The organism is Falsiroseomonas sp. (assembly GCF_051860665.1).
GTDB lineage: Bacteria > Pseudomonadota > Alphaproteobacteria > Acetobacterales > Acetobacteraceae > Falsiroseomonas.
Genome location: NZ_JBHYDM010000012.1, coordinates 107,870 through 157,580, shown reverse-complemented (window position 1 = coordinate 157,580; position 49,711 = coordinate 107,870). Strand labels below are relative to the sequence as shown.

General features: G+C 70.6%; 56 protein-coding genes and 1 other RNA gene (1 of these 57 only partly in view). 29 read left to right on the top strand and 28 right to left on the bottom strand.

Features of this window, described 5'->3' with window-relative positions; genetic code table 11:
• From ACTIF1_RS14610 to ACTIF1_RS14600, 3 genes are all read left to right on the top strand, one after another.
• The coding region (locus ACTIF1_RS14610) for an integrase core domain-containing protein (RefSeq protein WP_439597170.1) at positions 1 to 469 on the top strand (469 nt) is incomplete at its 5' end.
• A 9-nt stretch (positions 470 to 478) separates the two neighbouring features.
• Entirely contained in the window at positions 479 to 1,126 is a 648-nt protein-coding gene (locus ACTIF1_RS14605) for a winged helix-turn-helix transcriptional regulator (protein WP_439597169.1), read from the top strand.
• A gap of 68 nt (positions 1,127 to 1,194) precedes the next feature.
• The gene (locus ACTIF1_RS14600) at positions 1,195 to 1,791 is read left to right on the top strand and encodes a LysE family translocator (protein ID WP_439597168.1); all 597 of its coding nucleotides are present in this window, start codon (positions 1,195 to 1,197) and stop codon (positions 1,789 to 1,791) included.
• Positions 1,792 to 1,795: 4 nt separating this feature from the next.
• Here ACTIF1_RS14600 and ACTIF1_RS14595 read toward each other — a convergent pair whose 3' ends face one another.
• From ACTIF1_RS14595 to ACTIF1_RS14570, 6 genes are all read right to left on the bottom strand, one after another.
• A complete protein-coding gene (locus ACTIF1_RS14595) occupies positions 1,796 to 1,954 on the bottom strand; it encodes a hypothetical protein (protein WP_439597167.1) in 159 nt (52 codons plus the stop codon).
• Positions 1,951 to 2,436, bottom strand: coding sequence for a DUF1003 domain-containing protein (locus tag ACTIF1_RS14590; protein ID WP_439597166.1), 486 nt, complete (start codon positions 2,434 to 2,436; stop codon positions 1,951 to 1,953). The genes ACTIF1_RS14595 and ACTIF1_RS14590 overlap by 4 nt, the downstream gene beginning before the upstream one ends.
• A gap of 69 nt (positions 2,437 to 2,505) precedes the next feature.
• Entirely contained in the window at positions 2,506 to 3,258 is a 753-nt protein-coding gene (locus tag ACTIF1_RS14585) for an SDR family NAD(P)-dependent oxidoreductase (protein ID WP_439597165.1), read from the bottom strand.
• A 111-nt stretch (positions 3,259 to 3,369) separates the two neighbouring features.
• Positions 3,370 to 4,878: a tripartite tricarboxylate transporter permease gene (locus tag ACTIF1_RS14580; protein ID WP_439597164.1), complete on the bottom strand. Its 1,509-nt coding sequence runs from the start codon at positions 4,876 to 4,878 to the stop codon at positions 3,370 to 3,372.
• Positions 4,879 to 4,891: 13 nt separating this feature from the next.
• Positions 4,892 to 5,344 (bottom strand): tripartite tricarboxylate transporter TctB family protein, encoded by a 453-nt coding sequence (locus ACTIF1_RS14575; RefSeq protein WP_439597163.1) that lies wholly within the window; start codon positions 5,342 to 5,344, stop codon positions 4,892 to 4,894.
• 259 nt (positions 5,345 to 5,603) lie between these two features.
• Positions 5,604 to 6,590, bottom strand: coding sequence for a Bug family tripartite tricarboxylate transporter substrate binding protein (locus ACTIF1_RS14570; protein WP_439597162.1), 987 nt, complete (start codon positions 6,588 to 6,590; stop codon positions 5,604 to 5,606).
• A gap of 126 nt (positions 6,591 to 6,716) precedes the next feature.
• On the opposite strand from ACTIF1_RS14570, the gene ACTIF1_RS14565 reads away from it, so the two are divergent.
• Together ACTIF1_RS14565 and ACTIF1_RS14560 are read left to right on the top strand one after the other, a co-directional pair.
• Positions 6,717 to 7,892, top strand: a complete 1,176-nt coding sequence (locus ACTIF1_RS14565; RefSeq protein WP_439597161.1) for a M20 metallopeptidase family protein — start codon at positions 6,717 to 6,719, stop codon at positions 7,890 to 7,892.
• Positions 7,889 to 8,872, top strand: a complete 984-nt coding sequence (locus ACTIF1_RS14560; protein ID WP_439597160.1) for a ketopantoate reductase family protein — start codon at positions 7,889 to 7,891, stop codon at positions 8,870 to 8,872. The genes ACTIF1_RS14565 and ACTIF1_RS14560 overlap by 4 nt, the downstream gene beginning before the upstream one ends.
• Here the strand turns inward: ACTIF1_RS14560 and ACTIF1_RS14555 are convergent.
• Positions 8,854 to 9,789, bottom strand: coding sequence for a hypothetical protein (locus ACTIF1_RS14555; RefSeq protein ID WP_439597159.1), 936 nt, complete (start codon positions 9,787 to 9,789; stop codon positions 8,854 to 8,856). The two genes, ACTIF1_RS14560 and ACTIF1_RS14555, sit on opposite strands and share 19 nt — an antisense overlap.
• Before the next feature lie 73 nt (positions 9,790 to 9,862).
• Between ACTIF1_RS14555 and ACTIF1_RS14550 the strand changes: the two genes are divergently transcribed.
• On the top strand, positions 9,863 to 10,441 hold the full coding sequence (locus tag ACTIF1_RS14550; protein WP_439597158.1) for a cytochrome b: 579 nt from the start codon (positions 9,863 to 9,865) through the stop codon (positions 10,439 to 10,441).
• Between the two features lie 7 nt (positions 10,442 to 10,448).
• On the opposite strand, the gene ACTIF1_RS14545 is transcribed toward ACTIF1_RS14550, so the two are convergent.
• The gene (locus ACTIF1_RS14545) at positions 10,449 to 10,718 is read right to left on the bottom strand and encodes a hypothetical protein (RefSeq protein WP_439597157.1); all 270 of its coding nucleotides are present in this window, start codon (positions 10,716 to 10,718) and stop codon (positions 10,449 to 10,451) included.
• A gap of 121 nt (positions 10,719 to 10,839) precedes the next feature.
• On the opposite strand from ACTIF1_RS14545, the gene ACTIF1_RS14540 reads away from it, so the two are divergent.
• On the top strand, positions 10,840 to 11,172 hold the full coding sequence (locus ACTIF1_RS14540; protein ID WP_439597173.1) for a DUF1491 family protein: 333 nt from the start codon (positions 10,840 to 10,842) through the stop codon (positions 11,170 to 11,172).
• A gap of 4 nt (positions 11,173 to 11,176) precedes the next feature.
• Here the strand turns inward: ACTIF1_RS14540 and upp are convergent, their stop codons facing one another.
• The 9 genes from upp to ACTIF1_RS14495 all read right to left on the bottom strand — a co-directional run bounded on the left by upp (position 11,177) and on the right by ACTIF1_RS14495 (position 20,773).
• Positions 11,177 to 11,806, bottom strand: a complete 630-nt coding sequence (gene upp / locus ACTIF1_RS14535) for a uracil phosphoribosyltransferase (protein WP_439597156.1) — start codon at positions 11,804 to 11,806, stop codon at positions 11,177 to 11,179.
• 28 nt (positions 11,807 to 11,834) lie between these two features.
• Positions 11,835 to 12,542 (bottom strand): MOSC domain-containing protein, encoded by a 708-nt coding sequence (locus ACTIF1_RS14530; RefSeq protein WP_439597155.1) that lies wholly within the window; start codon positions 12,540 to 12,542, stop codon positions 11,835 to 11,837.
• On the bottom strand, positions 12,539 to 14,341 hold the full coding sequence (locus ACTIF1_RS14525) for a peptidoglycan -binding protein (protein WP_439597154.1): 1,803 nt from the start codon (positions 14,339 to 14,341) through the stop codon (positions 12,539 to 12,541). Before ACTIF1_RS14525 ends, ACTIF1_RS14530 begins: the two co-directional genes overlap by 4 nt.
• 474 nt (positions 14,342 to 14,815) lie before the next feature.
• Complete coding sequence (locus ACTIF1_RS14520) at positions 14,816 to 15,955, bottom strand: flagellar motor protein MotA (protein WP_439597153.1); 1,140 nt, start codon at positions 15,953 to 15,955, stop codon at positions 14,816 to 14,818.
• A gap of 4 nt (positions 15,956 to 15,959) precedes the next feature.
• Positions 15,960 to 16,364, bottom strand: coding sequence for an OmpA family protein (locus ACTIF1_RS14515; RefSeq protein ID WP_439597152.1), 405 nt, complete (start codon positions 16,362 to 16,364; stop codon positions 15,960 to 15,962).
• Between the two features lie 111 nt (positions 16,365 to 16,475).
• The gene (locus tag ACTIF1_RS14510; RefSeq protein ID WP_439597151.1) at positions 16,476 to 17,330 is read right to left on the bottom strand and encodes an inositol monophosphatase family protein; all 855 of its coding nucleotides are present in this window, start codon (positions 17,328 to 17,330) and stop codon (positions 16,476 to 16,478) included.
• 157 nt (positions 17,331 to 17,487) lie between these two features.
• A complete protein-coding gene (gene efp, locus ACTIF1_RS14505) occupies positions 17,488 to 18,057 on the bottom strand; it encodes an elongation factor P (protein WP_439597150.1) in 570 nt (189 codons plus the stop codon).
• A gap of 223 nt (positions 18,058 to 18,280) precedes the next feature.
• Positions 18,281 to 19,690 (bottom strand): ATP-binding protein, encoded by a 1,410-nt coding sequence (locus ACTIF1_RS14500; RefSeq protein WP_439597149.1) that lies wholly within the window; start codon positions 19,688 to 19,690, stop codon positions 18,281 to 18,283.
• A 33-nt stretch (positions 19,691 to 19,723) separates the two neighbouring features.
• Complete coding sequence (locus ACTIF1_RS14495) at positions 19,724 to 20,773, bottom strand: lysine-2,3-aminomutase-like protein (protein WP_439597148.1); 1,050 nt, start codon at positions 20,771 to 20,773, stop codon at positions 19,724 to 19,726.
• Between the two features lie 53 nt (positions 20,774 to 20,826).
• On the opposite strand from ACTIF1_RS14495, the gene epmA reads away from it, so the two are divergent.
• Positions 20,827 to 21,945 (top strand): EF-P lysine aminoacylase EpmA, encoded by a 1,119-nt coding sequence (gene epmA, locus ACTIF1_RS14490; protein WP_439597147.1) that lies wholly within the window; start codon positions 20,827 to 20,829, stop codon positions 21,943 to 21,945.
• 4 nt (positions 21,946 to 21,949) lie between these two features.
• Here epmA and ACTIF1_RS14485 read toward each other — a convergent pair whose 3' ends face one another.
• Entirely contained in the window at positions 21,950 to 22,186 is a 237-nt protein-coding gene (locus tag ACTIF1_RS14485; RefSeq protein ID WP_439597146.1) for a hypothetical protein, read from the bottom strand.
• Between the two features lie 472 nt (positions 22,187 to 22,658).
• Here ACTIF1_RS14485 and ACTIF1_RS14480 point away from each other — a divergent pair, with 472 nt between their 5' ends.
• A complete protein-coding gene (locus tag ACTIF1_RS14480) occupies positions 22,659 to 24,728 on the top strand; it encodes a hypothetical protein (RefSeq protein WP_439597145.1) in 2,070 nt (689 codons plus the stop codon).
• A gap of 15 nt (positions 24,729 to 24,743) precedes the next feature.
• Here ACTIF1_RS14480 and ACTIF1_RS14475 read toward each other — a convergent pair whose 3' ends face one another.
• Positions 24,744 to 25,469, bottom strand: coding sequence for an FkbM family methyltransferase (locus ACTIF1_RS14475; protein WP_439597144.1), 726 nt, complete (start codon positions 25,467 to 25,469; stop codon positions 24,744 to 24,746).
• Between the two features lie 64 nt (positions 25,470 to 25,533).
• The gene (locus ACTIF1_RS14470; protein ID WP_439597143.1) at positions 25,534 to 26,001 is read right to left on the bottom strand and encodes a hypothetical protein; all 468 of its coding nucleotides are present in this window, start codon (positions 25,999 to 26,001) and stop codon (positions 25,534 to 25,536) included.
• A 160-nt stretch (positions 26,002 to 26,161) separates the two neighbouring features.
• Here ACTIF1_RS14470 and ACTIF1_RS14465 point away from each other — a divergent pair, with 160 nt between their 5' ends.
• Positions 26,162 to 26,629: a hypothetical protein gene (locus tag ACTIF1_RS14465; RefSeq protein ID WP_439597142.1), complete on the top strand. Its 468-nt coding sequence runs from the start codon at positions 26,162 to 26,164 to the stop codon at positions 26,627 to 26,629.
• On the opposite strand, the gene thiE is transcribed toward ACTIF1_RS14465, so the two are convergent.
• Together thiE and ACTIF1_RS14455 are read right to left on the bottom strand one after the other, a co-directional pair.
• Positions 26,621 to 27,259, bottom strand: coding sequence for a thiamine phosphate synthase (gene thiE / locus ACTIF1_RS14460; protein ID WP_439597141.1), 639 nt, complete (start codon positions 27,257 to 27,259; stop codon positions 26,621 to 26,623). The two genes, ACTIF1_RS14465 and thiE, sit on opposite strands and share 9 nt — an antisense overlap.
• 28 nt (positions 27,260 to 27,287) lie before the next feature.
• The gene (locus ACTIF1_RS14455) at positions 27,288 to 28,022 is read right to left on the bottom strand and encodes a sulfite exporter TauE/SafE family protein (RefSeq protein ID WP_439597140.1); all 735 of its coding nucleotides are present in this window, start codon (positions 28,020 to 28,022) and stop codon (positions 27,288 to 27,290) included.
• Positions 28,023 to 28,176: 154 nt separating this feature from the next.
• On the opposite strand from ACTIF1_RS14455, the gene ACTIF1_RS14450 reads away from it, so the two are divergent.
• A complete protein-coding gene (locus tag ACTIF1_RS14450) occupies positions 28,177 to 28,545 on the top strand; it encodes a c-type cytochrome (RefSeq protein WP_439597139.1) in 369 nt (122 codons plus the stop codon).
• Positions 28,546 to 28,626: 81 nt separating this feature from the next.
• On the opposite strand, the gene ACTIF1_RS14445 is transcribed toward ACTIF1_RS14450, so the two are convergent.
• Positions 28,627 to 29,538, bottom strand: coding sequence for a class I fructose-bisphosphate aldolase (locus tag ACTIF1_RS14445; protein WP_439597138.1), 912 nt, complete (start codon positions 29,536 to 29,538; stop codon positions 28,627 to 28,629).
• Positions 29,539 to 29,579: 41 nt separating this feature from the next.
• Entirely contained in the window at positions 29,580 to 30,053 is a 474-nt protein-coding gene (locus ACTIF1_RS14440; protein WP_439597137.1) for a hypothetical protein, read from the bottom strand.
• 113 nt (positions 30,054 to 30,166) lie between these two features.
• Between ACTIF1_RS14440 and ACTIF1_RS14435 the strand changes: the two genes are divergently transcribed.
• The 5 genes from ACTIF1_RS14435 (at position 30,167) to ACTIF1_RS14415 (ending at position 32,503) form a co-directional block, all read left to right on the top strand.
• Positions 30,167 to 30,388: a hypothetical protein gene (locus tag ACTIF1_RS14435; protein ID WP_439597136.1), complete on the top strand. Its 222-nt coding sequence runs from the start codon at positions 30,167 to 30,169 to the stop codon at positions 30,386 to 30,388.
• Complete coding sequence (locus tag ACTIF1_RS14430; RefSeq protein WP_439597135.1) at positions 30,389 to 30,718, top strand: cell division protein ZapA; 330 nt, start codon at positions 30,389 to 30,391, stop codon at positions 30,716 to 30,718.
• 9 nt (positions 30,719 to 30,727) lie between these two features.
• A non-coding RNA gene (gene ssrS, locus ACTIF1_RS14425) (6S RNA) lies at positions 30,728 to 30,884 on the top strand.
• Between the two features lie 219 nt (positions 30,885 to 31,103).
• Positions 31,104 to 31,685 carry a 5-formyltetrahydrofolate cyclo-ligase gene (locus tag ACTIF1_RS14420; protein ID WP_439597134.1) on the top strand — a complete coding sequence of 194 codons (582 nt, stop codon included), beginning with the start codon at positions 31,104 to 31,106 and terminating at the stop codon, positions 31,683 to 31,685.
• Positions 31,682 to 32,503, top strand: a complete 822-nt coding sequence (locus ACTIF1_RS14415; RefSeq protein ID WP_439597133.1) for a TIGR00282 family metallophosphoesterase — start codon at positions 31,682 to 31,684, stop codon at positions 32,501 to 32,503. Before ACTIF1_RS14420 ends, ACTIF1_RS14415 begins: the two co-directional genes overlap by 4 nt.
• A 63-nt stretch (positions 32,504 to 32,566) precedes the next feature.
• Here the strand turns inward: ACTIF1_RS14415 and ACTIF1_RS14410 are convergent, their stop codons facing one another.
• From ACTIF1_RS14410 to ACTIF1_RS14400, 3 genes are read right to left on the bottom strand one after another with little or no spacing between them, the layout of a single operon-like run.
• Positions 32,567 to 33,523 (bottom strand): hydroxymethylglutaryl-CoA lyase, encoded by a 957-nt coding sequence (locus tag ACTIF1_RS14410; protein WP_439597132.1) that lies wholly within the window; start codon positions 33,521 to 33,523, stop codon positions 32,567 to 32,569.
• A 24-nt stretch (positions 33,524 to 33,547) separates the two neighbouring features.
• Complete coding sequence (locus ACTIF1_RS14405; protein ID WP_439597131.1) at positions 33,548 to 34,279, bottom strand: metallophosphoesterase; 732 nt, start codon at positions 34,277 to 34,279, stop codon at positions 33,548 to 33,550.
• Positions 34,276 to 35,709 carry a cryptochrome/photolyase family protein gene (locus ACTIF1_RS14400; RefSeq protein ID WP_439597130.1) on the bottom strand — a complete coding sequence of 478 codons (1,434 nt, stop codon included), beginning with the start codon at positions 35,707 to 35,709 and terminating at the stop codon, positions 34,276 to 34,278. The genes ACTIF1_RS14405 and ACTIF1_RS14400 overlap by 4 nt, the downstream gene beginning before the upstream one ends.
• Positions 35,710 to 35,901: 192 nt before the next feature.
• Between ACTIF1_RS14400 and ACTIF1_RS14395 the strand changes: the two genes are divergently transcribed.
• Positions 35,902 to 36,510 carry a fasciclin domain-containing protein gene (locus tag ACTIF1_RS14395; protein ID WP_439597129.1) on the top strand — a complete coding sequence of 203 codons (609 nt, stop codon included), beginning with the start codon at positions 35,902 to 35,904 and terminating at the stop codon, positions 36,508 to 36,510.
• A gap of 83 nt (positions 36,511 to 36,593) precedes the next feature.
• Here the strand turns inward: ACTIF1_RS14395 and ACTIF1_RS14390 are convergent, their stop codons facing one another.
• Positions 36,594 to 38,102 carry an ABC transporter substrate-binding protein gene (locus tag ACTIF1_RS14390; RefSeq protein WP_439597128.1) on the bottom strand — a complete coding sequence of 503 codons (1,509 nt, stop codon included), beginning with the start codon at positions 38,100 to 38,102 and terminating at the stop codon, positions 36,594 to 36,596.
• 82 nt (positions 38,103 to 38,184) lie between these two features.
• Between ACTIF1_RS14390 and ACTIF1_RS14385 the strand changes: the two genes are divergently transcribed.
• From ACTIF1_RS14385 to ACTIF1_RS14330, 12 genes are all read left to right on the top strand, one after another.
• Positions 38,185 to 39,321 carry an NAD(P)/FAD-dependent oxidoreductase gene (locus ACTIF1_RS14385; RefSeq protein WP_439597127.1) on the top strand — a complete coding sequence of 379 codons (1,137 nt, stop codon included), beginning with the start codon at positions 38,185 to 38,187 and terminating at the stop codon, positions 39,319 to 39,321.
• Positions 39,305 to 39,601 (top strand): (2Fe-2S)-binding protein, encoded by a 297-nt coding sequence (locus ACTIF1_RS14380; RefSeq protein ID WP_439597126.1) that lies wholly within the window; start codon positions 39,305 to 39,307, stop codon positions 39,599 to 39,601. The genes ACTIF1_RS14385 and ACTIF1_RS14380 overlap by 17 nt, the downstream gene beginning before the upstream one ends.
• Positions 39,598 to 40,992 (top strand): NAD(P)/FAD-dependent oxidoreductase, encoded by a 1,395-nt coding sequence (locus ACTIF1_RS14375; protein WP_439597125.1) that lies wholly within the window; start codon positions 39,598 to 39,600, stop codon positions 40,990 to 40,992. Before ACTIF1_RS14380 ends, ACTIF1_RS14375 begins: the two co-directional genes overlap by 4 nt.
• Positions 40,993 to 41,155: 163 nt before the next feature.
• On the top strand, positions 41,156 to 42,271 hold the full coding sequence (locus tag ACTIF1_RS14370; RefSeq protein WP_439597124.1) for an NAD(P)/FAD-dependent oxidoreductase: 1,116 nt from the start codon (positions 41,156 to 41,158) through the stop codon (positions 42,269 to 42,271).
• 33 nt (positions 42,272 to 42,304) lie between these two features.
• Positions 42,305 to 43,288, top strand: coding sequence for an ABC transporter ATP-binding protein (locus tag ACTIF1_RS14365; protein WP_439597123.1), 984 nt, complete (start codon positions 42,305 to 42,307; stop codon positions 43,286 to 43,288).
• Positions 43,281 to 43,973: an SDR family NAD(P)-dependent oxidoreductase gene (locus ACTIF1_RS14360; RefSeq protein ID WP_439597122.1), complete on the top strand. Its 693-nt coding sequence runs from the start codon at positions 43,281 to 43,283 to the stop codon at positions 43,971 to 43,973. Before ACTIF1_RS14365 ends, ACTIF1_RS14360 begins: the two co-directional genes overlap by 8 nt.
• Positions 43,970 to 44,245, top strand: a complete 276-nt coding sequence (locus tag ACTIF1_RS14355; protein ID WP_439597121.1) for a (2Fe-2S)-binding protein — start codon at positions 43,970 to 43,972, stop codon at positions 44,243 to 44,245. Before ACTIF1_RS14360 ends, ACTIF1_RS14355 begins: the two co-directional genes overlap by 4 nt.
• On the top strand, positions 44,242 to 45,603 hold the full coding sequence (locus ACTIF1_RS14350) for an FAD-dependent oxidoreductase (protein ID WP_439597120.1): 1,362 nt from the start codon (positions 44,242 to 44,244) through the stop codon (positions 45,601 to 45,603). The genes ACTIF1_RS14355 and ACTIF1_RS14350 overlap by 4 nt, the downstream gene beginning before the upstream one ends.
• The gene (locus ACTIF1_RS14345; RefSeq protein WP_439597119.1) at positions 45,600 to 46,718 is read left to right on the top strand and encodes an NAD(P)/FAD-dependent oxidoreductase; all 1,119 of its coding nucleotides are present in this window, start codon (positions 45,600 to 45,602) and stop codon (positions 46,716 to 46,718) included. Before ACTIF1_RS14350 ends, ACTIF1_RS14345 begins: the two co-directional genes overlap by 4 nt.
• Before the next feature lie 32 nt (positions 46,719 to 46,750).
• Positions 46,751 to 48,310 carry an ABC transporter substrate-binding protein gene (locus ACTIF1_RS14340; protein WP_439597118.1) on the top strand — a complete coding sequence of 520 codons (1,560 nt, stop codon included), beginning with the start codon at positions 46,751 to 46,753 and terminating at the stop codon, positions 48,308 to 48,310.
• Between the two features lie 106 nt (positions 48,311 to 48,416).
• Positions 48,417 to 49,358, top strand: a complete 942-nt coding sequence (locus ACTIF1_RS14335) for an ABC transporter permease (RefSeq protein WP_439597117.1) — start codon at positions 48,417 to 48,419, stop codon at positions 49,356 to 49,358.
• A protein-coding gene (locus tag ACTIF1_RS14330) for an ABC transporter permease (RefSeq protein WP_439597116.1) crosses the window boundary here: on the top strand, positions 49,355 to 49,711 show its start. 522 nt of this gene lie beyond the right edge of the window; the window shows 357 of its 879 coding nt (coding positions 1–357); its start codon is at positions 49,355 to 49,357; its stop codon lies beyond the right edge, outside the window. Before ACTIF1_RS14335 ends, ACTIF1_RS14330 begins: the two co-directional genes overlap by 4 nt.

Here is a 49,711-nt window from a genome sequence, read left to right as displayed (position 1 = left end):
CCATGAGCGGTCGAACATGGCCACCGGCGCCGCGTTCCTGCGAAGCGCCCTGGCCGCCTTCCCCTACAGGCTTCGCGTCGTGCTCACCGACAACGGCATCGCCTTCGCCGACGCGCCGCGGAACCGCGGCGGCTGGACCGCCCAGTTCCGCGGCCACAGCTTCGACCGCGTCTGCCGCGAGCATGGCATCGAACACCGCCTCACCAAGCCCTACCACCCCTGGACCAACGGCCAGGCGGAGCGGATGCATCGAACCGTCAAGGACGCCACCATCAAGGCCTTCCACTATCCCGGCCTCGACGCCCTCGAAGCGCACGTCCTGGTATTCGTCCGGGCGCATAACTTCGCCAAGCACCTCAAGGCGCTCCGATGGCGTACGCCCTTCCAGACCATCTGCGACGCATGGGCAAAAGACTCGTCGCCTTTCACCATCAACCCGCACCACCTCATCCCGGGACCAAACACCTAGAAGCGAGCCATGGCGGGCCATGGACAGTTCTGCGCGGTCGCGCGCGCGCATGAGGCGGTGGGCGGCCGCTGGACGCTGCTGGTGGTGCGGGAATTGCTCTCCGGCGCGCGGCGGTTCAACGACATCCGCCGCGGCATCCCGCGCATCTCCCGCACCATGCTGGCGGAGCGGCTGGAGGCGCTGCAGGCGCTGGGTTGCGTCGCGCGGCAGGCGGATGGCTATGCGCTGACCGGATCCGGCCTGGAACTGGCGCCGGTGATCGCCGCCCTGGGGCAGTGGGGCCAGCGCCGGCTGGTGCGGGACACGCAGGCCGAGGATCTGGACCTGGAGCCGGTGCTGATCGACATGCAGCGCCGCGTGCGGCCGGAGGCCCTGCCGCCGCAGCCGCTGGTGCTGCGCCTGGACCTCGCCGGCCACCCGCCGCGCTTCCTGCTGCTGGGTGCGCGGGAGGTGGCGTTGTGCCGCCGCAATCCGGGCTTCCCCGAGCCGCTGCGCCTGCACGGGCCGCTGCCGGCGCTGGCCGCCTGGTGGCGCGGCGATACCAGCTTCGCCGCGGCGCAGCGCATGGGCCTGGCGCTGGAGGGGCCGCGCGGGCTGGTACGCGCCTTCCCCGGCTGGTTCGCGCGCTATGCCTTCGCCGAGGTGGCGCCCGCCTGACCGGCGGTCCGGATTCCGGACCCCCGGCGCGGCCGCCCCTGCGGCATCAGGCGGGCGGAGGTGCCGCCATGCCCATCGAGACCATCCTCGCCCTCGGCCTGTTTGCCGTGATCAGCTCCCTGGGACCGGGTCCCAGCAATTTCCTGCTGCTGGCCTCGGGCGCCAATTTCGGCTTCCGGCGCACGCTGCCGCAGCTTCTCGGCGTCAGCGCCGGGCTCTGCACGGTGATGCTGGGGGTGGGCGCCGGGCTCGGCCTGCTGCTGGCCGCGGTGCCGGCGCTGGGGCTGGCGGTGAAGCTGGCCGGCGCCGCATGGCTGCTGCGCCTGGCCTGGCGGATCGGCACGGCACGGGCCATGGGCGGCGCCGGGCAGGCGCCGGCGCGGCCGATCGGCTTCCTCGAATCGGCCGGATTCCAGTGGATGAACCCCAAGGCCTGGCTCGCCGCGGTGACCGCCATGGCGATCTACACCCAGCCCGATTCGCCGGTGCTATCCGTGCTGGTGGTCAGCCTGGCGGTCGCGCTGGGCGTGCTGCCGAGCCTGATTCTCTGGGCCGGCATGGGGGTCGCGCTGCGCGACCTGCTGTCCGATCCCCGCTGGCTGCGGCGCTTCAACATCGGCATGGCGCTGCTGCTGGTGGCCTCGCTGCTGCCGCTGGTCCGGTGAGGCGCTATTTGCGCCGGGTCAGGGCCAGCACAAGCACGATCGCGGCGATGATCACCACCGCGACCATGCCCTCGATGACCGCGAAATTCGGCGCATCGCGCGCCACGAAAAGGGCGGTGATGGCGCCGGCGGCGACCAGCAATCCGCGCAGCAACAGGCTCATCCCTGCTCTCCTTCCCGGCGCCTGGCTTCCAGCGTGTCGATCCGCTCCAGCGCACGGCGCAGCATATCGGTGATCTCGGCCAATTGCTGTTCCCGCAGCAGGTCCACCTTCTCATGCAGCAGGGTGATGTCGGCCTCGGCGCGCAGGTTCACCTGGTAGTCGGCCACCGACCGGTCGCGGTCGAGCTCGGACTGCCGGTTCTGGCTCATCATGATGATGGGCGCGGTATAGGCGGCCTGGAAGGACAGGACGAGGTTGAGCAGGATGAAGGGGTAGGGGTCCCAGGCCTCGGTCCCGATCAGCGCATTGGCCAGGATCCAGGCGGCCAGCAGCCCGGACTGGATCAGGATGAAGCGCCAGGACCCGACGCGCGCGGCCACCGCATCGGCCAGCCGGTCAGCCAGGCGGAGCGGGACCGGCGCCTTGCCCCGGCGCTGCTTGGCGCGGGCGATGGTGCGGCGGATATGCGTGGGATGGGACATGCGGGGTGATCCTGGAGCCGGCGGGACTCTACACCCGCCGCGCCCGGCCTGCCCTGCGCCCTCTGCAGGTCAGTGGCTGAAGCGGTGCGTGCCGCCATCCACATGCACCACCTGGCCGGTGATGTAGCGGGCGCGGGGAGAACACAGGAAGGTCACCAGCACGCCGAGGTCGTCCGGCTCCCCGATGAAGCCGACCGGCACCTCCTTCGCCGCCCATTCCTGGCGGGCTGCCTCATTCGGCAGGATGCGGGCGTCGATCTGCTCCGACCGCAGGCGGCCGGGGGGCACGCAGTTCACCGTGATGCCGTCCCGGCCGAGCTGGCGGGACAGCGCCTTGGCCCAGATATGCACGGCGCCGTTCGGGGCATTGGCGGCGTTGATGATATGCGGCTCGTCGCTGCCGGTGATGTTCACGATGCGGCCGAATTTTCCCGCCTGCATCGCCGGGATCAGCGCATGGGCCATGCGGCGGCCGGCGTGGAAGTTGATCTCCATCGATTCCTGCCAGACCTCCTCCGGCCCCAGATCCGTCTGCGGGCGGCTGCCGCCGGCATTGTTCACCAGGATGTCGCAGCCGCCGAAGCGGGCGAGCACGGCATCCCGCGTGCGTTCGGCGGCGGTCGGGTCGGTCACATCCTCGGCCAGCAGCAGCGCCTCGGCGGAGGCGGGCAGGGTGGCGGCGGAGTCCTCCAGCCGGTTCATGCGCCGGGCGAGCAAGGCGAGCTTGCAGCCTTCCTCGGCCAGCAGGCGCGCGATGCTGCGGCCGAGGCCGGCGGAGGCGCCGGTGACGAGGGCGATCTTGCCGGCCAGTTGCAGGTCCATGCGGGCGACTCCATGCGGTTCCGCGCGCCAGGGTGCGTCGCGGGCCACGCAAGCGAAAGGGGCCGCCCCTTGCGGAGCGGCCCCTTCCTGGATCCTGTGGCTTCGGCGGCGTCAGCCGCCCTCGGCCATGGCCTTTTCCTTGCCGGCCCGCAGGTTGGGCAGCAGCATGGCCAGCAGCGCGATGGCGGCGATGCCGAGCATGGAGGCGGAGATCGGCCGCTCGATGAAGACCATCACATCGCCGCGGGACAGCAGCATGGCGCGGCGGAGGTGCTCCTCCATCATCGGGCCGAGCACGAAGCCGATCAGCAGCGGCGCGCCTTCCAGCTTCAGCTTGGAGCAGAGGTAGCCGAAGAGGCCGAACAGCACCATCAGGTAGACGTCGAAGACGTTGTTGTTGATGGAGTAGATGCCGATGGCGCAGAACACCATGATCGCCGGGTAGAGGTGGCGATACGGCACTTCCAGCAGCTTCACCCACATGCCGATCATCGGCAGGTTGATGACCAGCAGCATCAGGTTGCCGACCCACATGGAGCAGATCAGGCCCCAGAACAGGTCCGGCTGGGCTTCCACCATGCGGGGGCCCGGCTGGATGCCCTGGATGATCAGCGCGCCGACCATCAGCGCCATCACGGCATTCGCCGGGATGCCCAGCGTCAGCAGCGGGATGAAGCTGGACTGCGCGGAGGCGTTGTTCGCGGCCTCCGGGCCGGCCACGCCCTCGATCGCACCGGTGCCGAACAGGTGGCGGTTCCGCGAGACCTTCCGCTCCAGCATGTAGGAGCCGAAGGAGGCGAGGGAGGCGCCGCCGCCCGGCAGGATGCCGAGCACGGTGCCGAGCACGGTGCCGCGCAGCACGGAGGGGACGGCGCGGCTGAATTCCTCGCGCGTCAGGTACAGGCTGCCGACCTTGTGGGTCAGCACGTTGCGCGATTCCGGGCGCTCCAGGTTCAGGATGATCTCGGCGATGCCGAACATGCCCATGGCGATGGCGACGAAGCCGACGCCGTCGGAGAGTTCCGGAATGCCGAAGGTGAAGCGCTGCTGGCCGGTCTGCACGTCCGTGCCGACCAGGCCGAGGCCGACGCCCAGCACCACCATGCCGATGCCCTTGACGATGGAGCCCTGCGCCAGCACCGCCGAGATGACCAGGCCGAGGAACATCAGGGAGAAGTAGTCGGCCGGGCCGAAGGACAGGGCGACGGAGGTGAGCAGCGGGCCGGAGGCGGCGACGACGATGGTGGCGACGGAGCCGGCGAAGAAGCTGCCGAGCGCCGCGGTGGCCAGCGCCGCGCCGGCGCGGCCGTTGCGGGCCATCTTGTAGCCCTCGATCACCGTCACCACCGAACTGACCTCACCGGGCAGGTTCAGCAGGATGGCGGTGGTCGAGCCGCCGTACTGCGCGCCGTAGTAGATGCCGGCGAGCATGATGATGGCGGTGGTCGGCGACATGCCGAAGGTGATCGGCAGCAGCAGCGAGATGGTGGCCACCGGGCCGATGCCCGGCAGCACGCCGATCGCCGTGCCGATGAAGGCGCCCAGCAGCGCGAAGATCAGGTTCTCGAAGCTGAAGGCGACGCTGAACCCGAGGGCGAGGTTCGTGAGCAGGGTTTCCATGGATCGTTATCCCTCAGGGCGCGAAATAGGTCGGCCAGACCGGAATGCGGATATCCAGCCAGTAGATGAAGACCAGCCAGCATAGCGCGACGAGGAAGGCGGCGAGCCCCAGCACACCGAGCGGTTTGTGCGTTCGATCCGCGAAGCTTGAGATGCCGATGGTCACCGCCAGGGTCAGGATCAGGCCGGCCTTCTCCAGGATCAGGCCGAAGACGCAGATGGCGGCCAGGATCAGGAACAGTTCGCGCCACGCCCAGCGCTCCAGCGGGTCCGGGCCGCTGAACAGCGCCATGCCCAGCACGATCACGCTGAGGAACAGAAGCAGCCCGAAGGCCAGCATCGGCATATAGCCGGGGCCCATCCGGCGTGCGGTGCCCAGCGTGTGGTCCAGGTTGAGCCACAGGCCCGCGACGGCGAAAGCCAGGAGTACCAGCCCCGCCGCCAGGTCTTTCGCGTTGATCTTCATCCGCACCTCGTTGCTGCCCGCCCCGCCGCGGGGACAAGTCTTGTTTGTCAACCTGGCGCCGCGGCCCTGGGGCCACCGCACCGTCTCCTTGGCCGCCCCGCCACCAGCCCCTGGCCGGCGATCGGGTGCGAAATCCGCCGGACACGACGAACCGCCGGCTTTCGCCGGCGGCCTGGTCCCTGCGAACCCTAGTCATCCGCGACGTCCTCGCCAACAGCGGGATGTCCGGACATTCCCCTAAAACATTACATTACGTTCATCATCCGGCCGTGGCACCGGAAGCACGCACCACCGGCGCCCAGCGGGCCACCTCCTCCGCCACGAAGGCGGTGAACTGGGCCGGGGTCATGTCGCCCGGCGTGCCGCCCATCTCGGCGAAGCGCTGCCGGCTTTCGGGGGTGGCGATCACCGCCATGATCTCCCGGTGCAGGCGCTCGACCACCGCCGGCGGCATGCCGGCGGGGCCGGAGAGCGCGAACCAGGAGGTGCTGGACAGGTCGAAGCCCTGCTCCCGGAAGGTGGGCACGTCCGGGAAGGCCGGGTGGCGCTCCGCGCTGCTGATGGCGATGGCGCGCACGCTGCCCTGGCGGATATGGCCTGCGGCGGAGGGCAGGCTGTCCGACATCATCGGCACCTGGCCCGCGATCACCGCCGTCATCGCCGGGCCGGCGCCGCGGAAGGGGATGTGGGTATGCTCAATGCCGGCGAGGTCGCAGAAGCGCACCAGCATCAGGTGGTTGGAGGAGCCGGCGCCGGAGGAGGCCATGTCGAGCCCGCCCCGCTTCGCCTTCGCCGCGCGCACCAGGTCCGCCAGGTTGGCGATCTCGCTGCGCGGATTCACCACCCAGACGGAGGGGTTGGTGATGACCATGGCGATATGGGTGAAGGACCGCACCGGGTCGTAGCGCAGATTGCCGTAGAGCGCGGGGCTGATGGCATGGCTGGCGATATTGCTCATCACCAGGGTCTGGCCATCGGGCGCGGCATCGGCCACCGCCTGGCTGCCCGTGGTGGCACCGGCGCCGGGCCGGTTCTCCACCACCACCGGCACGCCGAGCCGCTGCGCGAGGCCATCGGCCACCAGGCGGGCGGAAAGATCGGTGCTGCCGCCGGGCGCGAAGGGAACGACAAGACGGATGGGGCCGGAGGGGAAGCCCTGCGCGCGCGACAGGCGCGGCGCGGCCAGCAGCGCCACGCTGGCGAGGGTGCCGGTGGCAATGGCGCGGCGCGTCAAACGTCCCGTCATGGATGTTCCCCCTTGAAGTTGGCGAGCCTATGGCACGAGGCTTCCGGACCCGGCAAGCCGGGTGCTTTGTAATGAAGACATCTTCACCTACCATGTTGCGACGAAAATTGCGTGGAGCGAGGGTGCATGCGCATCAATGATCCGGAGCGGCTGATCCGGGACGAGGCCGCGCGAATCGCGCCAGGACTGGTCGCGATCCGGCGAGACCTGCACGCGCATCCCGAACTGGCCTTCGAGGAGACACGCACCGCGGGCATTGTCGCTGCGGAACTCGCGCGCCTTGGCATTCCGCATCGCACCGGCGTGGGCGGCACCGGCGTGGTCGGCACCATCGCCGGCGGGCGTCCCGGCCCCACGCTGGCGATTCGCGCCGACATGGACGCGCTGCCGATCCATGAGGAGACGGGTCTCGATTTCGCCAGCCGCAACAACGGGAAAATGCATGCCTGCGGGCATGACATCCACACCGCGACGCTGCTCGGCGTTGCTTCGATCCTGAAGGATCTCGCGCCCATGCTGGCGGGCCGCGTGCAGCTGATCTTCCAGCCGGCGGAGGAAGTGCTGCAGGGCGCGGCCGCGATGATCGCCGATGGCGCGGCGGAGGGGATCGATCTCGCGCTCGGCTTCCACAACCAGCCCGACCTGCCGGTGGGCCGCTTCGGTTTTGCACGCGGCGCCTGCCTTGCCGCCTCCGACCGCTTCGACCTCGTCATCCGCGGCAAGTCCGGCCATGCGGCGCACCCTTATGCCGCCGTCGATCCCATCGTCGCCGCCAGCGCCTTCGTCGGCCAGGTGCAGACGGTGGTGAGCCGCGAGGTGAAGCCGCTGCACCCGGCCGTCGTCACCATCGGCGCCTTCCAGGGCGGCACCACCTACAACATCATTCCCGAACGCGTGCATCTGAAAGGCACGGTGCGCACGCTGCACGAGGCTGCGCGCAATACGGCGGAGGCCGCGATCCGCCGGCTGGCGGAAGGGCTGCAGACGGCGATGCGCGTGGAATGCGCGCTCGACTACCAGCGCATGGTGCCGCCGCTGGTGAACGAGGAGCGCGTCATGGCGCCCGTGCTTGCCGCCGTGCGCGCGCAATTCGGCGAGGTGATCGACGAGGGCGAGGCCTCCATGGGCTCCGAGGATTTTTCGGAGTTCGCGGCGCGCGCGCCGTCCTTCCATCTGCGCATCGGCAGCGGCGCGCCGGGGCGCGACGACCGGCTGCACAATGCCTTCTATCAACCGGACGAAGGCTGCATCGGCAACGGCGTGCAGGCCCTGGCGCGCGCGACGCTGGAGATCCTGGCATGAGGATCTGCGTCTATGGCGCCGGCGCGATCGGCGGGCATATCGCCGGGCGTCTCGCGCGCGGCGGGGCGGAGGTCTCGCTCGTCGCGCGCGGTGCGCATCTCGCCGCGATCCAGGCGAATGGCCTGACGGTGCAGGCGCATGACGGCACGCATCACAGCCGCCCGAAGGCGAGCGCCGATCCGCGCGAGCTCGGGCCGCAGGATGCGGTGATCGTCACGGTGAAGGCGCCGGCGCTGCCCGATGTCGCGGCCGGCATCGCGCCGCTGCTGGGCGAGAAGACCGCCGTCGCCTTCGTCATGAACGGCATTCCCTGGTGGTATTTCCTCGGGCATGAAGGCCCGCATCGCGACATGCGGCTGCCCGCCGTGGATCCTGGTGGCGCGCTGGAGAAGGCGGTGGGTCTCGCGCGCACCATCGGCGGCGTCGTCTATTCGGCGAGCGAGGTCGTCTCACCCGGCGTCGTGCATTCGGAACACGGCAATATCCGCGTCATCCTCGGCGAACCCGATGGCCGCATCAGCGACCGCGCCAAGGCGATTTCCGCCGTGCTGGAAGCGGGCGGCATGCCATCCCCGGTCACGCCCGAGATCCGCATGGAGCTCTGGGCCAAGCTGCTCGGCAATCTCGGCAATGGGCCGATCTGCGTGCTGACGCGCCGCGGCGTGCGCGACAGCTTTGCCGATCCGCTGCTGCGGGACGCCGCGCGGCGCAGCGCGCAGGAGGGGCAGGCGATCGCCGCAGCCCTCGGCGTCACGCTGCCGGATTCGCATGTGGAGCGCGTGGCGGCGGCCAATATGGCGCACAAGCCCTCCATCCTGCAGGACCTCGAGCTCGGCCGGCCGATGGAGATCGAGAGCCTGTTCGCCACGCCGCTGCATCTGGCGCGGCTGACGAACACGCCGACGCCGCAGCTCGACCTGCTGGTGGCGATGGTGAAACAGGCAGCGCGGGCCGCGGGGCTTTATCCGGACATCGCCTGACGCGGCATCTCCGCCTGGCCCAGCACCCAGCCCTCCCAGCGGCGGATCCAAGGATCGTCCGGGATATGGTCGGGCCGGGCGCCGTCGAGCACGGCGATGAGCGCCAGCAGGCCGAGCACGCAGTCCAGCCGGTCCTCGCCCGCCGCATCGGTGCCAAAGCCATCGGCGATGGCGGTGGCCAGTGCGGGGGAGGGCGCGATGCGGAGCCGCGCCATGGCCGCGCGCAAGGCCTCCGCCATCGCGCGCCGCGGCGCCTGCACCCGCTTGCTGCCCGCCAGCTTCAGGCCGAGCTGGCGCAGCGCCTCCGCCGGATAGACCTCGGCCAGCACGGCGCGGCCCGGGGCCAGCAGCCCGTGCAGCGGGCCGGCGAAGGGCCAGAGCGAGATCGGCGCGCCGGCGGCCAGCGCCGGGACGATCCAGTCGCGCCAGGCGGCGATGGCGGCCTTGCCGGACTGGTTGGCGCCCAGCGTCCAGAAGACCGGCGCGCCCGCTGGCCGTAGCGCCGTCGCCCGGTCGCAGAGGCGGGAGAGGGAGGTTGCACCGGGCAGGCCGAGCGCCGCCGCATGCGCCGCCCGCGTCATCCCCTTGATGCCCCGCGCCGGATAGAACGGCTTTGCGGCGGAAACCTCGTCCAGCGTCGCGGCGACGCGGAAGAATTCCGGGTCGCGCGTCAGCCCGGCCAGGAAGGTCGGAAAATCCGGCTCCGGCCGCCCCATGGCCCAATCCCGCGGCACACCGAGCGGCAGGTCGAGGCCCAGCGCCACCGGCCTTCCACCGGCCAGCAAACTGGGCAGCAGTTGCGCCGTCTCGCCCACCAGGCGTGGCGCCTTGGCCCGCCAGGTGCCGCCCTGGCGTTCGGCCAGCGCCATCCAGCGCTTGCCCGGCGCCATGCTCCAATCCGCATGGGCTGCGATCATTGTCCCGGTTTCGCTTCCATGGCGGCCGGCCCGTCATGCCATAGTGGCCGCGGGCAGGGGAGGTTTCGGGCAGATGGAACTGGCTGGCGGGTCATCAATCCGGGGCCAGGATGCCCTGCATCCGGACGGGCAGTATTCGGCGCTGTCAAAATGGTTTCACTGGCTGACGGTGCCGCTGCTTTTCGCGGCCTTGGCCACTGGCCTGGTCATCCGCTTCATGAAGGATGACGCCAAGATGCCCTTCTATGCGCTGCATGAAAGCCTCGGCCTGCTGATCCTGGCGCTGGCCCTGGCGCGCCTCGGCTGGCGTGCCCTCAGCCCGGCGCCGGCCCTGCCAGGGCATGTGCCGGAGGCGCAGCGCCGCGCGGCGGCGCTGGTGCATCACGCGCTTTATGCGGCGCTGGTCCTGCAGCCGCTGCTCGGCTTCCTGACCACCAATGCCTATGGCTTCCCGTTGCAGGGGCAGACCGCCTTCCTCGGCTTCATCGACCTGCCGAAGTTCATGGAAGCCGCGCCTGGCCTCGCCGGGGTGCTGCATTGGGGCCACAGCCTGCTGGGCTGGGCCTTCCCGCTGCTGCTCGCCGCCCATATCGGCGGCGCCGTCTATCACCACGCCATCCGCCGCGACGGCACGCTGCTGCGGATGCTGTGAGGCGCCCCTACTTCAGCGGCTTGTGCGCCCGGTCCAGGATGCGGCCGAACCAGCCCTTCTTCTCGGGCTCCTTCTTCTCGGCCTCGGCCAGCCGGGCGGCGGCGGCCTCCTCGGCGCGCCGCAGGCGCTCCTTCTCCGCGAGCCACTTGTCGAGGCTCATCCCGGCCTTGGCGGCGCGCTTCGCCTCATAGGCGCGCTGGCCCTCGGTCAGGGCTGCCGGCGGCGTGGCCTTGGCGGGCTGCGGTCTCGGGGGGCTCTTTTCCGAAGGCTTCGCCATGCGCGATCTCTCCATCCGCCGCGTCAATGGCGCGGCGGCGGCGGCTCCGCAAGATGCGCGCTGCGCCGCCCGACCGGGGCGCACCCTTGCGCCGCCCCTCGGCTGGGCCGAAACTCGCGGCATGGATCCGAAGGTCAAGGCAGGCATCTGGGTTTCGATGGCCCTGCGGCTGTCCGATATCGCCGGCCGCTCCGGCGCCGTTCTGCGCAAGGGCGACCCGGACAGCGGCGGCATTTTGTGCGTGCTGCGGGCGCGCGACCAGATGGTGGTGCTGTCCCAGGTGCGCGATGCGGAAGGCCGGCCGGCCTGGATGCGCGGCACCGGCACCGAACCGGTCGATGGCCCGACCGCCGATGCCTATGTCGAGCGCCAGGTGCGACGCGACCCGGATCTCTGGGTGGTCGAATTCGATGCGCCCGACCTCAAGCCGCCCTTCGAGGCCAGGCTGATCTGAGCCATTACTCCACCGTACCGAAGCAGCGATCCCCGGCATCGCCGAGGCCGGGGACGATGAAGCCGCGATGGTCCAGCTTCTCATCCAGCGAGGCCGTGTAGATCGGCACATCCGGATGCGCGGCGGAAAGCTTCGCCACACCCTCCGGCGCCGCCACCACGCAGACGAAGCGCAGGCTGGGCGCCCCGGCCTCCTTCACCCGCTGCACGGCGGCCACCGCGCTGCCCCCGGTGGCCAGCATGGGGTCGAACAGGATGGCGCCGCGGGTGCGCACCTCAGGCGGCATGCGAAGCATGTACTGGCTGGGCTTCAGCGTATGCTCGTCCCGCACCAGGCCGACATGGCCCACGGGGGCCTCCGGCAGCACCTGCATGCCGCCCTCCATCAGCCCGAGCCCGGCGCGCAGCACCGCCACCAGCACCGGCTCCGGCGCCGCCAGAACCTCGTGATCCATCTCCATCAGCGGCGTCGTGATGCGCGCGCTGCGGCGGGGCAGGCCGCGCGTGGCCTCCAGCGTCAGGATGGCGCCGATCTCGGCCAGCAGCCGGCGGAAGCGGGGGGAGGGGGTGGCGGCATCGCGCAGCTCCGCCAGGCGATGGGTGAGCAGCGCGTGGTCGACGACATGCAGGGTCATGGGGTGCATCCCGGGGCGAAGGGGGACATCAAGCGGGCAGGCGCAGCGTGTCGCCCAGCCGGATCATGCCCGGCCGCGCCGCCGCCGCATACATGCCCAGGCGGTTGTCGAAATGCTGGGCCACGCTGCGCAGCACGCGCGCATCCCGCGCCGCGGTCTCCGGGCAGATGGTCACCATGGCGCAGCGCGGCGCGCCCTCGGCCAGCAGCAGCCGGGCGCCGCCGCTGAATTCCAGCACCTGGCCGGCCCAGTCGCTGTCCGGCGCCTCGCTCTCCACCAGGATATTGATGCGGAAGCGCCGCGCATCCAGCGCCGCGCCATGCACGGCATCGAGCCGCGCCAGGCTGCGCGTGGTGATGATGGAGACCGGCATGGAATCGAAGACCCCGCGGCCGACATGGATCAGGGCGGAATCCCGGCCCGAGTCCGCCGAGAGACGCGTCGCCAGCTCCGGCGCCCGCAGGTCGAAGACCGCGCCATCCGGCGCCACCACCTCCACCGCCGAGCGCCGCGGATCCTCCGGCTGCAGGAAGCGCGGGCGATAGCGGACGATGTCGGGCAGCTCCCGCCCCGTCAGCCAGGGGAAGTGGCCATGATGGCCCTGCTGCACGAAGCCGTATTCCCGGTCCCCCCGCAGCCCGGTCCAGAGCAGCTCCGCCGCCGGCAGCGCCTCCCCGGCCATGGATTTCACCGGGAAGCGGGCGAGGCCCACGACCGTGCCAAGGACCTGGCTCATCGCGGCGCCGCCGCGCTGCCCGTCGGCGCCGGCTCCAGCCGCAGCTCGATCCGCCGGTTGCGCGCCAGCGCCTCCGGCGTCTCGCTATCCTCCAGCGGCTGGGTATCGCCGAAGGCCACCGCGGCGACGCGATTGGCGGGCAACCCGCTGTCGATCAGCAGCCGCGCCACCGCAATGGCCCGCGCCGCCGACAATTCCCAGTTGCTGGCAAACCGCCCGCCGGCCCGGATCGGGCTGCGATCGGCATGGCCATCCACGCGCAGGATCCAGCCCAGGTCGCGCGGGAACTGCCGGGCCAGGTCCAGCAGCACCTGGCCGATATCGCGGATCTGCTGCTGCCCGGCCGGCGACATCTCCGCCGAGCCCACCGGGAAGAGCACCTCCGACTGGAAGACGAAGCGGTCGCCAACGATGCGCACCTCCGGCCGATCGCCCAGCACCTGGCGCAGCCGGCCGAAGAAGTCGGAGCGATAGCGCTGCAGCTCCTCCACCCGCGCCGCCAGGGCCACGTTCAACCGCTGGCCGAGCGCCACGATCTGCGCATCCTTGTCGCGCCCCGCATCCTCCGCCGCATCCAGCGCGGCCGCCACGCGGGACAATTCGCTGCGCAGCGCCTCCAGCTGCCGGGTCAGCAGCGCCACCTGCACGCGGGCGCTTTCGGACAGCCTGCCATATTCGCCGGCCTGGGCCTCCGCCGCCGCGCGCCGACGCTCCTCCTCCGCCGCCCTTCGCCCGGCCTCCGTCGCCAGTTGCGTCGCCGCCGCGCGGCCCTGCTCCGCCTGCGCCGCGCGTGCATTGGCCTGGCCCAGCAGCTCCAGCGCCTCCCGCCGCGCGGCATCCGCCGCGGCGCGCTGCTGCGCCTCATCCCCCGCCCGCGCCAGGGCCTGCTCCGCCTGGCGCTCCAGCTGCGCGCGCAGCGCCTCCAGCCCCTGGATCTGCGTGGTCAGCCGGGCGATGTCGGACAGCCGCGCCTGGATCGTCGCGCGATCCGCCGTCACCGTCTGGTCCAGCCGCGCCGCCTCCGCCCGCAGCGCCGCGACATCCCGCCGCGCCGCCTCCAGGCTCGCCCGCGCCTCGGCCAGCTGCGCAGCCAGCGCCTGCGCCTCACGCTGCGCGTCCTGGCTGGCCGCGCGCTCCGCCGTCAGGCTTCGCGACAGCCCCTGCACATCCCGCTGCGCCGCCTGCAGGCTGGCCCGCGCCGAGGCCAGCTCCCGCGCCAGGCCCTCGGCCTCCGCCCGCCTTGCCTCCAGCTGCTGGGCCGTCAGCGCCCGCAACTCCGCCAGCTCCCGCTCCGTCGCCACCCGCGCGGCCTGCGTCTCCGCCAGGCCACGCTCCGCCGTGCCACGCGCCGCCCGCTCGCCGGCCAGATCCCGGCCCAAGGCCTGCACCTCGCCCCGCGCCACATCCAGGTCCCGGCGCACCGCCTCCAGCGCCGCACGCTCCGCCGCCAGCAGGCGCTGCGCATCGGTCAGCGTGCGCACCGTGCGCGCGGTATCCCCGCCCGCCGCCTCGGCCCGCGCCTGGGCCTCCGCCAGCCGCCCCTCCAGCTCCGCAATCCGCGCCGAACCGTCGCGCGCCGACAACTCCAGATCCGCCAGCCGGGCCGAAAGCCGGGACCGCTCGCCCCGCGCCGCATCCCGCTCCCCGACCAGCCGATCGCGCTCCTCCCGCAACCCCGACAAACCCGCCAAGGCCGAATCCCGCGCCGCGATCGCCGTCCGCAACTCGTCGCTCACCCGCCCCAGCGAGGCGCGCAACTCCTCCGCCTGGCCACGCTCCAGCGACAACAACTCCGACAACTCACTGACCTGCCGGTTCAACCGATCCAAAGCCCTGTCCCGCGACGACAAGGCGACCGACAAAAACCCCTGCCCCAGAACAAACACCAACAGCACAAAGATGATGACCATGAGCAAGGTGGACAACGCATCCACATACCCCGGCCAAGCATCCAACCCCCCCCCACCCCGCCGCCTGCGCCCCCCCATCGCCATGGCGCTAGGACCGCTGCGGGGAGAGGGTTGAGGTCGCTCGGGTGGTCTGCAGGGGGCGCTGCCCCCTGCACCCCCGCCAAAGGGACAGTGGTCCCTTTGGAATCCCGTTAAGGGGCAGGAGGGAGGAGGGGCTCAGCGGGCGCGCGGACGAAGCGGCACCGCCGGCCCCTCCTCCCTCCTGCCCCTCATCCATGAGTTCGAAGGGGCCACTGCCCCTTCGCGGGAGGGTGCAGGGAGGGCGGAGCCCTCCTTGCAAACCACCCGCGCCAACCTCCCCCCTCATCGCGGCGGTTCTTCCGCCAGGGCGGCGATGGTGCGGGCGAGGATTTTGATTTCGTTGCGGATTTCGGTGGTGGCTTGCATGCGGCCCTGGGTCATTTCTTCCAGGATTCGGGCCAGGTAGAGTTCCTGGTTGCGGATGTGGTTGCGGGAGGCGTCGTCGAGGGCGCCTTGGGCGTTGGTATCGGCCAGGCGGGCGAGGGTGGGGGCGAGCTGGGCCTGGCTTTCGGCCATGCGGGTCATCAGGACCTGGGAGGCACGCATCTGGTCGGCGAGGACGGAGAGGCGTTCGGTCAGCGTCATCAGGGCCTGGCTGGCCTGGGCGCGGCCTTCCTCCCCGCGGCTGATGGCGCGCTGGAGTTCTTCCATGTTCTCGGCGGATTGTTCGAGCAGCGCCTGGACGTAGGCGGGCATGGAGCCTTCGCCGTCGCCGCCGAGGGCGCCGGTGGACAGGCGCGTGGCGCCGGCCAGCCAGTCCTCGAGTTCGGAGTAGAAGCGGTTCTGCGCCTGTCCGGCGGTGAGGTCGAGGAAGCCGAGGACGAGCGCGCCGGCGAGGCCGAGCATGGAGGAGGAGAAGGCGATGGACATGCCGCGGAGTGGCTGGGCGAGGCCGGTCTTCAGCTGGTTGAACAGGGCGTTGATGTCGCCGGAGCCGATGGACATGCCGCCGATGACGTCGGAGACGGCGCTGATGGTCATCAGCAGCCCCCAGAAGGTGCCGAGCAGGCCGAGGAAGATCAGCAGGCCCGTGGCGTAGCGGGACAGTTCGCGGCTTTCGTCGAGGCGGGAGGAGATGCCGTCCAGCACGCTGCGCATCGCCATGGCCGAGAGCGAGAGGCGTTCGGAGCGCCGGCCGGCGAGCATGGAGGCCATGGCGGCGAGCAGGCGCGGCGGCTTGCGGGAGGGGGCGCCGGGGATCGGGTTGCGGAAGGCGTCCAGCCATTCGACCTCGGCGGTGAGGACGAGGACCTGGCGGATGTTCCAGGCGATGCCCAGCAGCAGCACCAGGGCGATGACGCCGTTCAGCATGGGATTGGCGGCGAAGGCGGTGGTGAGTTCGCCGGCCAGCAGCCCGACCAGCACCGCGACCGCCGCAAGGAAGGCGAGCATGCGCCAGAGGAAGACGGTCGGGTTGGTCATGCGGCTACCTCGTGTTCCGGGGTGTGCCCGGGGGGAGGATGTCCGCGGCATCCGCGGGCGGGTCCAGCAGGCCGAGGCCGCGGAGGTCGATGCGGGTGGGCTCCACCCCGGCGGCCACCAGGGCATCCCGCACGGCCATGGCGCGGGCCAGTGACAGCCGGCGGGCGATGGAGGCGTCGTTGGCCGGGCCGCTGGCCTGGGCTTCGATGGTGATGCGGCCCTGGGTCACGGTGGCGAGGTGCGGGGCGAGGCTGGCGATGGTTTGGCGCGCGGTGGCGTCCAGCCTTGCCTCCCCGCGCGCGAAGCCGAGGCGCACGGCGCCGGCCGGGCCTTCGGGCCGTGCCGGGCCGGCCGCCATCGGGCTGGCGGAGGGCAGGAGCAGGGTGGCGAGGAGGGCGCGGCGCATCATTCTGCCGCGGAGGCTAAAGCAATCGTCCTGCGGTGGGAATCATCCGATCCGGATTTTGGCCCTGGTTTCAATATCTTCTCACGGACCCCGCCAGGTGGCGGCGGGGGCGGGTCAGCCGGCGGCGGCGGCGCGGTGGGCCTGGGCGGCGGCGATGCCTTCCGCCACCACCTCCCGCAGTTTCGGGTGCAGCGCCTGGTTGCCGCAGACCACGTCGCCGGTCTCGTAATGGGTTTCGCCGCCGGCGGGGTCGGAGAGGAAGCCGCCGGCCTCCTTCACGATGACCAGGCCGGCCGCGATGTCCCACTTGTTCAGGCCGAGTTCCCAGAAGCCGTCGTAGCGGCCGGCGGCGACCCAGGCGAGGTCCAGCGCCGCGGCGCCGAAGCGGCGGACGCCCGCCACCTGCGGCATGAGGCGCGCGAGGGTGGCGCTGAATTCGGCCTTGCGGGTGATCTTGGCGAAGGGGATGCCGGTGGCGAAGAGGGCGCTGCCCATGTCGCGGCGGGCGGAGACGCGCAGGCGCTTGTCGTTGAGATAGGCGCCCATGCCCTTCTCGGCCCAGAACATCTCGTTGCCGGCGGGGTTGTAGATGCAGCCGGCCATGAGTTCGGAGGTGTTCTCCCCGGTGCGCTTCTCGACGCCGACGGAGATCGCCCAGTGCGGGATGCCGTGCAGGAAGTTGGTGGTGCCGTCCAGCGGGTCGACCACCCAGCGCCATTCCCAGTCGTCATTGCCCGTCTGGCCGGATTCTTCCATCAGGAAGCCCCAGCCGGGCCGGGCGCGGGACAGTTCCTCGCGCAGCGTCTGCTCGGCGCGGAGGTCCGCCTGGCTGACGAAATCGCCGGCGCCCTTGGCGGTGACCTGCAGGGATTCGACATCCGCGAAGTCGCGCAGCAGCCGGCGGGCGGCCTTCTGCATCGCGGCCTGGAGGACCGACATGGCGGGGGAGAGGCGGGGCGAGACGGCCATGGGAGGAGCGATTCCGGAATGAATGAGCAGGTCTGGCGAGGCCCCCCTTACCCAACCCTCTCCCCCCGTTGGGGGGGGGAGGGCAGCGCAGGCTTGGCGCGCAGCGTCTAGCCGAAGCGGGTGAGGGGGGCTGCCCGCTGAAAAGGCGTGTTCGAACTCAGCTCTTGGCGCGCTCGTAGTAGGAACCGTCCTCGGTCTTCACCACGATCTTCTCGCCCACCGTGATGAAGGGCGGCACCATGGTCTTCACGCCGTTGGACAGCACGGCCGGCTTGTAGCTGCTGGTCGCCGTCTGGCCCTTCACCACCGGATCAGCCTCGACCACTTCGAGGGTCACCTGCTCCGGCAGGGTCATGGCGACGGGCTCGCCCTCGATCAGGCGCACGCCGACGGTCATGTTCTCGACCAGGAAGGGCAGGCGCTCACCCAGGATGTCCTTCGGCACCTGCGTCTGCTCATAGGTCTCCGGGTCCATCAGGACGATCATGTCGCCCTCGGCGTAGGAGTAGGTGAACTCCTTGTCCTCGGTCTGCAGCCGCTCGACGGTGTCTGCGGTGCGCCAGCGCTGGTCCTTCTTGGCGCCGGTCTTGATGTTCCGCATGTCCACCTGGATGATCGCGTTGCCCTTGCCCGGGATCATGATGTTCTGGCGGATGATGGTGTAGCGCTGGCCCTCGAACTCGATGACCATGCCGGCACGCATCTGGTTGGCCTGCATCTTCGCCATGGCGTTGCGTCGTCCTGAATGAGCGGTGGGGTGTCGTGAGGGGGCGCGGATACAACGGCGGGCGCCCAGGGGCAACCTTCAGCAGGCGATGGTGGCCAGGTGGCCGGCGCGGCCATAGGCCAGGATCGAACACTTAATAGGTCAATAGCTGACGCCGGACATTTGCTCGACCGGTGCAATCATCTAGTTTAGATGGTGGTGTCTGCAAAATTGCTTTTATATTCTAGGATTTCCATTTGCGTCCAAGCAAGCTTTTGACGTTATTATTAGGAGGCAAATGGTCCACGGTGACTCGTTTCGCTAGGTCAAGATTTAGCCACTCGGATGTGCTTGAAAGAAGCACCTCGAACAGGTCCAGTTGCTTCTGGGTGGCGCCCTTAGTTGTGCGCCATCTTACATAGAACAAAAACGACGGCTCAATGATGTAAAGAATGTCTTCTGCGGGGCGCCATTCAAGAAGTTCGAATCCTCTGCGCTCTTGGAATTTTTTGAGCGCGCCTAGTGTGGAGTTGAGGGATGCCTGCGGTGGGATGTCAGAGTTTGCGAGCTTAAGTTTCCCAAGCCGCTGATCAATTTCCATCCTGCTGAGCGAAAATTTAATGGGATCCAGTGTGAAGCATGCGAGAACAAGTTCATATGTCTTGTACTTTCTTGCGCCCTCACGTGGACCCTTGATAAGGGTCGAATAATATGACTCGAACTGGGTAAAACGATTTTTTGCCACTGTGTGCATGCTGCTACCTATCGTGGCGCGATCGAAAGCGATAGCCTTTCCTCGCACTTCATCGATATATTCGGCGGGCTCCGAAATGAGCATTTCCAAGCAAATTTGCTGAGTGACAAGCGGTAATCCCACAGATTCCATGGCGATGAAATTCTTAAGCTGGGGTGTGATTTTAATTTTTAGGTAGTCGAAACCTTGCGATATGATTTTCTCTAAATCTTCGACTGCCCAGCTTCCTACGTCGAACTGGGCAATTCGACCAACCAGATCTCGGTTGCTGTTAGCTATATCGACGGCTCTATGAGTGGTTCCTAATACAAGAACAGAGACCTCATTATCGACAAATCTCTTCCATTGTTGAAAAAGTACTACCTTCACTTCATCTGATAGATAATGAAAATCTTCAATAACCAGCACGTAGTTGGTGTGCTTGAGTGCCGGAATAAGAAGGTCTGGTCCGGGGCTGGCCAAAATCCGTCGCTTTACCTCCGACTCGCTCTTTTCCCCAGTGATGGTGCCTTTAATCCGCGCTGCCTTTTCTGCCAGCCATGCCCATCCCAGTTGCAGCGAGAGTTCAGCTTCGACCGAGCCTTTTGTAGAAGACGTAGTCTGCCTCGATTCGGCTCGCTCAAAATCGATGCCTTCCAAGGCATGTAGCCAAACGTCTTCTAGCTTAGTGTGCCGGTCGCACTGAACGATCAGCGGAATTTCGCCTCTCGAAGCCAGCACCTCTCGATACAGCGTTGTTTTGCCGGTTTTAGAGGGTCCGGTGAGAAGGCACAGCTGGCCAGCCTGCGCAAGAGCGAGCCGCAGTTTTCGTTCAAGATTGCCGCTGTCCCGTTTGACGTAGGTGACGGTCGGTTGGCCGACCGATTTGAAGACGTCAGCAAGGCGGAGAAGCTCGGTCATTTGGTTTCCCCAGGCATCTGGCAATTACGCCCCTCATCTCACTCCGTCAAAGTCTTTGTGGAGCGGGTTTGGGCTCGGGCTGAAATTGCTGAAGCTCGGCCCAATCGGTGCCTTCCCCCCGCCATGGGGCCTTTCCTGCACATAGGTCGGCCAGGCCAGCCCCGTCACCCGGAAGCGCAACTCCGAAAGGATCGCCCGCCCTTCCTCCGGCGGCACCGCGAAGCGCGCGGTGCCCGGCGCCGGGTCCAGCTGGTGCAGGTAATAGGGTTTCACTCGTCCGCGCAGCATCGCCCGGAACAGGTCTTCCAGGGCCGCGGCGGAATCATTCACGCCCCGCAGCAGCACGCTCTGCCCCAACAGCACCACCCCCGCGCCGGTCAGCCGCCGCAGCGCCGCCATGGCCTCCGCCGTGAACTCCCGCGCATGATTGGCGTGGACACATAGATACAGAGGCTTTTCAGCCGTCAGCGCGGAAGCCAGCGCCGCAGTCACCCGCCCCGGATCGGCCACCGGCACGCGGCTATGGATCCGCAGAATCTCGATATGCGGAATGGCCGCAAGCCGCTCCAGCAGCCAGGACAGGCGGCGCGGGCTCAGCATCAGCGGGTCGCCGCCCGTGAGAATCACCTCCCGCACCGCGGGCGTGCGCGCGAACCAGGCGAGCGCCGCTTCCAGCTGTTCCGTCGTCAGCAGCCCGCCATCCGGCCCCACCACCTCCCGCCGGAAGCAGAAGCGGCAATAGACCGGGCAGGCCAGCAGCGGCTTCAGCAGGGCGCGGTCGGGGTAGCGATGCACCACGCCGGGCACCGGGGTGAAGGGCGCATCCGCCGTCGGATCCTCGATCTCATGCGCCGCCGTCCGCAGCTCCGCCGGGTCCGGGATGTATTGCGCCGCGATCGGGTCGCGCGGATCGGCCGGGTCGATCAGCGCCGCCATGGCCGGCGTCACCGCGATGGCATAGCGCGCCTGCACCGCCTCGATCCCCGAAAGATCGGCCTCCGGGCGCAGCAGCCCGGCCTCCGCCAGGCTGGCGGCATCGCGCAGGGTGCGGGGATGGTTTCGGGCGGCGGCGGGATGGGGCATGGTCCGCGCTGCTAAACCCCAACCCCGGCGCAGCAACAAGGGGGAGTGCACCCATGCCCGAGGCTCCCATCCCCCCCCGCCATCCCTGGTCGCCCGATGTCCTGGCCGCCCGGCTGCCCTTCCTGCGCCGGCGCGCGGCCCTCACCGCCGCGGTGCGCGGCTTCTTCCAGTCGCGCGGCTATCTGGAGGTCGAGACCCCCTGCCTGGTCCCCGTGCCGGGGATGGAGGTGCATCTGCGCGGCTTTGCGACCGAATTCCGCCCGCATCTCGGCATCGGCCAGGACAGCACCCTCTGGCTGCGCACCTCGCCGGAGCTGGCCCTGAAGCGGCTGCTGGTGGGCGGCGCCGGCAAGGTCTTCGAGCTCGCCCGCGTCTGGCGGAATGGGGAGGCGAGCCCGCGCCACGCCCCGGAATTCACCATGCTGGAGTGGTATGCGCCGGGGCTCAGCCTGGCCGGGCTGATGGAGGAGACGGAGCTGCTGCTGCGCTCCGTCTGCCCCGGTGTCGTGGGCCATGGGGAGGCGACGGCCGATTTCGCGCTGCCCTTCGAACGCCTGACCATGGCCGAGGCTTTTGGCCGCCACTGCCGGGGCCTCGATATCCTGGGGACCGTCAATGCGCAGACCGGGGAGGGGGATGCCGCCGCCCTTCGCGCGAAAGCCCGCAAGGCTGGGCTGGAGATGCCGGAGACGGATAGCTGGGAGGACGGCTTCTTCCGCCTGGTGATGCGCCATATCGAGCCTGCCATCGGCCGCGGCCGCCCCACCTTCCTCACCCACTGGCCGACCCCCCAGGCGGCGCTGGCCCGGCGGGACCCGCGGGATGGCCGCGTCGCGCTGCGCTTCGAGCTTTTCGCGGCGGGGCTGGAGCTCGCCAATGCCTTCGAGGAGCTGACCGACCCGGTGGAACAGCGCGCCCGCTTCGAACGCGATGTGGCGCAGCGCCGCGCGGAGACGGGGGAGGCGGGCTGGGACGTGGACGAGGATTTTCTCGCAGCCCTGGAAGCCGGCATGCCGCCCGCCTCCGGCATCGCGCTGGGCTTCGACCGGCTGGCGATGCTGGCCAGCGGTGCGCGCGATATCGAGGATGTGCTCTGGCTGCCGGCCCTGCCGCGCGCGCCGCAGCAGGTCCTGGCGGCGCCGCCAAAACTGCTGGCGGGGCCGCCGGGCTGATGGCTCAGCCTTGCCCGGCAGCTTCCGCCGTGGCTTCGGCGTCGGACCTGGGCCGGGGCGCCTCAACCACCCGGTTATCGACGAATCGGTTGCGCAAGGCGTCCATGACGCGCTCGGCGGGCACGTTCATCAGATTGAGATAGGCCGAGCTGCGGGGGTCAGGCGTGCTCTCGGCAGCCTCTTCCGGTTCGGTACGGGTGATCCGGAAGTAGCGCGTCTGCCAGGCGTCTGCGGAGCTCATCGATACCACCATTCAAGCCGGCCGCCGGAAGGCGGCCTGGCCCCTTTGGAAGGGGAGATATTGTGTCGCGCAACGCAGGGCGCCAGCCGTCGAGGGCCGCGTTCCGCGCGTGACAGCAATGGGGGATGCATCTTACAAGCCCGAGGATGACCGCGGTCTTGCCGCAGCTGCAGGCAGCGCCATCCTGGTGCCGAGCGCTCGTGAGCGGTGCTGGTACCGACGGGGTCTATTCAACCAGTGGTCGAATACCATGATTCGCCTGACACGCCGCGTTGTCAGGACATCTGACGCGCAGGGCTTGCGGCTGTCAAGGAAAATCGCGTATACATAACTATTGCGAAATGATATGGCCCGCGTGGCAGGTCGTTTTCCGATCCCACGCGGCAATTTCTGTGCATTTTCGAAACATCTTGACTCGCTGCATCTCCTGCCGAAGATTGGCAGCCGGACGATAGCGATCGGGTCGTGAGCCATGCCGCCTGCCGCCAGCTCCCCGGCGAATTCGCCCGGCTTCCTGGCCATGACGGTGGGCGCCGCGCTGGTGGCGCTGTTTCCCAACGGCACCGAGCCGCCGCCGGACGGGCGGGACGCGGTCGGCGTCACCGGCGCCACCGCCCAGCCTGGAGAGGTGCCGGCGGACCTGGCCACGAAGTACCAGCTGCCGGCCTTTCCCACGGACCTTTTCGCGCTCGCGGCCTTCCTCATCGAGCGCGGCGGCGTCTACCACCGGATCATGCCGGAGCGGAGCCCCAGCGGGCAGGATGTCGCCGGCCATGGCGACCCGAACCTGGTGCTGCTGCGCGATGATGTCCTGGTGTGGGAGGAACTCGGCCGGGCCTGGCGCCTGGGCGCCAAGCGGATCGAGCAGTCGGCGCTGGACCCCGCTGGCGCGGCGCAGGCGGAGGAGGATCTTCGCGCGACGATCGAGGATATCCGCAAGATCTGGCGCGCGCTGCTGCAATGCCATGCCATGCCCATCATCGTCCGGCCGGCCCAGAAGAAGCCGCTGGACTGGTGGCGCCCCGCCATCGCCCTGCTCGTGATCGCCGATGAGGCGGCGCTGGGCATGGGCTACGATCCGCTCGACAGCCAGGGCAGCAGCCCCTTCGAGAAGCTGATCCGAGGAATGATGGCCCTGGATGACTCGCCGGTGAGCGACGAGGCCGAGAAGCAGTTCAGGACGCAGGGTGGCTTCGCCCATCTGCGCATGGAGCCCTCGCTGCAGGATGACAGCGTGACCGTCTTCGCCAATCCCTATATGGCCCGCGTCCTGCCGAAGTGCCGCACGCCGGTGGTCGGCTGCACGATGCGCACGCTGACCCACAACCTCGCCCTCATGCCGGCGCCCGGCATCGTGGACGTGATCTGGAACCGCGAGATCGGCCGATCCGCGGAGGCGACGGGAAGCACCTTCAACCTGCTGCTTCTGCCCTTCCCGTTCCAGATCAGGCCCTCCTGCTTCAAGCCCGCGGGCACCATGATGAAGCCCACGGCCAGCACGATCCAGGACCGCCGCACGGCGGCGGAGCTGGCGCGGCCCTGGGGCGATTTCGAGGTGCGGCAGGAATGGCTGCGGCCACCGCCGGGCGGCAGCGCCGGCACGGTCGCCGGCTTCCTGATGGAGATGGTGCTGGCCGCGGCGGCCGATGCGGGCCGTATCCACGGCCTGGTCCTGCCCGAGCTGGCGCTCGACCTGGACACCCACAAGGCCTTCGTCGAGGCCCTGGCCCGGCGGTTCCTGGAGGGGAAGGAGACGGAGCCGCTCATCGACTTCCTCGTCTGCGGGCTGTCCGAGAACATGGATGGCGGGGAGCTGCGACGGGGCAATTATGTCGCGACCACGACCTTCGACGTGGTCGAAAGGGGCGCGGCCAGGAAGGTGCTGGCGCGCAGCTTCTCCCGCGCCAAGCATCACCGCTGGCGGCTGACCGGGCCACAGATCCGCGACTATGGGCTGGCCTCCGCGCTGGATCCCAACCTGTCCTGGTGGGAGGCGATGGAGGTGCCGGCCCGCAAGGTGGACCTCATCGTCTATCGGGACAGGGTGATCTTCGCGCCCCTGATCTGCGAGGATCTGGCGCGGATCGAACCCTGCCACGAGCCGCTGAAGGCGGTGGGTCCCAACCTGGTCTTCGCCCTGCTGATGGACGGGCCGCAGCTTCCGGGCCGCTGGTCCGCCCGCTATGCCACGACGCTCGCGGATGATCCGGGCAGCGCCATCCTCACCCTCACCTCCCTGGGCCTGGTCACCCGGGCGAATGAGACGGGGCATCACGACTCCTCCCGTGCCATCGGCATCTGGAAGGATGACACGGGCGAGACCTGGTCCATCAAATGCCCCGAGGCCGCGCAGGGCGTCGTCGTGACGCTGGCCGCGGACCATGCGCATGAGCGGACGCTGGACGATCGCCTGAACCTCGACGCCATCTCGATCCGCTACCAGGGCCAGCGGCCGGTGCGGTTGCGGGAGGAGCAGACGCGCCCGAGCGGCAGCTACGGCTGGATCCTGCATGGCCACCATGCGGCGGGGCCGCCAAGCTGAGGACCGGGGCCGGGCTCACCCATAGGCCAGCGCCGCCTGGATGGCCGCGGATCGTTCGGCCGGCCAGGCGAAGAAGGTAAAGACATAGGGGTCGCTCGCCGCAAACACCGCCGGGTCCGGCGAGGCCTGCTGCATGGTCGCGGCATCGAAGGCGGCATGCGGGTGCCAGTCGCCGTCCAGCGTGAACCAGCACTCGTAGCCGAGGCCCGCCAGCAGCGCCGGCACGTCCCGCGTACTGCCGGGGCGGTGGCGCTCCTCCACTTCCAGGCTGAGGACGGGGCGGCAGCGGGTGAGGGTGGCGCGGGCGCCGGCCAGAACCTCCTCCTCGAACCCCTCGGCGTCGAGCTTGACATGCGCCAGGTCGGCCAGGCCCAGCGCATCGATGGTGGTCACCCGCACCTCATGGCGGTCCACGGTGACCGATTCGAAGCCGGCATAGTCCTTGGCCGTGGAGGCCCATTGCTCCTGCGCCACCCCATCCAGCACGGGCACGGAGAGGGTGAGCCCGCCGGGCGCGGCGCCCAGCGCCTCCCGGTGCAGCGCGATATGCGGCGGGATGGCGCCGTATTCGGCCCTGATCGCCGCTTCCAGTCGCGCAAAGGCGCTCGGCAGCGGCTCGAAGGCCAGCAGCCGGACGCCGGGCAGGCGGGAGAGCGGCAGGGTCAGCAGCCCGTCATGCGCGCCCACATCCAGGATGCAGCCGGGCCGGTGCAGCCGGGTGTGGAAGGTCAGTTCGTCCATGCGCCGGCCGGGCTCCCCTTGGTCATTCCCCAGGCATGTGGGGTGGCCGGCGCGGAAGGCAGCCTCAGTTCGGCGGCACTTCGGAAATCCGCAGCTGGGCCGGCACGCGGGACCCGCGGTCGTAATGGCCGATCCAGATGTCGTACTGGCCCGATTGCGGCCGGGCGAAGACGATCCCGGGGTTGGTGCCGCGGAAATCGTCGTTGCAGGCCCAGCTGCCATCCGGAAGGTTCACCACCAGCGTGACATCGGCGCGGGAGGTGGCGGAGAGGTAGAGCGGCAGCCCCTGGCCGGCGCGGTAGTTCAGCCGCACATCCGGCGCATTGGCGATGGAGCCCACGCATTGCGAACCGCCCAGGCGCTCGGCCGGCAGGCTGCCGCCGGCGGTGACGTCCACCGTGGTGGGGTCGGGCGCGAAATTGGCACTGAGATTGAGCGTGCCGAAGGAGGGCCGGCGATTATAGTCCTGGGCGAGCGCCAGCGTCGGCAGGGCGGCGAGCGCCAGCAGCGCGGCGAGGGGGCGGGGCAGCATCGGGGTGGTCTCCCTGGAGGTTCCTGGTCTTGGGCCGGCGGCATCGACCGTCCGTTGCGAATGCTAAACCTTTCGTGCCCGCCGCCAAGCCAGGCACCGGCTGGTCAAGCCGGCCCGGCTGGTGTCGTCTGCCGCCGATCGAGAGGGAGGCCTTCCAGCGTTGCGAGGGGATCTGGCGGCACGCTTCATCGGCCTGTCCGGCTGGCGCCTCGCGCTCGGCGTGCTGGCTGCGGCGCTGGCCGCCACCTTCACGCCGCTGCTGGTCTTCATCCTGTTCTGGCTGGTGACGGAGGCGGCCGAGTCGAGGCTAAATGCGGCGGCGCTGTCGGATGCGCTGCGCAGCCTGGCGGTGCCGCTGGTCGTGCTGCCCTATGTGCTGCTGCTGACCCTGATCGGCGGCCTGCCGCTGCACCTGCTGCTGGTTGTGCGGGGCTGGGAGCGGGGCCGGGGCCATCTGCTGGCGGGTGCGCTCGGCGGCGGGGCGCTGCTGGGCAGCGTGGAGCTGGCGGCGGCGGGCCGGATCGGCTTCCTGCTGCCGCTTGGCGTACTGGCCGGGCTCGCCGCGGCGCTGGCCTTCCGGGGTGTCTGGCGGCCGCTGCCCCCAGCTGAGATGAGACAGTCAGGCTGAGGCGATCGCCGCATTCATCGCCCGCACGCCGGCGGCCGGGCCCTCGGGGTGGCTCCACACCGCGCCGACGACGGCGAGAAAATCCGCGCCGGCCCGGACCAGCGGCGGGCAGTTCGCCGCCGTGATGCCACCGATGGCGACGCAGGGCAGCTCGAACATCTCGGACCACCATTCCAGGATCTCGGGGTCCGCCTGGTGCACGGTCTCCTTCGTCCCCGTGGGGAAGAAGGCGCCGAAGGCGACGTAGTCGGCGCCCGCCTCGCCGGCCTCCATGGCCAGGTGGCGGGAGGCATGGCAGGTCACGCCGATCATCGCCTCCGCCCCCAGCAGCTTGCGGGCGGCCAGCGGGTCGCCATCGCCCTGGCCGAGATGCACGCCGTCGCAGCCGGCGCGCTTCGCCAGGTCCATGCGGTCGTTCATCAGCACCGCCACGTCGCGCGCCTGCGCCACCGGGATCAGCGCCTCCGCCGCGCGCAGCACCGCCTCATCCGGCGCGCCCTTCAGGCGGATCTGCAGGGCCGCGACATCACCGGCATCCAGCGCGCGCGCCAGGCTGTCGGCGAAGCCGGGCAGGTCCGGCAGGGCGGGCGGGGTGATGAGGTAGAGGCGGCAGGCGTCGGGGTCGGGCATGGCCGGTCTGTGGCGCCAGCCGGGGGCCTCACGCAAGCCCCCTGATGGCGAGATGCGCGCCGAGTGCCAGCAGGCTGCCGAAGAAGATGCGGCGGAACAGCGGCGGCGGGATCAGCCCGCGCAGCCGGCTGCCCAGCGCCAGCCCCGCCAGCGTCGGCGGCAGCGCCAGCAGCGAGGCCCCGGCCGAGACCGGCGTGAAGCTGCCCTGCCAGGCCAGCGCCAGGCCGAGCGCCAGCGTCGCCACCAGGAAGGACAGGCCCAGCGCCTGCACCAGCGCATCCCGCGAAAGCCCCAGCGCGCCGAGCCAGGGCACCACCGGCATGACGAAGACGCCTGTCGCCCCCGTCACCAGCCCGCCGGCCAGCCCGATCGGCGCCGCGCTCAGCCGCTCCATCCGGGCGGACAGGTGGGTGGGCGGCGCGAAGAGCCCCCAGCCGCCATAGGCGGCCAGCGCCAGGCCGAGCAGCCCCAGCGCCAGCGGCCCGCCGCCGGTCAGCAGGCGGATTCCCGCCAGCGTGCCGGGCACCAGCAGCAGCAGCATGGGCCAGAGCCGGCGCAGCAGGACGCGCCAGCCCGGGCCGCTGGCCTGCAGGATATTGGTGACCAGCGAGGGCAGCAGCAGCAGCCCCGCGGCCTCGGCCGGCGGCATGACCAGTGCCAGCAGGCCGATGGCGATGGTCGGCAGGCCGAGGCCGATCAGCCCCTTGGCGGCGCCGGCGATCAGGAAGACGAGGCCGATGACGGCGAGGTTCGTAAGGTCCACGCGCCGCAGGCTGCCGCATTCCTTTACGGAAGGCTTCGGCCCGCGCCGAAGTTTCCGGTTGATTCAGATCACGGACGCGGCGCCCGGCCGGGCCCATCCTTGCCGAACCGTTCCGAGCGGCGGCGGGTCGCCCGGGCGCGCGGAGGTTTTGCCCATGTCCAGTTCACCACCGGCCGAAGGCCAGTCTCGGCGCATCGGCCTGATCGCCGGCCTGGTCGTCGCCGCGCTGGCGATCAGCATCCTGGCCTTCAACAACCTGCGCGGCGGGCAGGCGGAGGCGGCGCGCGGCCGCTGGACCGCCGACAACCGCTGCGGCGGCTGCCACGACGTGGCGGAGACGGCGCAGCCCACGCGCCGCAGCGGCACGCCGAGCTTCGTGCTGCTGGCGCAGGGCGGGCCGAGCCGGGAGGCCATCGAGGCCTTCCTGCAGCGCCCGCACGCCGCCATGCCGCCCTTCACCCTCTCGGCGGAGGAACGGCACAACCTGGCCGCCTATATGGCCAGCCTCGCCCCTTCGCGATGAGGTCCTGAAACGCCAACAGCCGGATCCTCACGGACCCGGCTGCGGCGAAGACCCGGGGCCGAGGCCCCGGTGCCCAAGAATTCAGTGCTTGTAGACGTTGATGATGGCGGCCAGCAGCGCCAGGGCATCGGCCTTGGAGCGCTGGAAGGCATTGCGGCCCATGATGGAGCCATTGCCGCCGGCGGCGTGGATGGCGCGCACCTCATCCAGGATCGCCTCGGTGCCCTTGGCCTCGCCGCCCGAGAAGACCACCAGGCGGCGGCCGCCGAAGCAGGCCTGCACGATGTGCTTGAAGCGGGCCACGGCGTCGTCCTCCACCGGGCTCGCCTGGTAGGTCTTCTTCGCGGCCTCCAGGCTGACGGCGGAGGTCGGCGGCTTCACCTTGATGATATGCGCGCCGGTCAGCGCCGCCATATGCGCGGCATAGGCGCAGATATCGAGCGCCGTCTCACCCACCTTGTCCAGCATCGGGCCGCGCGGATAGCTCCAGACCACCACGGCGAGGCCCACGGACTTCGCCTCCTCCGCCATCTCGCGGAGCTCCTCGATCATCTCGAACTGGTATTCGGAGCCGGGGTAGATGGTGAAGCCGATGGCCGAGCAGCCGAGCCGCAGCGCATCGCCCACGCTGGCCGTCACGCCCTGGTCCTTGGTGGTGGACAGGCTGTTGCTGCTGTTCACCTTCAGGATGGTCGGGATGCTGCCGGCGTAGGTGGCCGCACCCGCCTCGATCATGCCGAGCGGCGCGGCATAGGCGTTGAGGCCCGCCTCCAGCGCCAGCTCGAACAGGTAGCGCGGGTCGTAGGCTGCGGGGTTCGGGGCGAAGCTGCGGGCCGGGCCGTGCTCGAAGCCCTGGTCGACCGGCAGGATCACCATGCGGCCGGTGCCGCCCAGCTTGCCGGCCATCAGGATGCGGGCGAGGTTCGCCTTGGTCCCGGGATTGTCGCTCTCATACCAGGACAGGATTTCCTGGACCTTCGGCGTCAGGCGCATTTTTTCGAGTCCTCTCGGCGGGCGGCAATGGATGCCTGCGTTTAGCGCAGGGATGCGCGGGTGTCATGCGCCGGGGCGGCTGCTTTCGCGCGCCATTCGCTCAGTTTTGCGCGGGCGAAGGGGCGCCGCAGGTCCAGGGTCTGCAGGTCCAGCGCCGGCGGACGCGCCGGCAGGACCCGCGCCCCGACTTCCGCGGCCGCCAGGCTCAGGGCGGCATGGGCCGCACAACCACCCTCCAGCACCACCAGCCGGCAGCCGGCGCGCAGCGCCGCCAGGGCGTCGCCGGCGGCCGCGCCGCAGCAGAGCGCATCGGCGAAGCCCGGCGCCAGCGCCGCCAGGGCGCGCCAGGCCTGCGGCCCCAGGAAGCCCGCGGCACCGGGTGCCGAGAGCAGCAGGACCTGGTCCGGCGCGACCTCGCCGACCAGCCAGCGCAGCTCCGCCGCTGATCGGATCGTGATCGCCGGCGGCCATCCCCCCGCCGCCGGCGCGTCGAAGTCGCCCCGAACCACGCTCACCGTTGACCCGCCGCGCCGTGCATGCAAAGCGTTGAGCATGCCGGAACCGGTGGCGACAAGGCGCATGCGCGCAGTCGCTGCGGCTGGGCTGCGAACGGTTTGGGGGCTTTCGGGTGTCAGCTACGCGTGCGGAGACGGGCGACCCGACGAGCCGCGCCCTGGCGCGGCTCGAGGAGGCGGTGGAACGCCTCGCACAGGCGGCCGCCCAGCCGCGCCCTGGCCTGGCCGAAGGGATGACCGGCGAGGGCGTGCCCCGCGCCGCCGTCGCCGCCATCGCGGACCGTTTGGACGAGACGATTGCGCGGCTGCGCGCGGCGCTCGGAGAGGATCAATAGATGGGCCAGGTCACCGTCCGCGTCGGCGGCTACAGCCACCCCGTATCCTGCGAGGATGGGCAGGAGGCGCATCTGGTCGCCCTGGCCGGCGAGGTGGACAAGCGGGTCAATTCCATCAAGGCGATGGGCGGCCAGTTCGGCGAAAGCCGGCTGCTGCTGCTCGGCGCCCTGCTGCTGGCGGATGAGGTGCACGACCTGAAGGTGGCCCTGTCCCAGGCCCGCGCCGGCCAGAACATGGCCGCCCCGCAGCCCGACCCGAAGCTGGCCGAGCGCCTGGCCCGTATCGCCGATCGCATCGAGGGCATTGCCCAGACCCTCGACCGCCCCTAAGTGGGTGGGGCGGGGCTGCCCGGTTGGTGAGGCACTTTAACCCCCGGGGCCAATGAGCATCCTCCGGGGGCTGGCGCTGTTCGGGCCGTGGTCCGAGTATCTGGCTCCCACCTGCACCAGCAGGTCTCAGGAGGGTTATCAAGCCCACGGCCATGGTGGCTCCGCACTCAGCCATACCCTCAAACGGCGGGCGGCCGCATCCGCGGCCTTGCCTTCGCGCCCCGCACATGGGCGCCCGGCCTGCGCACCTGCTGGGCGCGCCGCAGGTCGCACTTCTCCACGGCGGTTGCCGCTCATGTCACCGGGCGCCCTGCTTCCCCCTCTCCCCTGAAGGGGGGGAGGGTCGGGGTGGGGGGGGGCGTGCCGTCTGGGCTCACCCAGCCGCATGATGCTCTGCCCCGATCTCCTCGCCGCCCTTAAGGCCGAAGCCCGCAAGCTCGCGCTCGCCCGCCGCGCCGCCTGCGACCCCGCCCTGGGCGCCGCGCTGACCGACCACCTCCTGCGCGAATGCCCGCCACCCCCCGGTGCCACCGTCGCCGGCTTCTGGCCGATGGGCGCCGAGATCGACATCCGCCCGCTGCTGCACGCCCTCCACGCCCGCGGCCATCGCATCGCCCTGCCGGTCACGCCGAAGCGCGGCCAGCCGCTGGCCTTCCGCGCCTGGCAGCCCGGCGACACCCTCGCCCGCGGCCCGCTCGGCACCAGCCAGCCCAGCGCGGACCAGCCGCCGCTGACGCCCGACTGGCTGCTGGTGCCCCTGCTGGCCTTCGACCGTGCCGGCCATCGCCTCGGCTATGGCGGCGGCTATTACGACCGGACGCTGGCCATCCTGCCCGGCGCCACCGCCATCGGCGTGGCCTATGCCGCCCAGGAGGTTGACGAAGTGCCCGTGGGGGTGGACGACGCGCCCCTCGACGCCATCGCGACGGAGCGGGGCGTGATCTTCTGCGGAGCCGCGAAAGCTTGAGAATCCTCTTCCTCGGCGACCTCGTCGGCCGCTCCGGCCGCGATGCCGCCGGTGCCGCCATTCCCCAGCTGCGGGAGCGGCTGAAGCTCGACCTGGTGGTGGTGAATGCCGAGAATGCCAGCCACGGCTTCGGCCTGGCGCCGGAGATGGCGCGTGCCTTGTTCACCGCCGGCGCCGATGTGCTGACGCTGGGCAACCACGCCTGGGACCGCAAGGAGATTTTTTCGTACATCGAAACGGAGCCGCGGCTGATCCGGCCCTTGAACTATCCGCCGGGCACGCCGGGGAAGGGGGCCTTCGTCGCGGTGCTGGCGGATGGCCGGAAGGCGCTGGTGGTGCAGGCCATGGGGCGGCTGTTCATGGATGCGCTGGACGATCCGTTCCGGGGCGTGCAGGCCGCCATCGCCGCGCATCGCATGGGCGCCGGCGGCACGGTGCAGGCGATCCTGGTCGATTTCCACGCCGAGGCCAGTTCGGAAAAGCTCGCCATGGGCCACAGCTTCGATGGCAAGGTTTCGCTGGTGGTCGGCACGCATACCCATACACCGAGCGCGGACCACCAGATCCTGGTCGGTGGCACCGGCTACATGACCGATGCCGGCATGTGCGGCGACTATGACAGCGTCATCGGCATGCAGAAGGGCGGCGCCGCGCTGCGCTTCTGGAAGAAGGTGCCGGGCGAGAAGCTGGCCCCGGCCGAGGGCGAGGCGACGGTGTGCGGGGTATTCCTGGAAACGGATGACGCCACCGGGCTTGCGACCCGCATCGAGCCGCTGCGGATGGGCGGGCGGTTGAGCCAGGTGATGCCGGCGGTCTGAGGCGGGCTGCGCGGCGGCCCCCCACCCAACCCTCCCCCCTAAGCAGGGGGGAGGGCTTGAAGGTCAGGCGGCTTGGCGGAACCGCGCCAGCGTGCCGCTGCGGAGCATGGTGCTGGGCAGGGTGCGGCCCACCACCTCCTCCGCCAGCCGCCCGGCCTCGACCAGCGCGTCGAGGTCGATGCCGGTGGCGATGCCCATCTCCTCGCAGAGCAGGACGAGCTCCTCCGTCGCGATATTGCCCGGCGCGCCCGGCTGCCCCGCGAAGGGACAGCCGCCGAGGCCGCCGACCGTGGTGTCGAAGCGGGAGACGCCCAGCCGCAGCCCGGCATGGGCATTGGCGATGCCCAGGCCCCGCGTGTCGTGCAGATGCAGGATGATGGAGAGATCCGGCCAGCGGCTGCGGACCTCGCCCAGCACCCGCTCGATCCGCGCCGGCGTCGCCCAGCCCATGGTATCGGCCAGCGTCGCCTCGCGCAGCGAAAGGCCCTGCCCGGCGCCGATGGCGAAGGCATCCTCCAGCGCCTGCACCACCTTTTCGGGCGGCACATCGCCCGAATAGTTGCAGCCGAAGGCGGCCTGCACGCTGATGCGCGACACCGCGACGCCGGCCGCGAGATGCGCCGCCACATTGGCGCGCTGCGCTTCGAGGTTTTTGGCGCGGTCGCGATTCAGGTTCTTCAGCGAGAAGGCTTCGCTGGCCACCACGGTGACCGCGCCCTCCACCTTCAGCCGGTCCTTGAAGGCGAGCGCCCGGTTGAGCCCGGCCGCGTTGAACCACAGCGCCGTGTAGGTCACGCCCGGCTTCGGCGCGAAGCCCGCCACCACCGCCTCCGCATCCGCCCAGCCCGGCACCAGCTTGGGCGAGACGAAGGAACAGACCTGGATGTGATGCAGCCCGGTGGCGGAGAGCGCATCCACCAGCGCCACCTTGCGCGCGGTCGGGATCGGCCCGGGCTCGATCTGGAAGCCCTCGCGCGGGCCTTCCTCGCGGATTTCGACGGTGCTGGGCAGGTCGGTCATGGCAGTGCTCCCTCAACGACCGTTCTAGGCCCAGCTTGGCAGGTCGATCCAGGCCAGGTGCCCGCCCTTGCCGGCGCCGCAATCGAGAAAAATGCAGCGGCCGCCGAGCGCGCCCTCCGCCACGAAGGGGCGGCCATCCAGGCTGCGGCGGTCATGGCCGCAGACCACGGTCACATCGGCCGGGATCTTGTCCACCCAGTCATGCACCCGGTCCGGGAAGCCATCCTGCCGCATCCGCCCGGTCACCTGGCCGAAGAGCGCCCGCGTCACCAGCCCCTGCGCCTTCTGCGTCCCGGCATCCGGCGGCGGCGCGGAATGCAGCATGCCCGGGTGGTAGCCGCCATGGACGAAGATGCGCCCGCCATCGCGGATCCAGGCCGGGGCGCGGGCGATCTCCGCCACTGCGCGCGCCTTCAGCGCCTCGCCATCCGGCGCCGCATCCAGCTGCGCCAGGGTCCGGCCCAGCCCCTCCGGCTGGATGCGCAGCTGTGTGCCGGTCAGGGCGCGGCGCAGCTTGTGGTCGTGGTTGCCGAGCAGGAACAGCCCCTGGCCGCGATCGATCAGGTCGAAGATGCGGCGCAGCACCTCCGGGCTGTCGGGCCCGTGGTCGGTCAGGTCGCCCAGTTGGAGGACGAACATATCCGCCGCGAGCGCACCCTCGATGGCATGAATGAAGGCTTCCGCGTCGCCATGCACATCGGCAACCACGCGCAGCCCCGCAAAACCGCGCCAGAGATGCTCCGGACGGTCCCTCATGCGCGCAGCGCCGCGAAGGCTGCCAGCGCCCGGGCCCGGCCCGCCTCATGGGCCACGACCGGCCGCGGATAGGACTGGCCCAGCCGCACCCCCGCGGCCGCCAGCACCTCGGCCGGCGCTTCCCAGGGCTTGTGCAGGAAGGCCTGCGGCAGCTTCGCCAGTTCCGGCACGAAGCGGCGCAGGTAGCGGCCCTCGGGGTCGAATTTCTCGCCCTGCAGGATGGGGTTGAAGACGCGGAAATAGGGCGCGGCATCGCTGCCGCTGCCCGCCACCCATTGCCAGGAGGCGCTGTTGGAGGCGAGGTCGGCATCCACCAGCGTGTCCCAGAACCAGGCGGCGCCCGCCTGCCAGGGCTGCAGCAGGTGCTTCACCAGCAGGCTGGCGGCGATCATGCGGACGCGGTTGTGCATCCATCCCGTCTGCCACAGCTGGCGCATGCCGGCATCCACCACCGGATAGCCGGTGCGCCCCTGCTGCCAGGCTTCCAGCAATCTGGCGTCAGGCTGCCAGGGGAAGCGGGCGAATTCGGCCCGCAGCGGCGCCTGCGGCATTTCGGGGCGGTGCCAGAGCAGATGGTACGAGAACTCGCGCCAGAGGATCTCCTTCAGGAAGGTCTCCGTGCCCGTCGCATCGGCCTGCGCGGCCCGCGCCGCATGCCAGACCTGGCCGGGCGAGACCTCCCCCCAGCGCAGATGTGGCGAGAGGCCGGACGAGCCATCGACCCCCGGCAGGTTGCGCTGCCGGTCATAGGCGCCGAGGGCCTGGCGCGTGAAGCGGGCGAGCCGGGCCTGGGCCCCGGCCTCCCCAGGCTGCCAGCTGGCGCCGAAGCCGGCCGCCCAATCCGGCTCCCCCGGCACGGGATAGAGATCCAGCGCCTCCAGCGTCTCGCCCCCCGGCGGATGCGGCACCCCGGCCAGGCGATCCGGCGCCGGGCGGGGCGGCGGCGGTTCACCGGCGGCCAGCATCGCCTTGGCGAAGGGGGTATAGACCGCATAGGGCTTGCCGCTGCCGGAACCGAAGCCATGCGGCTCCCGCAGCAATCCGGTGGTATGCAGGGTCAGGCCAAGGCCGGCATCGGCCAGCGCCTCATGCACCCGCTGGCTCTGCGCCCGGGCCCAGGGCTCATAGGCGCGGCCGGCATGCACCGCCGCCGCGCCGATGGCCGCGGCGAGCGCCGGCAGAACCGTCTCCGCTCGGCCACGTGCCAGCAGCAGCGGCGCGCCGCGCGCGGCGAGCTCCCGGCCCAGCGCGGCCAGGCTGGCCCGCAGCCACCAGCGGGCGGCGCCGCCGGGCCGATGCAGGCCCGCGGCCGCGTCATCCAGCACGAAGACCGGCAGGACCGGGCGGCCGCCGGCCACGGCGGCGAGCAGGGCGGGGTGGTCGGAGAGGCGAAGGTCGTGGCGGAACCACAGCAGCGAAGGCTCGGTCATCCTCCCTATCTAGGGTGGATCGGGCCGGAAGGGAGCCATGGCAGGTGCAAGTCAGGCGCCCCTGGCGCGCGGTGACCGATCCGGTTCGGTGCCGTTGAACCAATTCGGGGCCGCGGCGTTCTGCCCCCGACCGCAATGCCAGGCCGCCCCCGAGGCCGCGGCTGTGCGGGCCACAGAAAAGGAAGAACCCCCATGATCGAAACCCGCCTGCCGCGCCGCGGCTTCCTGACGATCGGCTCCATGGTCGCCGCCGGCACCCTGGCCGCCCCCGCCATCCTGCGCGCCCAGACCGTGCCGCCGACCCGCACCCTGGCCGATACCATGGCCGGCGATACGCGCTTTTCGCGCTTCCTGGACCTGATCACCCGCGCCGGCATGGTGGAGAATTTCCGCGCCGCGCAGCCGATGACGGTCTTCGCGCCGATCGACGCCGCCTTCCAGGGCGCCCCGGCGAACCTGCTGCAGCAGCTCACCGGCACCAATTCCGCCGGCGGCAGCCAGGAGAGCGTGGATCGCCAGCGCCTGGCCGCGCTGATCAACTACCACGTCGTCCCGGGTGCCTTCCGCTCCACCGAGCTGACCGGCGCCGAGCGCCGCCTGACCACGCGCAATGGCGCGGATATCGCGCTGGCCATGGCGAATGGCGCGGTGACGCTGCGCAACCCGGCGCCCGGCCAGCAGGTGGCCGGCTTCGGCGCCGCCGGCATGAACGTCGCGGCGCAGCCGGCGCGCGTGGTGGCGGCCGATATCGTCGCCAGCAACGGCGTGATCCACGGCATCGACCAGGTCATCTGGCCGTGATGACGGGCCATCTGCCGGCCTCGGCCGGCAGGTGATCCATGGCCCGCCCGGCTTCGGCCGCGGCGGGCTTTTTCGTGTCGGTGTCAGTCCAGCCGCGTCTGCGCCGTGATGGCGGGGCCGAGGTTCAGCGAGCCTTCCAGCCGGTAGCCCAGGCTGAGACCGGCGCGGCGCACCCAGACCTGCTTCAGGTCGAAGAGCGGCAGGCTGCAGCCGGCCTCCATCACCTTGCGCTGCGCGGTCGCCCAGAGGGCGAGCTGTCGCGCCTCGTCCGGTTCCGCCCGCGCCGCATCGATCTCCGCATCGGCGGCGCTGCAATGGGCGAAGTTCAGCGACATGGTGGGCTGCCCCGGCGCGCTGCGCGAATGGTAGAACTGGCCGAGGTAGCTGTCCGCCACCGGATAGCGCGCGGCGCCGTAGAAGGTGAGCTGCGACAGGTCCTGGCGGATCCGCGCGTGATAGGTCGCATGTTCCACCACCTCCATGTCGAGGCGGATATTCGCGCGCCGCAGCTGCGCCTGCACCACTTCCATGATCGGCAATTGCGCGGAGTTGGAGGAGACGACGGCACGGATGGTGACGCCGTTCGGGTGCCCGGCCTGGGCCAGCAGGGCCCGCGCACGCGCCAGGTCGTGCGGATAGCGCGGCAGATCCTCCGTCGCGCCGAGATAGCCGGGCGGCACCGGGCTGGCCCAGGGGGTCGCCACGTCGAGGCCCACGAAGCGCGCGATCGCATGCGTATCGATGGCATGCTGCACGGCGCGGCGCACGCGGCCATCGTTCAGCGGCGCGCTGCGGCTGCTGATCAGCAGGGTGCGGAATTCGCCGGGCGAGAAGACCTCCACCACCGTATTCGGATGCGCGCGCATCCGCTCCACCCAGCGCTGCTCCCGCCGGCCGATGAACAGGTCGAGCTCGCCGGCGGTATAGGCGAGTTCGCGCGTGGCATCGGAGGTGATGAAGCGCAGTTCGATGGCGCGGATCGCCGGGCGGCCGCGCCAATGCGCGTCATGCGCCACCATCCGCGCCGCGCCGCCGCCGGCGCGTTCCAGCCGGAAGGGGCCGGTGCCGGGCGCCTGGCCGCCGGCATCGGCGCGGCGGGAGACGATCATGCCGCCATGGTAGTTGGCGAAAAGCCCGAGCGCGCCGGCCACCGCCTCGCGCAGCGTCACGCGCACCGTCATCGGGTCCAGCACCTCGATCGCCGTGACCGGCGCATAATCGCCGGAGAAGGCGCTGCGGGCGCGATCCGCGGCGCGGCGGAGGGAGAAGACCACATCCTCCGCCTCCATCGCCGTGCCGTCATGGAAGCGGATGCCGGGCCGCAGGCGGAAGGTGAAGCTGAGGCCGTCAGGGCTGCGCACGAAGCTTTCCGCCAGGTCGGGCTCCAGCTTCGCGGGATCGGCGGAGCCGGGCGGGAAGCGCACCAGCCCGTCATAGGCCCAGGCGAGCGGCGCCTTGTCCTGCGTCGCGCTGGCGCGATGCGGATCGGTGGTGCCCATGTCCTGCGCGATCAGCCCGACACGCAGCGTCTGGGCCATGACGGCCGAGGGCAGCGCGAACGCCAGGGCGAGGGCCAGCAGCCTGCTGCGCATTTGTCCTGTCCTTCCCGACGGCCCTTGCGGCCGAAACCTTCCCGGCTTGCAGGATGGGCCCGGCCGCGCCACCCTCGCAAGCATGTCATCCCCAGGTCTCTTCGACGTCGCGATCCTCGGCGGCGGCATGGTGGGCTCCGCCATTGGCTTTGGCTGCGCGGAACGCGGTGCGCGCGTCGCCATGCTGGACGAGGGCGACGTGGCGCTGCGCGCGGCGCGCGGCAATTTCGGCCTGGTCTGGTCGCAATCGAAAGGCGACGGCATGCCGGCCTATGCGGCCTGGACGCGGCGCAGCGTGGCGCTGTGGCCGGCGCTGGCGGAGCGGGCCTCCACCCTGGCGGGGCGGGACGTGCAGTATCGCGCGGTGGGCGGGCTGACCTTCTGCCTGGACGATGCGGAATTCGGGGCGCGGCAGCTTTTCGTGCAGCGCATGCACAACCAGGGCCAGGAAGGCCTGCAGATGCTGGACCGTGCGCAGCTGCAGGCGCTGATGCCGGGCTGCCCGCTGGGGCCGGAAGTGCGGGGCGCCAGCTACCAGCCGGCCGATGGCCATGTCGATCCGCTGATGCTGTTGCGTGGGCTGCAGGCGGGCCTGCGCGCGGCGGGCGGGGTGCATCTGCCGGGCGCGCCGGTGCAGGCGGTGGAGCCCATCGCCGGCGGCTATCGCGTGACGCGGGAGGATGGCAGCGAGGTCACGGCCCAGCGCATCGTCGTCGCCGCCGGCGTGAAGACGACGCCGCTGGCCAAAATGGTCGGGCTGGATGTGCCGGTGCGGCCGGTGCGCGGCCAGAACATCGTCACGGAGCGCCTGGCGCCGCTGCTGCCGCTGCCGGCCAGCGCCATCCGCCAGACCGGCGACGGCACGGTGCAGATCGGCGTGACCAGCGAGGATGACGGCAGTTTCGCGACGGCCACCACCACGGCGGCGCTGGCCACCATGGCGGCGCGTGCCTTGCGCGTGCTGCCGGTGCTGTCGCAGGCGCGCATGGTGCGCAGCTGGGCGGCGCTGCGGCCGATGACGCCGGATGGCTTTCCCGCCTATGCGGAAAGCGCCACCCATCCCGGCTGCTTCGTCGCCACCTGCCATTCGGGCGTGACGCTGGCCGCCGTGCATGCGGGGCCGCTGGCGGAAGCGGTGCTGGCCGGCGTGCTGCCCGAACATGCGCGCGACCTGCATCCGGATCGCTTTGTTGGAATGACCCATGTTTCGTCGCACTGACCCCCCCGACTGCACATTCTGGTGGGAGGGGCGGGAGCTGCCGGCGCGGGCGGGCGAGAGTCTCGCCGTGGCGCTGCTGGCTGCCGGCATCACGACGTTCCGGGAAACGCCGGTGACGGGTGCGGCACGCGGGCCGCTATGTCTGATGGGCGCCTGCTTTGATTGCCTGGTGCAGGTGGCGGGCGCGCAGAACGTGCAGGCCTGCCTGGTGCCGGTGACGCCCGGGCTGGTCGCCTCGATGCAGCACGGCGCGCGCGGCTTTGCGGAGGACGCGGCATGAGCGTCGCCGACGAATGGACCGCCGAGGGCGCCGCGAAGCCGCCAGTGGCGGAGACCACGGATGTGCTGGTGCTGGGCGCCGGCCCCGCGGGCATGGCGGCAGCGACCGAGGCGCGCGCGCATGGCATGCGGGTGCTGGTGCTGGACGAGAATGCCGCGCCGGGCGGGCAGGTGCATCGCGCTGTTGAGAAGCGCGAAGCGAGGGACGACCAGGACAAGGACGGCGCGAAACTGGCCGCGGCCTTCCGGGCCTCGGGCGCCAGCTACCGCCCGAACGCCACCCTCTGGGCCGTCGAGCCCGAGGGCAAGGTCTTCTGGTCCGAGGGCGGCGCGGCCCGCTCCATCCAGGCGGAGCGGCTGATCCTCTGCGCCGGCGCCACCGAACGCCCGCTGCCGATCCCGGGCTGGACCCTGCCGGGGGTGATGAGCGTCGGCGCCGCGCAGATCGCGCTGAAGACCGGCGGGCTGGTGCCGGAAGGCGCGGTCTGGCTGGCCGGGCAGGGGCCGCTGCTCTGGCTCTATGCGGTGCAGGCGCTGGAGAAAGGCGGTGCCATCGCGGGAATCGTGGATCTCTCGCCACCCGGCGGCCTGCAGCGCGCCCGGCCGCATCTGCTGCGGGCGCTGAAGGCGCCGGAATATCTCTGGCGCGGCCTTGTGTGGCAGCGGCGGGTGAAGCGCGCGGTGCAAGTGATCCCGGCCCGCGAATTGCGCGCGGAAGGGGAGGGGCGCTTGGCGCGCATCCTGGTGGATGGCGTGGCGCATCCGGCGGACCTGCTGCTGCTGCATGACGGCGTCGTGCCGAATACCCAGGTGACGCGCGCCATCGCCGGCCTCACCCATGGCTGGGACCCGGTGCAGCGCTGCTGGCGGCCGGGGCTCGATCTCTGGGGCAATACGGCGGTGCCGGGGGTGATGGTGGCGGGGGATTCGGGCGGCATCGGCGGTGCGCGGGCGGCCGCGCTCTCCGGCCGCATCGCGGCGCTGGAGGCGGCGCGGGCGCTGGGCCGCATCACCACCGATGAGCGCGACGGCCGCGCCGGCCCGCTGCGCCTGCTGCGCGACCGGCAACTGGCGCCGCGCCTGTTCCTGGACGCCATGTTCCCGCCGCTGCCCGAGGCGGCCATCCCCGACGAGACGATCCTCTGCCGCTGCGAGGAGGTGACCGCCGGGCGGGTGCGCCAGGCGGTGGCGCTGGGCTGCCTCGGCGCCAACCAGACCAAGGCCTTCACCCGCGCCGGCATGGGGCCCTGCCAGGGGCGCATCTGCGGCCCGGCGGTGCATGGCGTGATCGCGGCGGCGCGCGGGGTGCCGGGCGGCGAGGTCGACCCCTTCCGCACCCGCTTCCCGACCAAGCCGCTGACGCTGGGCGAGCTGGCGGCGCTGGCGGGATGAGGCCGGCGCAGGCGATGGGCAAAAGCCCTCTCCCCCACTTCCTATGGGGGAGAGGGTTGGGTGAGGGGGATGTGCAGGTCGCTGAGCGGCTTTCTGTGTTGCGATGCCCCCCTCACCCAACCCTCTCCCCCCAAGCGGGGGGAGAGGGCTTTTGGCCCCGCCGATGAAAAAGGCCCTCGTGATCGGCGGCGGGCTGCATGGCCTTTCCACCGCCCTGCACTTGGCCCGCACCCCCGGCTGGCAGGTCACGCTGCTCGAACGCCGCCATGTCGGGCGGCATTCCAGCGGGGTGAATGCGGGCGGCGTGCGGCGCCTGGGGCGCGCCTTGCCGGAGATCGCGCTGTCGGTCATCGCCGCCGAGATGTGGCACGGCATCACCGCCCTGGTCGGCGACGATTGCGGCTTCCGCGCCACCGGCCAGGTGAAGGTGGCCGAGAGCGCCGCCGATATGGCGAAGAACGAGGCCCGCGTCGCGCAGGTCCGCGCCCTCGGCTGGACGCATGAGGAGGTGGTGGACCAGGCCGAGGTGCGGCGCCTGCTGCCCGCCGTCTCCCCGCATGTGGTGGGTGCCATCGTCACGCGGGACGACGGCTCGGCGGACCCCATGCGCACCGTCATGGCGTTTCGGCGCGCCGCCGAACAGGCCGGCGTCGTGATCCATGAGGGCGTCGCCGTCACCGGCCTGGAACGCACGGCCGACGGCACCATCCGCGTCGCCACCGACCACCAGACATTCGAGGCGGAGCGCGTGGCGAATTGCGCCGGCGCCTGGGCGCCCGACCTCGCGGCGCTGGCCGGGGAGACCATCCCCTGCGGCACCAAGGCCAGCATGATGATCGTGACGGAGCGCCTGCCGCCCTTCGTCGACCCCACCGTGGGCGCCACGGCCCGAGCGCTCTCCTTCAAGCAGACCGCCGCCGGCACGGTGGTGATCGGCGGCGGCCACCAGGGCCGCAACGACAAGGCGGCCGAGACCTCCACCGTCCTTTTCGGCAGCCTGGCCCATGCCGCCCGCATCGCGGCCGAGATCTTCCCCTGCGTCGCCGGGGCCCGCATCGTCCGCAGCTGGACGGGGACGGAGGCGCGGCCGCCGGACGACATGCCGGTGATCGGCGAAAGCCGCAGCCTGCCCGGCCTGTTCCACTCCTTCGGCTTCTCCGGCCACGGCTTCCAGCTCTCGCCCGCCGCCGGCGCCGCGGTGGCGGAGCTGATGGCCCGCGGCGCCACCAACCTGCCGGTGGCCGCCTTCCACCAGGATCGCTTCACCGTTCCGGCTTGATGCGCGGCGCATGCTGGCGCAGGCTTCCGGGCGATGACGAAACCAGCCCTGGAATTGCGCGGCCTGCGCACGGAATTCCGCATCGGCGGCCGCTGGCACCCGGCCGTGCGCGACCTGTCGCTGACCCTGATGCCGAATGAGACCCTCGCGCTGGTGGGGGAAAGTGGTTGCGGCAAGTCGGTCACCGCGCTTTCCGTCATGGGGCTGGTGCAGCCGCCCTTCGGCCGGGTGGCGGCGGGGCAGATCCTGCTGGATGGGCGGGACCTCGCGGGCCTTTCGGACCAGGCGCTGGAATCCGTGCGCGGCGACCGCATGGCGATGATCTTCCAGGAACCGATGACCAGCCTGAACCCGGTGATGACCGTGGGCGACCAGGTGGCCGAGGTCCTGCGGATTCATCGTGGCATGGACCGCAAGGCGGCCCGCGCCCGCGCGAAGGAGCTGTTCGAGGAGGTGAAGATTCCCTCCGCCGCGCAGCGGCTGGACGAATATCCGCACCAGTTCTCGGGCGGCATGCGGCAGCGCGTGATGATCGCGATCGCCCTGGCCTGCGAGCCCGCCGTGCTGCTGGCGGATGAGCCGACCACGGCGCTGGACGTCACCATCCAGGCACAGGTGCTGGGGCTGTTGGCGGATCTGCGCGCGCGCTTCGGCATGGCGGTGCTGTTCATCACCCACAACCTCGGCGTGGTGGCGCAGATCGCGGACCGGGTCGCGGTGATGTATGCCGGCGAGATCGTCGAGCAGGGGCCGGTCGAGGCGATTTTCGCGAAGCCGCAGCATCCCTATACGCGGGCGCTGTTCTCCGCGATTCCGCGGCTGGATCAGCCGGGCCAGGCGCTCTCGGCCATTCCCGGCCGTGTGCCGCCGCTGGATGCCATGCCCGCCGGCTGCCGCTTCGCGCCGCGCTGCGGCCTGGCGCGCGCGGGCTGCGAGCAGGAACAGGTGCTGGCGCAGGTGGCACCCGCCCATGCCGCGCGCTGCCATGTCGCGACGGGAGAATTGGCGCATGCTTGATCCGGTGGGCCGCGTGGCCCTGATCACCGGTGGGTCCCGAGGGATCGGGCGTGAGGTGTTGCGCCGTCTGCATGGCTCCGGCTGGCTGATCAGCGCCGGCATCCGCAGCGCCGGCAAGCTGGTGGCGGGGCCGGACCTGATGCTGCATCGCTGGGATGCCGAGGATTCCGGCAGCGCCGAATCCTGGGTGGCCGCCACCATGGCCCGCTTCGGACGCATCGACGCGGTGGTGAACGCCGCCGGCATCAATCCGGTGGCGCGCCTGCTGGATGCCGATGAGACGCCGCATGACGCGATGTGGCAGGTGAACGTCAAGGCGCCGATGCGCGTGATCCGCGCCGCCTGGCCGCACCTGGTCGCCAGCGGGGAGGGCCGGGTGGTGAATCTTTCGTCACTCTCCGGCAAGCGCGTGGCAAACGAGAACCTCGGCTATGCCATGAGCAAGTTCGCCGTGGTGGCGCTGACTCAGGAAGTGCGGCGCCTGGGCTGGGAACACGGCATCCGCGCCACCGCCATCTGCCCCGGCTTCGTCGCCACCGAGATGACCATGGCCGCCAAATTCCCGCGCGAGGCGATGAGCCGGCCGGAAGACGTGGCGGCGCTGGTCGAGATGGTGCTGCGCCTGCCCAACACCGCCTCGGTGGGGGAGCTCAAGGTGAATTGTCGTTTCGAGGCCCTGTTGTGACGGCGACGCGACTGGTTGACCAGGACCGCCCCGCCCTCATCTTCACCGTCGATGGCGTGGAGGTCGCTGCGAAGCAGGGCGACACGCTGTTGACGGCGATGCTGACAGCCGGTCTCGGCCATGTCCGCACCAGCGAATTCGGGGATGGTGGCCGCGCCGGCTTCTGCTGGATGGGCGCCTGCCAGGATTGCTGGCTGGTGGTGGCGGGGAAGGGCGTGCGCCGTGCCTGCACGACATTGGTCGAACCCGGTATCGAGGTGATCAGGCGATGAAGGTTGTGGTTGTAGGCGCCGGCCCCGCCGGCATTCGCGCGGTGGAACAGCTGGTCCGCGCCGGCGTCACGCCGGTCTGGATCGACGAGGCGGCGGATGGCGGCGGCCGGATCACGCAGCGACCACCCGCCGGCTTCAGCCGCGGTGCCTCCGCCCTCTACGGCGCCGATGCCGGCCGCGCCAGGCGCCTGCATGCCACGCTGGATGCGCTGAAGCCGCGCACGGATTGGCGGCCGGATACGCTGGTCTGGAACATCCGCCCGGAAGACCGCGTGCTGCATACGCTGACGAATGGCGCGGCGCAGGATGAGGTGCATTACGACTCGCTGATCCTCTGCACCGGCGCGATGGACCGCGTGCTGCCGCTGCCGGGCTGGACGCTGCCGGGCGTGACCTCGCTCGGCGGTGCGCAGGTGGCGCTGAAGTCGCAGGGCGTGGGCGTCGGCGCCAACCCCGTGCTGATCGGCACCGGGCCGCTGCTGTGGCTGACGGCGCTGCAATATGCCAAGGCCGGCGCCAAGCCCGCCGCCGTGCTGGACACCACGGACCTTCTCACCAAGGCGCGCTTCGGCGCCGGCATGCTGTGGAACATCCCGACGCTGCTGCGCGGCATGGGCCTCTATGCCCAGCTCAAGCTGCGCGGCGTGAAGCTTTATGAGGATATCACGCCGCTGGCGATCGAGGGTGTGAACGGCGTCACCGCCGTGCACTGGCGCGACGCGGCCTGGAAGGAACATGTCACGCCCTGCGATGCCGTCGCCATGGGCTGGGGGCTGAAGCCGGAGGCGCAGCTCGCCGATCTCGCTGGCGTGCCCTTCGACTATGACGGCACGCAGCAGAACTGGGTGCCGCGCAAGGATGCGGCCGGGCGTTCGCCGGTGGCGGGCGTCTATCTCGCCGGCGACGGCGCAGGCATCGGCGGGGTGGATGTGGCGGAGCTGAGCGGGGCGCGTGCGGCGCTGGCCTTGCTGGCGGATGCGCATCTGCCCTCCGACATGGCGCTGAGCCATCACCTGGATGGCCGGCTGCGGACCGAGCGCCGCTTCCGTGCGGCGCTGGAACAGGCCTTTCCCTATCCGGCGCGCCTCGCCGCCCGGATGGAGGACAGCACCTCCGTCTGCCGCTGCGAGGTGATCACGGCGGGCGAGCTGCGCCGTGCCGCCGCGGCCGATGCGCCGGAGCTGAACCGCGCCAAGGCCTTCTCCCGCGTCGGGATGGGGCGCTGCCAGGGCCGGCTCTGCGGCACGCCGGCGGCCGCCGTTCTGGCGCGGGAGCTGCAGGTAGAGGTGCCGGAAGTCGGCCGGCTGCGTGGCCAGCCGCCGGTCAAGCCGGTGCCGCTGCAACAGGTGGATGGATGATCCAGGCCGATGTGCTGATCGTCGGTGGCGGCGGCGCGGGCTGTTCCGCGGCGCTGCACCTGGCGAAGCGTGGCGTGCGCGTGGTGCTGCTGGAGCGCGGCCTGGTCGGTGGCCAGGCCACGGGCGTGAACTACGGCGGCGTGCGCCAGCAGGGGCGTGACCCGGCCGGCCTGCCGCTGGCCCGCAAGTCGCGGGAGATCTGGTCGCGCATCACGGAACTGACCGGCGCGGATGTGGAATTCGATCCCTGCGGCCATCTGAAGCTGGCGCGCAGCGCGGCGGATGAGGCGGAGCTGCTGCGCTGGAATACGCTGGCGGCGGAGCATGGGCTGAAGCCGCGCATGATCGGCCGCAACGCGATCCGCGAGCACTACCCGCATTTCAGCGAGATCGTCATCGCCGGCAGCCTGATGGAGGAGGATGGCAGCGCCAATCCGCGCCTGTTGGCGCCGGCGCTGGCGCGTGCCGCGCGCGCGGCCGGTGCGGATATCCGCGAGCATCATGCGGTGACCTCGCTCGCGCATGACGGCCAGGAATTCGAGGTGGTGGCGAATGGCCAGCGCTTCACCGCGCCCTGGCTGCTGAACTGCGCCGGCTTCTGGGGCGGCGAGATCGCGCGGCGCTTCGGTGAGCCGGTGCCGATCGAGAAGCTGCACCCGAACATGCTGGTGACGGAGCCGCTGCCCTATTTCCTGCGCGAGAGCCTGGGCGTCGTCGGCGGCGATCTCTATCTGCGGCAGATCCCGCGCGGCAATGTCATCTTCGGCGGCGGACGGGGCGAGAGCGATGCCGGCATCACCTATACGCGGCCCCGCCCCGATGCGGCTTTTGGTGCGATGCAGCGCGCCATCGCGGTGATCCCGCGCCTGGCCGATGCGATGGTCATACGCAGCTGGACCGGCACGGATGGGGAGCTGCCGGACCATTTCCCGGTGCTAGGCCCCTCCGCCACCACGCCGGGCCTGCTGCATGCCTTCGGCTTCTGCGGCGAGGGCTTCCAGACAGGCCCCGCCGTCGGCGCGGTGCTGTCCGAACTGGTCATGGATGGCGCCACCGATATCCCGCTGGACGCCTTCGCGATCGGACGCTTCACGCCGGCGCAAATAGCGGTCTAAGCTCCCCGGCAAGGCAAACGGGGAATAATTTCATGCGGGGACTTCGGGCGGCGCTGCTTGGCAGCGCCTTGGCCGTGGCGTCGGCCATCGGGCTCAATGGCGCCGCATTGGCGCAAGGCCAGACGCTGCGCGTCGGCATGGCGGCGCAGGATGTCGGGCGACTGGATCCGCATTTCGCGGTCTCCACCATCGATCGCGTCGTCGTCGCCTGGATGTTCAACGGGCTGGTGCGCTTCAAGCCCGGCTCGATCAACCCGGCCGAGATCGAGCCGGATCTCGCCGAGCGCTGGGAGAGCAGCGCGGACGGCAAGACCTGGACCTTCCACCTGCGCCGCGGCGTGCAGTTCCATGGCGGCTTCGGCGAGCTGACGGCGGAAGATGTCGTCTTCTCGCTGCGCAAGGCCGGCACCGCCGCCACCAGCGCCTTCGCCGCCGACTACCGCGCGATCGAGAGCATCGAGGCGGTGGACAGCCACACCGTGCGCATCGTGCTGCGCGAGAATATCCCGAGCGTGCTCGGCATCCTCACCAACTATTCCGGCGGCTACATCGTCTCGAAGCGCGCGGTGGAGCAGCGCGGCGAGACCTTCGTGCGCAACCCGGTCGGCACCGGCCCCTTCGCGCTGGACCGCGTGACGCCGAACCAGTCGGCGGAGCTGGTGGCGCATGCGCAGTACTTCCGAGGCGCGCCGCAGATCGGCCGCATCAGCTACCGCTTCATCCCCTCCGACGCCTCGCGCGATCTCGCCTTCCAGAATCGCGAGCTGGATCTGAACTACGGACGCGCCGATCAGACCTGGGTGAACCGGACGCGGCAGGTGCCGAATACGGTGGTGGATGTTTTCGAGCCGGGTGAGCTCGCCATCATCAACCTCAACACGCAGCAGCCGCCCTTCAACGATATCCGCATCCGCCAGGCGATGGCGCATGCAGTGAACCGGGCGGAGCTGGTGCGCTTCCGCGGGCAGGACGTGTCGCGTGAGGGGCAGTCGCTGGTGCCGCGCGGCTATCTCGGCTTCAGCGCGGATAACGGGCTGCTGCCGGCCGATCCGGCGCGGGCGCGCGCGCTGCTGGCCGAGGCCGGGCACCCCAACGGCATCACCATCCGCGCCATCCACACGCAGCTGCCGGAGATGCTGAACATGATGCAGGTGGTGCAGCAGCAGCTGCGCCGCGCCGGCATCACGCTGGACCTGCAGGTGGTGGAACATGCGACCTTCCACCAGCAGATCCGCCAGGACCTGTCGCCGATGGTCTACTACTCCGCCGCGCGCTTCCCGGTGGCCGATATCTACCTGACGCAGTTCTTCCACGGCCGGTCGCGCGTGCGCACGCCGACGGCGGTGACGAATTTCTCGCATTGCGACCAGGCGGACAGCCAGATCGACGCGGCGCGCGTCAGCACGGATGTGGAGGAGCAGAAGCGCCTCTGGGCGGAGGCGCAGCGCATCCTGGTGCAGAATGTCTGTGGCGTGCCGCTGATCGAGACGCTGCTGGTCTTCGCGCGGCGGGACAACCTGGACTATGGCTATGAGCTGAAAGGCTCGATGAGCCTGGGGCCGCTGATCACCGAAGCCTCGCGGCTGCGGTGAGGCACGAAACCCCCACCCCGACCCTCCCCCGCGAAGCGGGGGAGGGGGAAGAGCGGCACTGCTCCCTCTCCCGCTTGCGGGGGAGGGTTGGGGTGGGGGCAGTGCCATGACCGGCTTCGTCCTCCGCCGCCTGCTCGCCGCGATCCCGACGCTGATCGCGGTGCTGACGCTGGTCTTCATCATCGTCCGCATCGTGCCCGGCGATCCCGCGCTGGTGATCCTGGGCGACCAGGCGACGCCGGAGGCGGTGGCCGCGCTGCGCACGCGGCTCGGGCTCGATCGCTCGCTCTGGGCGCAGTATTTCAGCTTCATCACCAGCGCGCTGATGGGCGATTTCGGCGTCTCCATGGTCACCGGGCGGTCCATCATGGCGGAGGTCGCGGCGGTGCTGCCGCATACCATCGACCTGACGCTCGCCTCCATGGTCTTCGGCATCGTCATCGGCGTGCCGGTCGGCATCTGGGCGGCGCTGCATCGCAATGGCGTGGTGGATGTGGCGGCGCGGGTGCTGTCGCTGCTCGGCCTGTCCTTCCCGGTCTTCGTCTCCGGCATCTTTCTGCTGCTGGCCTTCGCGCTGCATTGGCGCTGGTTTCCGGTGATCGGCAGTGCGGATCTCGGCGATTATGGCGACCGGCTGCACAAGCTGGTGCTGCCGACCGTGGCGCTCGGCCTGGTGATGGCGGCCTACATCACGCGGGTGACGCGCAGCGCCATGCTGGCCTCGCTGGGTGAGGACTATATCCGCACCGCCCGCGCCAAGGGCGTGCCCTGGCGGCGCGTGGTCTGGGTGCATGGGCTGCGCAACGCCTCCATCCCCATCGTCACCGTGGTGGGGCTCTATGTCGGCATCCTGCTGGGTAATTCCGTGCTGACCGAGATCGTCTTCAACCGGCCGGGATTAGGAAAAATCATCGTCGGCGCGCTGAATCAGCGGGACTACACGATGCTGCAGGGGTTGATGGTGATCTACTGCTTCCTGATCGTCGTGGTGAATCTCATCACCGACCTGCTCTATGGCGTGATCGACCCGCGGGTGAAGGCGGAATGAGCACCACCTCCGAACTCGTCGCGCCGCCGGCGCCCGCGGGCTGGAAGCGCGCCCTGGCCAAGGCGCGCAGCAATCCGACCACGGCGGTGGGCGTGGTGATCTGCCTGCTGATCATGGCGGCCGCGATCTTCGCGCCCTGGCTCGCGCCCTATGACCCGGCGGAGCAGGACATCTTCAACCGGCTGCAGCCGCCCTCGGCGGAGTTCTGGCTTGGCACCGACCAGTTCGGCCGGGACATTCTCTCGCGGCTGATGTGGGGCGGGCAGATCTCGCTGACCGTCTCGCTCGGTGCGATCTTCGCCGCCGCCATCATCGGCGGCGCCATCGGCCTGGTCTCCGGCTATATCGGCGGC

What these genes read in the sequence shown, in the direction of transcription:
- ACTIF1_RS14605 (WP_439597169.1), top strand. Translation starts at nt 479, where the DNA reads ATGGCGGGCCATGGACAGTTCTGCGCGGTCGCGCGCGCGCATGAGGCG.
- ACTIF1_RS14600 (WP_439597168.1), top strand. Translation starts at nt 1,195, where the DNA reads ATGCCCATCGAGACCATCCTCGCCCTCGGCCTGTTTGCCGTGATCAGC.
- ACTIF1_RS14595 (WP_439597167.1), bottom strand. Translation starts at nt 1,954, where the DNA reads ATGAGCCTGTTGCTGCGCGGATTGCTGGTCGCCGCCGGCGCCATCACC.
- ACTIF1_RS14590 (WP_439597166.1), bottom strand. Translation starts at nt 2,436, where the DNA reads ATGTCCCATCCCACGCATATCCGCCGCACCATCGCCCGCGCCAAGCAG.
- ACTIF1_RS14585 (WP_439597165.1), bottom strand. Translation starts at nt 3,258, where the DNA reads ATGGACCTGCAACTGGCCGGCAAGATCGCCCTCGTCACCGGCGCCTCC.
- ACTIF1_RS14580 (WP_439597164.1), bottom strand. Translation starts at nt 4,878, where the DNA reads ATGGAAACCCTGCTCACGAACCTCGCCCTCGGGTTCAGCGTCGCCTTC.
- ACTIF1_RS14575 (WP_439597163.1), bottom strand. Translation starts at nt 5,344, where the DNA reads ATGAAGATCAACGCGAAAGACCTGGCGGCGGGGCTGGTACTCCTGGCT.
- ACTIF1_RS14570 (WP_439597162.1), bottom strand. Translation starts at nt 6,590, where the DNA reads ATGACGGGACGTTTGACGCGCCGCGCCATTGCCACCGGCACCCTCGCC.
- ACTIF1_RS14565 (WP_439597161.1), top strand. Translation starts at nt 6,717, where the DNA reads ATGCGCATCAATGATCCGGAGCGGCTGATCCGGGACGAGGCCGCGCGA.
- ACTIF1_RS14560 (WP_439597160.1), top strand. Translation starts at nt 7,889, where the DNA reads ATGAGGATCTGCGTCTATGGCGCCGGCGCGATCGGCGGGCATATCGCC.
- ACTIF1_RS14555 (WP_439597159.1), bottom strand. Translation starts at nt 9,789, where the DNA reads ATGATCGCAGCCCATGCGGATTGGAGCATGGCGCCGGGCAAGCGCTGG.
- ACTIF1_RS14550 (WP_439597158.1), top strand. Translation starts at nt 9,863, where the DNA reads ATGGAACTGGCTGGCGGGTCATCAATCCGGGGCCAGGATGCCCTGCAT.
- ACTIF1_RS14545 (WP_439597157.1), bottom strand. Translation starts at nt 10,718, where the DNA reads ATGGCGAAGCCTTCGGAAAAGAGCCCCCCGAGACCGCAGCCCGCCAAG.
- ACTIF1_RS14540 (WP_439597173.1), top strand. Translation starts at nt 10,840, where the DNA reads ATGGATCCGAAGGTCAAGGCAGGCATCTGGGTTTCGATGGCCCTGCGG.
- upp (WP_439597156.1), bottom strand. Translation starts at nt 11,806, where the DNA reads ATGACCCTGCATGTCGTCGACCACGCGCTGCTCACCCATCGCCTGGCG.
- ACTIF1_RS14530 (WP_439597155.1), bottom strand. Translation starts at nt 12,542, where the DNA reads ATGAGCCAGGTCCTTGGCACGGTCGTGGGCCTCGCCCGCTTCCCGGTG.
- ACTIF1_RS14520 (WP_439597153.1), bottom strand. Translation starts at nt 15,955, where the DNA reads ATGACCAACCCGACCGTCTTCCTCTGGCGCATGCTCGCCTTCCTTGCG.
- ACTIF1_RS14515 (WP_439597152.1), bottom strand. Translation starts at nt 16,364, where the DNA reads ATGATGCGCCGCGCCCTCCTCGCCACCCTGCTCCTGCCCTCCGCCAGC.
- ACTIF1_RS14510 (WP_439597151.1), bottom strand. Translation starts at nt 17,330, where the DNA reads ATGGCCGTCTCGCCCCGCCTCTCCCCCGCCATGTCGGTCCTCCAGGCC.
- efp (WP_439597150.1), bottom strand. Translation starts at nt 18,057, where the DNA reads ATGGCGAAGATGCAGGCCAACCAGATGCGTGCCGGCATGGTCATCGAG.
- ACTIF1_RS14500 (WP_439597149.1), bottom strand. Translation starts at nt 19,690, where the DNA reads ATGACCGAGCTTCTCCGCCTTGCTGACGTCTTCAAATCGGTCGGCCAA.
- ACTIF1_RS14495 (WP_439597148.1), bottom strand. Translation starts at nt 20,773, where the DNA reads ATGCCCCATCCCGCCGCCGCCCGAAACCATCCCCGCACCCTGCGCGAT.
- epmA (WP_439597147.1), top strand. Translation starts at nt 20,827, where the DNA reads ATGCCCGAGGCTCCCATCCCCCCCCGCCATCCCTGGTCGCCCGATGTC.
- ACTIF1_RS14485 (WP_439597146.1), bottom strand. Translation starts at nt 22,186, where the DNA reads ATGAGCTCCGCAGACGCCTGGCAGACGCGCTACTTCCGGATCACCCGT.
- ACTIF1_RS14480 (WP_439597145.1), top strand. Translation starts at nt 22,659, where the DNA reads ATGCCGCCTGCCGCCAGCTCCCCGGCGAATTCGCCCGGCTTCCTGGCC.
- ACTIF1_RS14475 (WP_439597144.1), bottom strand. Translation starts at nt 25,469, where the DNA reads ATGGACGAACTGACCTTCCACACCCGGCTGCACCGGCCCGGCTGCATC.
- ACTIF1_RS14470 (WP_439597143.1), bottom strand. Translation starts at nt 26,001, where the DNA reads ATGCTGCCCCGCCCCCTCGCCGCGCTGCTGGCGCTCGCCGCCCTGCCG.
- thiE (WP_439597141.1), bottom strand. Translation starts at nt 27,259, where the DNA reads ATGCCCGACCCCGACGCCTGCCGCCTCTACCTCATCACCCCGCCCGCC.
- ACTIF1_RS14450 (WP_439597139.1), top strand. Translation starts at nt 28,177, where the DNA reads ATGTCCAGTTCACCACCGGCCGAAGGCCAGTCTCGGCGCATCGGCCTG.
- ACTIF1_RS14445 (WP_439597138.1), bottom strand. Translation starts at nt 29,538, where the DNA reads ATGCGCCTGACGCCGAAGGTCCAGGAAATCCTGTCCTGGTATGAGAGC.
- ACTIF1_RS14430 (WP_439597135.1), top strand. Translation starts at nt 30,389, where the DNA reads ATGGGCCAGGTCACCGTCCGCGTCGGCGGCTACAGCCACCCCGTATCC.
- ACTIF1_RS14420 (WP_439597134.1), top strand. Translation starts at nt 31,104, where the DNA reads ATGATGCTCTGCCCCGATCTCCTCGCCGCCCTTAAGGCCGAAGCCCGC.
- ACTIF1_RS14410 (WP_439597132.1), bottom strand. Translation starts at nt 33,523, where the DNA reads ATGACCGACCTGCCCAGCACCGTCGAAATCCGCGAGGAAGGCCCGCGC.
- ACTIF1_RS14405 (WP_439597131.1), bottom strand. Translation starts at nt 34,279, where the DNA reads ATGAGGGACCGTCCGGAGCATCTCTGGCGCGGTTTTGCGGGGCTGCGC.
- ACTIF1_RS14400 (WP_439597130.1), bottom strand. Translation starts at nt 35,709, where the DNA reads ATGACCGAGCCTTCGCTGCTGTGGTTCCGCCACGACCTTCGCCTCTCC.
- ACTIF1_RS14395 (WP_439597129.1), top strand. Translation starts at nt 35,902, where the DNA reads ATGATCGAAACCCGCCTGCCGCGCCGCGGCTTCCTGACGATCGGCTCC.
- ACTIF1_RS14390 (WP_439597128.1), bottom strand. Translation starts at nt 38,102, where the DNA reads ATGCGCAGCAGGCTGCTGGCCCTCGCCCTGGCGTTCGCGCTGCCCTCG.
- ACTIF1_RS14385 (WP_439597127.1), top strand. Translation starts at nt 38,185, where the DNA reads ATGTCATCCCCAGGTCTCTTCGACGTCGCGATCCTCGGCGGCGGCATG.
- ACTIF1_RS14380 (WP_439597126.1), top strand. Translation starts at nt 39,305, where the DNA reads ATGTTTCGTCGCACTGACCCCCCCGACTGCACATTCTGGTGGGAGGGG.
- ACTIF1_RS14375 (WP_439597125.1), top strand. Translation starts at nt 39,598, where the DNA reads ATGAGCGTCGCCGACGAATGGACCGCCGAGGGCGCCGCGAAGCCGCCA.
- ACTIF1_RS14370 (WP_439597124.1), top strand. Translation starts at nt 41,156, where the DNA reads ATGAAAAAGGCCCTCGTGATCGGCGGCGGGCTGCATGGCCTTTCCACC.
- ACTIF1_RS14365 (WP_439597123.1), top strand. Translation starts at nt 42,305, where the DNA reads ATGACGAAACCAGCCCTGGAATTGCGCGGCCTGCGCACGGAATTCCGC.
- ACTIF1_RS14360 (WP_439597122.1), top strand. Translation starts at nt 43,281, where the DNA reads ATGCTTGATCCGGTGGGCCGCGTGGCCCTGATCACCGGTGGGTCCCGA.
- ACTIF1_RS14350 (WP_439597120.1), top strand. Translation starts at nt 44,242, where the DNA reads ATGAAGGTTGTGGTTGTAGGCGCCGGCCCCGCCGGCATTCGCGCGGTG.
- ACTIF1_RS14345 (WP_439597119.1), top strand. Translation starts at nt 45,600, where the DNA reads ATGATCCAGGCCGATGTGCTGATCGTCGGTGGCGGCGGCGCGGGCTGT.
- ACTIF1_RS14340 (WP_439597118.1), top strand. Translation starts at nt 46,751, where the DNA reads ATGCGGGGACTTCGGGCGGCGCTGCTTGGCAGCGCCTTGGCCGTGGCG.
- ACTIF1_RS14335 (WP_439597117.1), top strand. Translation starts at nt 48,417, where the DNA reads ATGACCGGCTTCGTCCTCCGCCGCCTGCTCGCCGCGATCCCGACGCTG.